Annotated in this window: 66 protein-coding genes and 2 tRNA genes (2 of these 68 only partly in view); 28 read left to right on the forward strand and 40 right to left on the reverse strand. The window is 61.6% G+C overall.

The features are described 5' to 3' along the window. On the forward strand, window positions 1–645 hold the 3' portion of the coding sequence (locus tag OKW20_RS15420; RefSeq protein ID WP_429173357.1) for an aldolase. It extends 57 nt beyond the left edge of the window; the window shows 645 of its 702 coding nt (coding positions 58–702); its start codon lies beyond the left edge, outside the window; it ends in the stop codon at window positions 643–645. A gap of 22 nt (window positions 646–667) precedes the next feature. Here the strand turns inward: OKW20_RS15420 and OKW20_RS15425 are convergent, their stop codons facing one another. Then, window positions 668–1,270: a flavin reductase family protein gene (locus OKW20_RS15425; protein ID WP_192445974.1), complete on the reverse strand. Its 603-nt coding sequence runs from the start codon at window positions 1,268–1,270 to the stop codon at window positions 668–670. Beyond that, entirely contained in the window at window positions 1,270–1,854 is a 585-nt protein-coding gene (locus OKW20_RS15430; RefSeq protein ID WP_034795936.1) for a nitroreductase family protein, read from the reverse strand. Before OKW20_RS15430 ends, OKW20_RS15425 begins: the two co-directional genes overlap by 1 nt. Before the next feature lie 100 nt (window positions 1,855–1,954). Between OKW20_RS15430 and OKW20_RS15435 the strand changes: the two genes are divergently transcribed. Next, entirely contained in the window at window positions 1,955–2,968 is a 1,014-nt protein-coding gene (locus OKW20_RS15435; RefSeq protein ID WP_043616516.1) for a hypothetical protein, read from the forward strand. A 33-nt stretch (window positions 2,969–3,001) separates the two neighbouring features. Here the strand turns inward: OKW20_RS15435 and OKW20_RS15440 are convergent, their stop codons facing one another. From OKW20_RS15440 to OKW20_RS15465, 6 genes are all read right to left on the reverse strand, one after another. Next, complete coding sequence (locus OKW20_RS15440) at window positions 3,002–3,841, reverse strand: lysophospholipid acyltransferase family protein (protein WP_043616513.1); 840 nt, start codon at window positions 3,839–3,841, stop codon at window positions 3,002–3,004. Between the two features lie 79 nt (window positions 3,842–3,920). Further along, window positions 3,921–5,903 (reverse strand): threonine--tRNA ligase, encoded by a 1,983-nt coding sequence (gene thrS, locus OKW20_RS15445; protein WP_429173360.1) that lies wholly within the window; start codon window positions 5,901–5,903, stop codon window positions 3,921–3,923. A 223-nt stretch (window positions 5,904–6,126) separates the two neighbouring features. After that, the gene (locus OKW20_RS15450; protein ID WP_429118702.1) at window positions 6,127–6,666 is read right to left on the reverse strand and encodes a DUF1697 domain-containing protein; all 540 of its coding nucleotides are present in this window, start codon (window positions 6,664–6,666) and stop codon (window positions 6,127–6,129) included. A 10-nt stretch (window positions 6,667–6,676) separates the two neighbouring features. Further along, entirely contained in the window at window positions 6,677–7,105 is a 429-nt protein-coding gene (locus OKW20_RS15455) for a DUF2267 domain-containing protein (protein ID WP_429118569.1), read from the reverse strand. Then, entirely contained in the window at window positions 7,102–7,476 is a 375-nt protein-coding gene (gene yidD, locus OKW20_RS15460) for a membrane protein insertion efficiency factor YidD (protein WP_429118572.1), read from the reverse strand. The genes OKW20_RS15455 and yidD overlap by 4 nt, the downstream gene beginning before the upstream one ends. A 1-nt stretch (window position 7,477) precedes the next feature. Beyond that, window positions 7,478–7,924 (reverse strand): iron-sulfur cluster assembly scaffold protein, encoded by a 447-nt coding sequence (locus tag OKW20_RS15465; protein WP_034795955.1) that lies wholly within the window; start codon window positions 7,922–7,924, stop codon window positions 7,478–7,480. A gap of 340 nt (window positions 7,925–8,264) precedes the next feature. Between OKW20_RS15465 and folE the strand changes: the two genes are divergently transcribed. The 3 genes from folE to OKW20_RS15480 all read left to right on the forward strand — a co-directional run bounded on the left by folE (window position 8,265) and on the right by OKW20_RS15480 (window position 10,718). Beyond that, entirely contained in the window at window positions 8,265–8,882 is a 618-nt protein-coding gene (gene folE / locus OKW20_RS15470) for a GTP cyclohydrolase I FolE (protein WP_043616502.1), read from the forward strand. A gap of 24 nt (window positions 8,883–8,906) precedes the next feature. Beyond that, entirely contained in the window at window positions 8,907–9,359 is a 453-nt protein-coding gene (hisI, locus tag OKW20_RS15475; protein WP_429173363.1) for a phosphoribosyl-AMP cyclohydrolase, read from the forward strand. 399 nt (window positions 9,360–9,758) lie between these two features. Next, the gene (locus OKW20_RS15480; protein ID WP_402316794.1) at window positions 9,759–10,718 is read left to right on the forward strand and encodes a patatin-like phospholipase family protein; all 960 of its coding nucleotides are present in this window, start codon (window positions 9,759–9,761) and stop codon (window positions 10,716–10,718) included. A gap of 132 nt (window positions 10,719–10,850) precedes the next feature. Here OKW20_RS15480 and OKW20_RS15485 read toward each other — a convergent pair whose 3' ends face one another. After that, complete coding sequence (locus tag OKW20_RS15485) at window positions 10,851–11,279, reverse strand: CBS domain-containing protein (RefSeq protein WP_034795965.1); 429 nt, start codon at window positions 11,277–11,279, stop codon at window positions 10,851–10,853. Window positions 11,280–11,541: 262 nt separating this feature from the next. Next, window positions 11,542–12,273: a rhomboid family intramembrane serine protease gene (locus OKW20_RS15490; protein ID WP_429118579.1), complete on the reverse strand. Its 732-nt coding sequence runs from the start codon at window positions 12,271–12,273 to the stop codon at window positions 11,542–11,544. Between the two features lie 367 nt (window positions 12,274–12,640). Here OKW20_RS15490 and OKW20_RS15495 point away from each other — a divergent pair, with 367 nt between their 5' ends. The 6 genes from OKW20_RS15495 to OKW20_RS15520 all read left to right on the forward strand — a co-directional run bounded on the left by OKW20_RS15495 (window position 12,641) and on the right by OKW20_RS15520 (window position 18,383). Next, entirely contained in the window at window positions 12,641–13,270 is a 630-nt protein-coding gene (locus OKW20_RS15495; RefSeq protein ID WP_246765049.1) for a PAS domain-containing protein, read from the forward strand. 109 nt (window positions 13,271–13,379) lie between these two features. After that, entirely contained in the window at window positions 13,380–13,988 is a 609-nt protein-coding gene (locus OKW20_RS15500) for a PilZ domain-containing protein (protein WP_192445963.1), read from the forward strand. A gap of 705 nt (window positions 13,989–14,693) precedes the next feature. Then, complete coding sequence (locus tag OKW20_RS15505) at window positions 14,694–15,302, forward strand: transglutaminase-like cysteine peptidase (protein ID WP_043624822.1); 609 nt, start codon at window positions 14,694–14,696, stop codon at window positions 15,300–15,302. Between the two features lie 286 nt (window positions 15,303–15,588). Continuing rightward, the gene (locus tag OKW20_RS15510) at window positions 15,589–16,323 is read left to right on the forward strand and encodes a hypothetical protein (RefSeq protein ID WP_429173367.1); all 735 of its coding nucleotides are present in this window, start codon (window positions 15,589–15,591) and stop codon (window positions 16,321–16,323) included. Window positions 16,324–16,504: 181 nt separating this feature from the next. Next, window positions 16,505–18,037 carry an SPOR domain-containing protein gene (locus tag OKW20_RS15515; protein ID WP_429173370.1) on the forward strand — a complete coding sequence of 511 codons (1,533 nt, stop codon included), beginning with the start codon at window positions 16,505–16,507 and terminating at the stop codon, window positions 18,035–18,037. A gap of 76 nt (window positions 18,038–18,113) precedes the next feature. Beyond that, on the forward strand, window positions 18,114–18,383 hold the full coding sequence (locus OKW20_RS15520) for a hypothetical protein (RefSeq protein WP_429173373.1): 270 nt from the start codon (window positions 18,114–18,116) through the stop codon (window positions 18,381–18,383). Between the two features lie 180 nt (window positions 18,384–18,563). Here OKW20_RS15520 and OKW20_RS15525 read toward each other — a convergent pair whose 3' ends face one another. Further along, window positions 18,564–19,001, reverse strand: coding sequence for a DUF1489 family protein (locus tag OKW20_RS15525; protein ID WP_429173376.1), 438 nt, complete (start codon window positions 18,999–19,001; stop codon window positions 18,564–18,566). Window positions 19,002–19,128: 127 nt separating this feature from the next. After that, window positions 19,129–20,529 (reverse strand): L-serine ammonia-lyase, encoded by a 1,401-nt coding sequence (locus tag OKW20_RS15530; protein ID WP_429173379.1) that lies wholly within the window; start codon window positions 20,527–20,529, stop codon window positions 19,129–19,131. Between the two features lie 738 nt (window positions 20,530–21,267). On the opposite strand from OKW20_RS15530, the gene OKW20_RS15535 reads away from it, so the two are divergent. The 3 genes from OKW20_RS15535 (at window position 21,268) to OKW20_RS15545 (ending at window position 23,575) form a co-directional block, all read left to right on the forward strand. Next, the gene (locus OKW20_RS15535; protein WP_043624836.1) at window positions 21,268–21,960 is read left to right on the forward strand and encodes a DUF599 domain-containing protein; all 693 of its coding nucleotides are present in this window, start codon (window positions 21,268–21,270) and stop codon (window positions 21,958–21,960) included. Window positions 21,961–22,090: 130 nt separating this feature from the next. Then, complete coding sequence (locus tag OKW20_RS15540) at window positions 22,091–23,098, forward strand: heparan-alpha-glucosaminide N-acetyltransferase (RefSeq protein ID WP_429173381.1); 1,008 nt, start codon at window positions 22,091–22,093, stop codon at window positions 23,096–23,098. A 3-nt stretch (window positions 23,099–23,101) separates the two neighbouring features. Beyond that, on the forward strand, window positions 23,102–23,575 hold the full coding sequence (locus OKW20_RS15545) for a methyltransferase family protein (RefSeq protein WP_043624844.1): 474 nt from the start codon (window positions 23,102–23,104) through the stop codon (window positions 23,573–23,575). Window positions 23,576–23,651: 76 nt separating this feature from the next. Here OKW20_RS15545 and OKW20_RS15550 read toward each other — a convergent pair whose 3' ends face one another. Both OKW20_RS15550 and mgtE read right to left on the reverse strand, forming a co-directional pair. After that, window positions 23,652–24,065 (reverse strand): MerR family transcriptional regulator, encoded by a 414-nt coding sequence (locus OKW20_RS15550; protein ID WP_043624847.1) that lies wholly within the window; start codon window positions 24,063–24,065, stop codon window positions 23,652–23,654. 44 nt (window positions 24,066–24,109) lie between these two features. Next, complete coding sequence (mgtE, locus tag OKW20_RS15555) at window positions 24,110–25,531, reverse strand: magnesium transporter (RefSeq protein ID WP_043624851.1); 1,422 nt, start codon at window positions 25,529–25,531, stop codon at window positions 24,110–24,112. Between the two features lie 322 nt (window positions 25,532–25,853). Between mgtE and OKW20_RS15560 the strand changes: the two genes are divergently transcribed. Then, a complete protein-coding gene (locus OKW20_RS15560) occupies window positions 25,854–26,363 on the forward strand; it encodes a peptide deformylase (RefSeq protein ID WP_429173384.1) in 510 nt (169 codons plus the stop codon). Between the two features lie 52 nt (window positions 26,364–26,415). Further along, window positions 26,416–26,685 carry a hypothetical protein gene (locus OKW20_RS15565; protein WP_043624859.1) on the forward strand — a complete coding sequence of 90 codons (270 nt, stop codon included), beginning with the start codon at window positions 26,416–26,418 and terminating at the stop codon, window positions 26,683–26,685. Window positions 26,686–26,736: 51 nt separating this feature from the next. Here OKW20_RS15565 and OKW20_RS15570 read toward each other — a convergent pair whose 3' ends face one another. From OKW20_RS15570 to OKW20_RS15580, 3 genes are all read right to left on the reverse strand, one after another. After that, on the reverse strand, window positions 26,737–27,918 hold the full coding sequence (locus OKW20_RS15570) for a serine hydrolase domain-containing protein (RefSeq protein ID WP_429173387.1): 1,182 nt from the start codon (window positions 27,916–27,918) through the stop codon (window positions 26,737–26,739). Window positions 27,919–28,182: 264 nt separating this feature from the next. Continuing rightward, window positions 28,183–28,267 (reverse strand) — tRNA-Leu (locus tag OKW20_RS15575). Window positions 28,268–28,655: 388 nt separating this feature from the next. Further along, window positions 28,656–28,740 (reverse strand) — tRNA-Leu (locus OKW20_RS15580). Window positions 28,741–28,933: 193 nt separating this feature from the next. Here OKW20_RS15580 and lipB point away from each other — a divergent pair. Beyond that, entirely contained in the window at window positions 28,934–29,653 is a 720-nt protein-coding gene (gene lipB, locus OKW20_RS15585; RefSeq protein WP_429173390.1) for a lipoyl(octanoyl) transferase LipB, read from the forward strand. A 6-nt stretch (window positions 29,654–29,659) separates the two neighbouring features. On the opposite strand, the gene OKW20_RS15590 is transcribed toward lipB, so the two are convergent. Further along, entirely contained in the window at window positions 29,660–30,598 is a 939-nt protein-coding gene (locus OKW20_RS15590; protein ID WP_429173393.1) for a DMT family transporter, read from the reverse strand. Window positions 30,599–30,846: 248 nt separating this feature from the next. Between OKW20_RS15590 and OKW20_RS15595 the strand changes: the two genes are divergently transcribed. The 9 genes from OKW20_RS15595 to OKW20_RS15635 all read left to right on the forward strand — a co-directional run bounded on the left by OKW20_RS15595 (window position 30,847) and on the right by OKW20_RS15635 (window position 37,616). Then, a complete protein-coding gene (locus OKW20_RS15595; RefSeq protein ID WP_429173395.1) occupies window positions 30,847–31,242 on the forward strand; it encodes a helix-turn-helix domain-containing protein in 396 nt (131 codons plus the stop codon). A gap of 69 nt (window positions 31,243–31,311) precedes the next feature. Continuing rightward, a complete protein-coding gene (locus OKW20_RS15600; RefSeq protein ID WP_077967684.1) occupies window positions 31,312–32,439 on the forward strand; it encodes an S-(hydroxymethyl)glutathione dehydrogenase/class III alcohol dehydrogenase in 1,128 nt (375 codons plus the stop codon). 80 nt (window positions 32,440–32,519) lie between these two features. Continuing rightward, window positions 32,520–32,960, forward strand: a complete 441-nt coding sequence (locus OKW20_RS15605) for a YaiI/YqxD family protein (protein ID WP_043623348.1) — start codon at window positions 32,520–32,522, stop codon at window positions 32,958–32,960. A gap of 48 nt (window positions 32,961–33,008) precedes the next feature. Continuing rightward, window positions 33,009–33,656, forward strand: a complete 648-nt coding sequence (locus tag OKW20_RS15610; protein WP_429173398.1) for a DUF1345 domain-containing protein — start codon at window positions 33,009–33,011, stop codon at window positions 33,654–33,656. 24 nt (window positions 33,657–33,680) lie between these two features. Next, entirely contained in the window at window positions 33,681–34,514 is an 834-nt protein-coding gene (gene fghA / locus OKW20_RS15615; RefSeq protein WP_429173400.1) for an S-formylglutathione hydrolase, read from the forward strand. Window positions 34,515–34,588: 74 nt separating this feature from the next. Further along, window positions 34,589–34,966 (forward strand): fluoride efflux transporter CrcB, encoded by a 378-nt coding sequence (crcB, locus tag OKW20_RS15620; protein WP_429173403.1) that lies wholly within the window; start codon window positions 34,589–34,591, stop codon window positions 34,964–34,966. A gap of 214 nt (window positions 34,967–35,180) precedes the next feature. Next, window positions 35,181–36,173 (forward strand): RluA family pseudouridine synthase, encoded by a 993-nt coding sequence (locus OKW20_RS15625; RefSeq protein ID WP_192445950.1) that lies wholly within the window; start codon window positions 35,181–35,183, stop codon window positions 36,171–36,173. Further along, a complete protein-coding gene (locus OKW20_RS15630; protein WP_429118623.1) occupies window positions 36,173–36,838 on the forward strand; it encodes an HAD-IA family hydrolase in 666 nt (221 codons plus the stop codon). Before OKW20_RS15625 ends, OKW20_RS15630 begins: the two co-directional genes overlap by 1 nt. After that, window positions 36,831–37,616, forward strand: a complete 786-nt coding sequence (locus OKW20_RS15635) for an ATP12 family chaperone protein (RefSeq protein ID WP_429173405.1) — start codon at window positions 36,831–36,833, stop codon at window positions 37,614–37,616. Before OKW20_RS15630 ends, OKW20_RS15635 begins: the two co-directional genes overlap by 8 nt. Window positions 37,617–37,748: 132 nt before the next feature. Here OKW20_RS15635 and sugE read toward each other — a convergent pair whose 3' ends face one another. The 3 genes from sugE to OKW20_RS15650 form a co-directional block, all read right to left on the reverse strand. Beyond that, complete coding sequence (gene sugE / locus OKW20_RS15640) at window positions 37,749–38,063, reverse strand: quaternary ammonium compound efflux SMR transporter SugE (protein WP_034795623.1); 315 nt, start codon at window positions 38,061–38,063, stop codon at window positions 37,749–37,751. A 225-nt stretch (window positions 38,064–38,288) separates the two neighbouring features. Next, window positions 38,289–39,602, reverse strand: coding sequence for a replication-associated recombination protein A (locus OKW20_RS15645; protein ID WP_429173407.1), 1,314 nt, complete (start codon window positions 39,600–39,602; stop codon window positions 38,289–38,291). Next, entirely contained in the window at window positions 39,599–40,996 is a 1,398-nt protein-coding gene (locus OKW20_RS15650) for a DegQ family serine endoprotease (RefSeq protein WP_043623373.1), read from the reverse strand. The genes OKW20_RS15645 and OKW20_RS15650 overlap by 4 nt, the downstream gene beginning before the upstream one ends. 198 nt (window positions 40,997–41,194) lie before the next feature. Between OKW20_RS15650 and msrP the strand changes: the two genes are divergently transcribed. Next, complete coding sequence (gene msrP, locus OKW20_RS15655) at window positions 41,195–42,136, forward strand: protein-methionine-sulfoxide reductase catalytic subunit MsrP (RefSeq protein WP_429173410.1); 942 nt, start codon at window positions 41,195–41,197, stop codon at window positions 42,134–42,136. A gap of 2 nt (window positions 42,137–42,138) precedes the next feature. Continuing rightward, entirely contained in the window at window positions 42,139–42,792 is a 654-nt protein-coding gene (gene msrQ, locus OKW20_RS15660; RefSeq protein ID WP_429173412.1) for a protein-methionine-sulfoxide reductase heme-binding subunit MsrQ, read from the forward strand. Between the two features lie 177 nt (window positions 42,793–42,969). Here the strand turns inward: msrQ and rplQ are convergent, their stop codons facing one another. From rplQ to rplP, 19 genes are all read right to left on the reverse strand, one after another. Continuing rightward, on the reverse strand, window positions 42,970–43,395 hold the full coding sequence (gene rplQ / locus OKW20_RS15665; RefSeq protein ID WP_429173415.1) for a 50S ribosomal protein L17: 426 nt from the start codon (window positions 43,393–43,395) through the stop codon (window positions 42,970–42,972). Window positions 43,396–43,439: 44 nt separating this feature from the next. Further along, entirely contained in the window at window positions 43,440–44,450 is a 1,011-nt protein-coding gene (locus OKW20_RS15670; RefSeq protein WP_034795592.1) for a DNA-directed RNA polymerase subunit alpha, read from the reverse strand. A gap of 103 nt (window positions 44,451–44,553) precedes the next feature. Then, window positions 44,554–44,943 (reverse strand): 30S ribosomal protein S11, encoded by a 390-nt coding sequence (gene rpsK / locus OKW20_RS15675; RefSeq protein ID WP_003536496.1) that lies wholly within the window; start codon window positions 44,941–44,943, stop codon window positions 44,554–44,556. A gap of 226 nt (window positions 44,944–45,169) precedes the next feature. Continuing rightward, complete coding sequence (gene rpsM, locus OKW20_RS15680) at window positions 45,170–45,538, reverse strand: 30S ribosomal protein S13 (RefSeq protein WP_034795586.1); 369 nt, start codon at window positions 45,536–45,538, stop codon at window positions 45,170–45,172. A 232-nt stretch (window positions 45,539–45,770) separates the two neighbouring features. Continuing rightward, entirely contained in the window at window positions 45,771–46,349 is a 579-nt protein-coding gene (locus tag OKW20_RS15685) for an adenylate kinase (protein ID WP_034795582.1), read from the reverse strand. Then, entirely contained in the window at window positions 46,346–47,686 is a 1,341-nt protein-coding gene (gene secY, locus OKW20_RS15690; RefSeq protein ID WP_043623382.1) for a preprotein translocase subunit SecY, read from the reverse strand. The genes OKW20_RS15685 and secY overlap by 4 nt, the downstream gene beginning before the upstream one ends. 233 nt (window positions 47,687–47,919) lie before the next feature. Beyond that, the gene (gene rplO, locus OKW20_RS15695) at window positions 47,920–48,390 is read right to left on the reverse strand and encodes a 50S ribosomal protein L15 (RefSeq protein ID WP_034795576.1); all 471 of its coding nucleotides are present in this window, start codon (window positions 48,388–48,390) and stop codon (window positions 47,920–47,922) included. Between the two features lie 13 nt (window positions 48,391–48,403). Then, window positions 48,404–48,607 carry a 50S ribosomal protein L30 gene (rpmD, locus tag OKW20_RS15700; RefSeq protein ID WP_043623384.1) on the reverse strand — a complete coding sequence of 68 codons (204 nt, stop codon included), beginning with the start codon at window positions 48,605–48,607 and terminating at the stop codon, window positions 48,404–48,406. A 12-nt stretch (window positions 48,608–48,619) separates the two neighbouring features. Next, window positions 48,620–49,189: a 30S ribosomal protein S5 gene (gene rpsE / locus OKW20_RS15705; protein WP_043623386.1), complete on the reverse strand. Its 570-nt coding sequence runs from the start codon at window positions 49,187–49,189 to the stop codon at window positions 48,620–48,622. Window positions 49,190–49,317: 128 nt separating this feature from the next. Continuing rightward, on the reverse strand, window positions 49,318–49,680 hold the full coding sequence (gene rplR / locus OKW20_RS15710; RefSeq protein ID WP_043623388.1) for a 50S ribosomal protein L18: 363 nt from the start codon (window positions 49,678–49,680) through the stop codon (window positions 49,318–49,320). 12 nt (window positions 49,681–49,692) lie between these two features. After that, the gene (gene rplF / locus OKW20_RS15715) at window positions 49,693–50,226 is read right to left on the reverse strand and encodes a 50S ribosomal protein L6 (RefSeq protein ID WP_043623391.1); all 534 of its coding nucleotides are present in this window, start codon (window positions 50,224–50,226) and stop codon (window positions 49,693–49,695) included. A gap of 46 nt (window positions 50,227–50,272) precedes the next feature. Further along, a complete protein-coding gene (gene rpsH / locus OKW20_RS15720; RefSeq protein WP_025426677.1) occupies window positions 50,273–50,671 on the reverse strand; it encodes a 30S ribosomal protein S8 in 399 nt (132 codons plus the stop codon). A 12-nt stretch (window positions 50,672–50,683) separates the two neighbouring features. Beyond that, on the reverse strand, window positions 50,684–50,989 hold the full coding sequence (rpsN, locus tag OKW20_RS15725) for a 30S ribosomal protein S14 (RefSeq protein ID WP_034795562.1): 306 nt from the start codon (window positions 50,987–50,989) through the stop codon (window positions 50,684–50,686). 34 nt (window positions 50,990–51,023) lie between these two features. Further along, window positions 51,024–51,581, reverse strand: a complete 558-nt coding sequence (gene rplE / locus OKW20_RS15730; RefSeq protein WP_043623396.1) for a 50S ribosomal protein L5 — start codon at window positions 51,579–51,581, stop codon at window positions 51,024–51,026. Continuing rightward, complete coding sequence (rplX, locus tag OKW20_RS15735) at window positions 51,574–51,885, reverse strand: 50S ribosomal protein L24 (protein WP_025426674.1); 312 nt, start codon at window positions 51,883–51,885, stop codon at window positions 51,574–51,576. The genes rplE and rplX overlap by 8 nt, the downstream gene beginning before the upstream one ends. Before the next feature lie 14 nt (window positions 51,886–51,899). Beyond that, complete coding sequence (rplN, locus tag OKW20_RS15740) at window positions 51,900–52,268, reverse strand: 50S ribosomal protein L14 (RefSeq protein ID WP_034795548.1); 369 nt, start codon at window positions 52,266–52,268, stop codon at window positions 51,900–51,902. 178 nt (window positions 52,269–52,446) lie between these two features. Further along, window positions 52,447–52,683, reverse strand: coding sequence for a 30S ribosomal protein S17 (gene rpsQ, locus OKW20_RS15745; protein WP_034795546.1), 237 nt, complete (start codon window positions 52,681–52,683; stop codon window positions 52,447–52,449). Between the two features lie 12 nt (window positions 52,684–52,695). Next, a complete protein-coding gene (gene rpmC, locus OKW20_RS15750; protein ID WP_034795543.1) occupies window positions 52,696–52,896 on the reverse strand; it encodes a 50S ribosomal protein L29 in 201 nt (66 codons plus the stop codon). An 11-nt stretch (window positions 52,897–52,907) separates the two neighbouring features. Continuing rightward, window positions 52,908–52,956 carry the 3' end of a 50S ribosomal protein L16 gene (gene rplP, locus OKW20_RS15755; RefSeq protein WP_011975175.1) on the reverse strand. It continues 365 nt past the right edge of the window, so the window shows 49 of its 414 coding nt (coding positions 366–414); its start codon lies off the right edge, out of view; its stop codon occupies window positions 52,908–52,910.

Consider the following 52,956-nt stretch of genomic DNA (forward strand, 5'->3'; position numbering starts at 1 on the left):
CTCAGCCTGGACGTGAGCGTCCTCAACACATTGGCCGGGCTCATCCTGGATGCCGGCTCCGGTCACGAAACACGTATCGCCGCCCTCTCCCAGATGGAGAGACGCGCGTTCGCGCTGCTCGCCCGCGTCGAACCGATCGAACTGCTCAATGAAGACGAACTAAACCGACTGCTTGGCGGCGGCATTGAGGGCGTCGTGCTTACCGGATGCCGCGGCCGCGCGGACATACAGAAGCTCGACGTGATGCTGCGGGTTGCAGAAGCAAAGAATGGCCTTCCGGCCGGCCGCACCAGGATCTACGCCGAATATGGCGCATCGCCCGAAGGCCTGCTGTCACCGCACACGCTGGTGGGATGTTCGCAGAGATTGGAAGGTCTGATCTTCAACGGTTCGGCGCTGGCAAAGGCGGTCGGCTGCAAGGAACCGGCGAGCGCTGCGCATCAGGGAGTGGCGGCGCCCGTGCTCGCGGGTCGCGCCAATGTGGTGCTAAGGGCCCATGAGGCCGGCATCCGCGCCTATGAGGTGCTGCCGCCCACGGCCGACGCGGTAGCCACGCGCTGGGCACTTTCACAAAGCACGAACGACGGGTTCGCTTCGGTCGTCTGCCGCTCGCCCGAGCAGGCAGTCATCGCCGGCGGCGCATGACGCCGAGCCTGCGCTGCAATGGTCAGCGCGTCGGGCGGGTCATCTGGAAGACGTCGCCGCCGTCGCAGTAATCCATGTAGCCAAGGCGGGCGAGCGGCTTGACCGTCGACATGTCGAAACGGCCTTCGCGGATCGCATCCTCGCGAATGTGGATGCCCACGACCTGGCCGATCACGACGTAGTTGTCGGACAATGCGCCATCCAGATCCTTCGGCTGGAACATCTCGGTCATCCGGCATTCGAGCGCGGCATAGGCTTCGCCGACGAAAGGCGCGCCAACCAGCGCGCCATCGACCGGCGTCAGTCCGGCAATCTCGAATTCGCTCTCGCCATGCGGCGCCGGGATCGAGGTCTTGTTGACGGCATCCGCCAGATCACGACTGGCGAAGCTCGCCGTGAACTCACCGGTCGCCTCGATGTTGCGAACCGAGTCCTTGTAGCCGCTGGACGAAAACATCACGAGCTTTGGCCGGTCGCTGATAGCGTTGAAGAAGGAATAGGGCGCGAGGTTCAGCGCGCCCTCGGCCGACCGCGTGCCAATCCAACCGATCGGCCGCGGCGAAACGATCGCCTTGAAGGGGTCATGCGGCAGACCGTGACTGTTCGAGGTCGTATCGTAAAACATCAGGCTTCCTCGCCCACCCAGGTAACGATCTCGGCGAGTTCGGGCCGCGGCCGCTCCGTCGGCGGCACCATGGCGGTGCCGATGTGGATGAAGCCGGCAATTTTCTCGCCCGGCTTCACGCCCAACAGCGGATAGGCACGCTCGTCGAACGCATACCACTCGGTCAGCCAGTTGGAGGCGTAACCGAGAGCGTTGGCGGCCATCAGCAGGTTGAGGCAGACGGCACCGGCAGACATGACCTGCTCCCATTCCGGGATCTTGAAATGCGGCGCGGCGGTGCTGACGACGGCGACGACCACAGGCGCGCGCGACAGGCGGGTTTCCTCGACCTTGATCATCTCTTCCGACAGGTCTGGCTTCAGCTCGAGCGCCATCGCCTTCAGCTTGGCGCTGATGCGCACCCTCTCCTCGCCGCGATAGACGATGAAGCGCCAGGGCGCGAGCTTGCCGTGGTCCGGCACGCGCGAAGCGAGCTTCAGCATTTCCTCGACCTCGGCCTTGCCGGGGCCCGGGCCTCCCATCTGGAAAGCGGGGATGGAGCGGCGGGACGTCAGGTAGTCGACGAGCTTAATTTCGGTTTTCATGTCAGATGAATTCCACTAATTTGCCGCCCCACAGGCAGCCACGAAAATGCCATACCGGCGTCCCAAGTGGAGTCACTCAGTCAGGAAGTCAACTGTTCTCATGCGTGCACTCTCTCGTATTTTCCTTCAGACCGGCCTTGCGATCCTTGTCGCCGGCACCGCGACGGGAAATGTGTTCGCCGAGGATGCGACCCAGGCGTTTGAAAATTTCCCCTCGATCGCCGGCCCGCGCAAGATGCCGAAGCTGACGGGCTTCAGCCCGATGACATCGGATCCGCTCGCGGACGGCACGCTGAAGGATATCAAGCTCGAGGCACTGCTTGTCGAAAAGGGCGGCCCCGTCGAAGCTGGCCTGACCTGGCGCGTATTCAGCCCGATCCCCGGAAGCGACGGCAAGCTGCCGCTTCTCGCAACATCGGAAGGCGGCTCGACCGCGTTCAACCTGGTGCCGGGCGAATACTTCGTCAATGTTTCCTTCGGACGCGCCTCGGCCACGCGCAAGGTCCGCGTGCCGGAGCAAGGCGCGCTCGACAAGCAGGTGCTTGTGCTCGATGCCGGAGGCATGAAGCTCAATGCCGTCTCCGGCAGCGACGTGCGCATCCCACCGGCCGAACTCAGCTTCGATGTCTATTCCGCCGACACCAAGAGCGACGGCGAACGGGCGCTCATCGTCGAGGACGTGAAGCCGAACACGGTGGTCCGGCTGGGTGCCGGGACCTACCACGTAACCTCCAGCTATGGCGGCACGACCAACGCCTCGACTGCGGCAGACATCCAGGTCGAGGCCGGCAAGCTGACCGAAGCAACCATGCAGCACCGCGCCGCGAAACTCACGCTGAAGCTAGTCTCGGAGCCTGGCGGCGAAGCGATCGCCAACACCGCCTGGACGATCCTCACCTCCGCCGGCGACACGGTGAGCGAAGCCAATGGCGCCTTCCCTACGCAGGTTCTGCTGGAAGGCAGCTATTCCGCCGTCGCGCGCTACAAGGACAAGATCTACGAGCGCGACTTCACGGTGAAGGCCGGCGTCAACATGGACGTGGAAGTGCTGCTCAGCAGCGGCGGCAACAATGCGAATACCAATACGAGCGTCGTATCGGAAGCCCAGGACTAAGCCCCGACGTTACGGAAAGCAGCTGACCTGACGTCAGCTTGCCCGCCGCATGAACCGCCGACGTGGCGGCGCCATGGAAAAGACCGCCTCATAGATGCGCGCCAAAAGGTCCTTGCGATCGCCACAGGCACCGAGATCCTCGGGCGTGAGCACGCCGCCGATGCGCGCCGCGATCGTCGTTCCCGACAGACGCCGGAACTCTCGGATTAACAGCGACAGCCTCAGCGTCAGCGAAATCTTGCTCGCCAGATGGAAGAACGGGCCGTTCTGCCCTTCGAAGTAGATCGGGATCACGCTCGCCCGCGCGGCCTGGATCAGTTTTGCCGGAAAGATCTTCCACGGCAGGTCCTCGGCACGGCCAAAACCCTTCGGCGCAGTCGCCACGCCGCCGGCCGGGAAGATGACGATGGTCACGCCTTCCTTGAGCAGTCGCAGCGCTTCATGGCGCGTCGCCATGTTGACGGCCAGCGCCTCCTTCGTCTCTTCGAACGATACCGGCAGGGAGTAAGGCGCCATTTCCGGCACCTTCAAGAGCTCGTTGTTGATGAGGACGCGGAAGGGACGGCCGAGCTGTTCGGCAAGCGCCAGCACGGCGATACCGTCGCCGATGCCGAAAGGATGGTTGGCGATGATGACGATCGGCGTATCGGGCAGGTTCCGCGGCGGCCACTCGCCCTTCGTCTGCAGCGTCACGTCGATCAGCTGCAGCATCTCTCCGAAGACGCGCTCGCTCTTGCCCACGATGTCGGACCGCCAGCGCGTATAAAGCTTGGCATAGCGGTTGCGGCCCGACAGGCCTTCCATGGAGCGAATGAACCAGCGCTTTAAGCGCCGGTCGTTTTCATTGGCGTAAGACAGCTCTTTGAACTGCACGGAAATCTCCGATGGATACGATCTTATCCGGATATTCCGCTAATATGACAGTTTGCTGACAAAGCAAGTGCTCGGGGTATCAACCCCGAGCTTTCTTTTCTGCCTTGCGCTTGAGATCCGGCGCCATGGCTTCGAGCGAAAGCGAAGCGATCGCTTCGTCGAGCGACATGGCGGTCTGGGCCTGCGAGCCCAGACGACGGATGTTGACCGAGCGCTCCTCGGCTTCGCGCTTGCCGCAGACCACGATGACCGGAACCTTCGTGACCGAGTGTTCGCGGACCTTGTAGTTGATTTTCTCGTTGCGGAAGTCGGTCTCGACAGTGAGGCCTGCATCGCGCAGCAGTTCGGCAACCTCACGACCGTAGTCGTCGGCTTCAGACGTGATCGTCGCGACGACGACCTGCAGCGGCGAAACCCACAGCGGCATGTGGCCGGCGAAGTTCTCGATCAGGATGCCGAGGAAGCGTTCCATCGAGCCGCAGATGGCGCGGTGGATCATCACCGGCTGGCGCTTCTCCGATTCCTTGTCGATATAGAACGCGCCGAAACGTTCCGGCAGGTTGAAGTCGACCTGGGTCGTGCCGCACTGCCATTCGCGACCGATCGCGTCCTTCAGCGTGTATTCGAACTTCGGACCGTAGAAGGCGCCCTCACCCGGCAGGATGCCGGTCTTGATGCGGCCTTCCGACTGCGCCTCGATGGTCTTCAACACGTCCGTCATCACGCTTTCGGCGCGATCCCAGAGTTCGTCGGAGCCGACACGCTTGTCCGGACGGGTGGAGAGCTTGACCACGACTTCCTTGAAGCCGAAGTCTTCGTACACCGACAGGATCAGGTCGTTGATGCGCAGGCATTCTTCGGCCATCTGCTCGTCGGTGCAGAAGACGTGCGCGTCGTCCTGGGTGAAGCCGCGCACGCGCATCAGTCCGTGCAGGGCGCCCGAGGGCTCGTAGCGATGAACGTTGCCGAATTCGGCGAGACGAACCGGCAGTTCGCGATAGGACTTCAGGCCATGTTTGAAGATCTGGATATGGCCCGGGCAGTTCATCGGCTTCAGCGCAAAGATGCGCTCGTCGTCGGTCTCGTCACCGGCAACCGTCACCTTGAACATGTTGTCGCGGTACCAGCCCCAGTGACCCGAGGTTTCCCAGAGCGACTTGTCGAGCACCTGCGGCGCGTTGACTTCCTGGTAGGTGTTGGCGAGCCGCCGGCGCATATAGCCAACCAGCGTCTGGAACATGCGCCAGCCCTTGCCGTGCCAGAAGACGACGCCCGGACCTTCTTCCTGGAAATGGAACAGGTCCATTTCGCGGCCGAGGCGACGGTGGTCGCGCTTTTCGGCTTCGGCAAGCACGTGCAGGTACTGGTCGAGCTCTTCCTGGGTGTGCCAGGCCGTGCCGTAAATGCGGGTCAGCATCGCGTTGTTGCTGTCGCCGCGCCAATAGGCGCCGGCCACCTTCATCAGCTTGAAGGCCGTACCGATCTGGCCGGTCGAGGCCAGGTGCGGGCCGCGGCAAAGGTCGAACCAATCGCCCTGATAGTAGATCTTGAGGTCCTGCCCCTCGGGGATCGCGTCGACGAGCTCGACCTTGTAGGCCTCGCCCTTCTCGGCAAAGACCTGGCGGGCCTTTTCGCGGGACCAGACTTCCTTGGTGAAGGGCTTGTTGCGCGCGATGATCTCCTTCATCCGCTTTTCGATCAGCGGCAGGTCGTCGGGCGTGAAAGGCTCGTTCTTGGCGAAGTCGTAGTAGAAGCCGTTGTCGATGACCGGACCGATGGTCACCTGCGTTCCCGGCCACAGCTCCTGCACGGCCTCAGCCATCACGTGCGCTGCATCGTGGCGGATGAGCTCGAGCGAGCGCTTGTCGTCGCGCACGACGATCTCGATACGGCCTGACGTTACCGGATCGGAAAGATCGCGCAGCTCGCCATCGAGCGCAATCGCGACAGCCTTCTTGGCAAGCGACTTCGAAATCGCCTCGGCCACGTCGCGGCCAGTCGATCCCGCGGGATATTCGCGGACCGAGCCATCAGGAAATGTAAGGGAAACAGGATTCGACATAATGATCTCCTATCCAGTCCCGCCAACGAATGCGGGTGGTATAGTTGGCCGGCGGCGCCGGTGAATTGACGATACAGCGTCGCATCCGTCAGACGCGCAGGGATCGCTGTAGTGCTTTGGATTGCTGCGTGTTTTTCCCCAGATCGCAGAACGATCCGCGGAAACACGCCGTAGCCTGATAAAGGGTTTTCGAAAGTGAGTAAAGGCGAGGCTGCGGCGGACGCTAGCTGCGCAGCATCTCGGAAAGCCCCTTCACCGTGTTCCAGTTGCGGAACGTCCCGATGCCCAGTCGCTTGGTGGTCATGGCGCCGAGCAGCTTCGATTCGCTCGCCTTGCCGGGGAAATGCACCCAGAGATCGCCGTCGACGATCGCCAGTCGCTCGCCGGCGGTGCAGTAGCGCCGAAGTCCTTCGAGCGCCGTTTCCGTAAGGGGATCGCGCATCACCCGAACATGGACCTGCGTCGCGTCCGCCTCACCCTCCTGACGGAAGGGATTGGACGCGGCAAGCGTCTGCCAATCGGCGCCGGAGCGGACAAGAATGTCGACATGCCGGCCAAACGTCTCGGCAAAGGCCGTCTCAAGCGGCATTTCGAGGTCCCGAGTGGACGTTTGTCCGGTCTGAAACACAAGATTGCCCGTTGCGACCAGGGTCCGCGGCGCTTGATAGCCGAGCGTTTCCGCCATCTTCTTGAGATCAGCCATGACGACCCGACGGCCGGGCCCGAGAACAATACTGTAAAGCAAGGCGACGTAGCTGTTCATCATTCCCCTGTCAGGCGCGCCAGAAATCCGCAGCGCCCGCCGGCAGACGGGCGAGCACCCGGTCGAGTTTCGCCTCGTCGATGTTGCGACGCAAGGCGCCAGCGACATCGGCAATGGCGCTGTCCGGGGAAACATTGTGATCCGGGCGCAGCGCCTGCACCTCCCGGGTCATGGCGATGCGGCCGGAAAACGGGAGCCTCGGCTCTTCAAGGTCCCACTCGGCAACGAAGATCGCGCGGATGACCGGCGGCAGGATGTCGGCAAACAGAATGGCGTCCTCGATGTCGAGCCGCCGCCGAAACGCCTGCAGCACCGCCTCCACCATCGTATAGGCCTGGTTCGTCGTCTGCAGTCCGGCCGAGTCGCGGGCATCGAGAATGAAGCGCTCGAAGTCCGCGGAGGCCTGACGGTACTCCATCGGCATGGTCATGGCGGTCATCCAACCTTCGGCCGCGGCCGCCAGAAGCGCCACGGCGCGTACCAAACGAGGCGCGGCTCAAGCCGCTCGGGCACCGGATCGAAACCATGCGTTCCGCCCGGCCCGCAGCGCGCCACGCGAAACAGCGTCATCCAGCCTCCAGCCCAGAAGCCATGGCGGGCAATCGCCTCGTAACCGTATTCCGAACAGGTCGGCAGGTGCCGGCAGGAATTGCCGATGAAGCTCGAAAGGGTCAACTGATAGACGCGGATCAGCGCCATGCCCAAGAGCCGCCCGGGGGTCTTGCGAAAAGGCCCCGACCAGTTTCGGCCACGGGCCGCTGGCACTGCCTTCTCCTGTGCAGCGTGCCGGCAATTCGGTTCGCCGCACATCTCAGACGGCCGCGAGCAGTCGCCTGGCCTCGATCTGCTCGATGGCATCGACGACGGCATCGAAGGTCAACATGGTCGACGCATGGCGCGCTTTGTAGTCCTTCACCGGACGCAGGAAGCGCATATCCTCGAAGCGGCCCGAAGGCCCCTCGCCGTCCGCCTTCAACATGGCCAGCATGTCTTCGCGTGCCTGGCGGATCTCCTCCGCACCGGCCCCGACGACATGGCGCGCCATGATCGAAGAGGACGCCTGGCCGAGCGCACAGGCTTTCACGTCATGGGCAAAATCGGTGACGACGTCACCATCCATCTTCAGCCAGATATGCACCTTGGAACCGCACAGCTTGGAATGCGCCGTCGCGTCCGCATCGGCATCGCCGAGTGTCCCGATCCGGGGAATATTGCCGGCAAATTCGAGAATTCGGCTGTTGTAGATGTCATCCATCATTTGACGCGATCCGACTGATTTTTCGCGGTTTTGAGTGATCGACGCATGATTTTCTCCGGTAGACGGGAAAAAAGCACGACGCGACACGCTCCGCCTCTTTCATCTCTGTGGCACCATACTATATGCTATGTCGTGTTGGGGTGACAGTTCCGCAAGAGGAACAATGTCGCCTGTTGTTTGGGAAACCGTGCCGGAAGGTCCAGTGCACTGCTAAGCCAGGACCGGAAAGCCCCGGAGCCCGCCAACGGAACCCAAGCCTGCAGGGTTAGGCGAATGGCCAGTGGCGAGTTGTCCGAAAGATAAAACGTCAAGCAATCCCGTATTGCTCAAAGAGGCCATTATGGATGCCATAGTGAAGAATTTTCCTGTGCTCGACGATGCGAGCGGCCGTCCGACCCAGAAGGAAGCGGAGGACGCCGTACGCGTTCTTTTGCGCTGGGCCGGCGAAGACCCGCAGCGCGAAGGACTTTTGGATACGCCTGCGCGCGTCGCCAAGTCCTACCGCGAGCTTTTCAGCGGTTATGAACTTGCTGCCGAAGACGTGCTCGGCCGCACCTTCGAGGAAGTTGCCGGCTACGACGACATGGTGCTCGTCAAGGACATCCCGTTCTATTCGCATTGCGAACACCACATGGTGCCGATCATCGGCAAGGCGCATGTCGCCTACCTGCCGAACGGGCGCGTGCTCGGCCTGTCGAAGATCGCCCGCGTGGTCGATATCTACGGCCGCCGCCTGCAGACGCAGGAATCGATGACGGCGCAGATCGCCAAGGCGATCGACGAGTCGCTCGCCCCGCGCGGCGTTGCCGTGATGATCGAAGCCGAGCATATGTGCATGGCGATGCGCGGCGTGCAGAAGCAAGGCTCGACAACGCTGACGACCACATTTACGGGTACGTTCCAGACGGAGCCGGCCGAGCAGGTGCGGTTCATGACGATGATCAGGGGCTTCAAGTAAGGCTCCGACAGACGGAGCCTTTCCATGACGCTCACCTTCGACGCTCCCTCCTCCAACAAGGCCGAACTGGAAACCGGTCCGGCCTTCACCCCGCGTTTTGATGAAAAGGGGCTGATCACTGCCGTTGTCACCGACATCAGGGATGGCGAATTGCTGATGGTCGCCCACATGAATGCGGAGGCCCTGGCTCTGACAATCGAGACCGGGGTGGCGCACTACTACAGCCGCTCGCGCAAAAGCCTCTGGAAGAAGGGCGAAAGCTCCGGAAACCTGCAGACGGTCAAGGAAATCCGCACCGATTGCGACCAGGATGCGATCTGGCTGAAGGTTTCCGTCGCCGGCCACGACGCGACCTGCCACACCGGGCGCCGTTCCTGCTTCTACCGAACCGTCGGCATCGAAGACGGCAAGGCCGCGGTCAAAATTACCGACGACCACAGGCATTTCGACCCGGCCGAGATCTACGATAAAAATTAAGCATCGCGCATCTTTTTGGCGCGGCTACATGCTATATTTATCTTTTGGAAACCAACCGGGCGCCTAATCCTTAAGCAAGGATGCGGCGCAATCGGAACGATCCCGTTCCAAACTGTATTGCAAACTGTATCCAATGTTTATCGGTGGCGCCGCAATCGTCGGTGGGATCGGTGATATACCTTAAGAATGGTGCCAGTCTTTCAGCGATGAAGCAGGACAAGGCCGGCACCGGCGCCGGCTTGGCGGAGCCTCCCCAGGACGCGCGCACGAAATTGCGTCTCTCCAGGATCAATCCCGACCCCTGGGAAGTTTAGTCAGTGATGAATTGCCACAGCGACCTTCGCGCATTCTCATCGACGTGTCGCGCTGCGGAGTATTCGGCGGTGTTGGAGGTGCCGGATGTTGAATTGGACGTTTACGCGTAGCAACCAGATTACGGATCTGTCCGGACCGGACGGAACATCGATTTCGACAACGCCGCCTGAACCGGCGCCACCTCCGCAAAAACCGAAGATCGCAATCGCGCTTGGCGGCGGTGCCGCGCGCGGCTGGGCCCATATCGGCGTATTGCGCGCCCTCGACGAAGAAGGCATCGAAGTCGGCATGATTGCCGGCACCTCGATCGGCGCGCTCGTCGGCGGTTGCTACCTTGCCGGCAAGCTCGACGAACTCGAAACCTTCGCCCGTTCCCTCACCGTGCGCCGGATCGCCGGGCTGCTCGATTTCGCCATCGGCGGCGGCGGTCTATTCGGCGGCCTGCGGCTGACCAAGCGCATGCAGGAACATCTCGAGGGTCTCAGCATCGAGAGCCTCGACAGGCCATTCATTGCGGTTGCGACAGAGGTGCACAGCGGCCACGAGGTGTGGCTCGAAAAAGGATCGCTGATCACCGCCATCCGGGCTTCCTACGCCCTGCCCGGCATCTTCGAGCCGATCAAGGCGAACGGACGCACGCTGATTGATGGCGCGCTCGTCAATCCGGTTCCGGTTTCGGTGTGCCGCGCCCATGAGCAGCAACTCGTCGTCGCGGTGAACCTCAACTACGATCTCTATGGTCGCTCGGCCGTCGTCAAACACAGCGCCGGCGCCGAATCCCTGGATGCGCCCGCCAAGGAAGCGCCGCACCAGTCGCGCCTGGGCATGACCAGCGTCATGGTCCAGGCCTTCAACATCATTCAGGACCGGATTTCCCGCGCCCGGCTTGCCGGCGACCCGCCAGATCTGGCGCTGCACCCGAAACTCAACGACATCGGTCTTTCGGAGTTCCATCGCGCGGGCGAAGCCATCGATCGCGGCTACCACGAGGCAAAGGCCAGGCTGGTTGAAATTCGCCGCATGCAGGAAGTGCTCGTTCGCTGACGGCTCGTTTGCGGCGTGAAAGGCCTAAGACGGGCGGCGGACCTTGCCGGTCGCCCATAGGTCATGATGAACACAAGGGTGCCTCGCGGCCCCCAGGGGATTAAGAGGGCGGCGGAATGCCGCCCTTTCCCGTCAGCCAGCGATATAGGCCTTGATCTGTTCGGTCTCGTGCTCGATGGCGCGGATGTGATGCTTGATCACGTCGCCGATCGAGACGATGCCGGCGAGTTGGCCATTTCTTTCGACCGGCAAGTGACGGGCCCTGAGCTTGCTCATCATTTCCATCAGGGTCTGCACGGACATATCCTCGGTGCAGCAGTAGACATTCTGCCACATGACCGCTGCTACCGGTCTTTCGAGACAGGTCGAGCCCTGCTTGGCAATCGCCGCGACGATGTCGCGCTCGGTGAGGATGCCTGCGATCTGATCGTCCGCGTCGAGGATGACGACCGCACCGATATGATTGTCACGCAAAAGGATGGCAGCCTGTTGGACTGTCATCTGAGGGCCGACCGTTACGACATTCCGGCCCTTTTCATCGAGTATGGCTTTTACTGACATGCGCACATCTCCCGTTGCGACAACACCGGGTCGGCAGGGGAAAGGTCCAGCCATCTCACGTGCGGTACGGTCGGGCGATGGAACCTGTACCCTGGCCGCTTGCGAAAGCCGTCGCGCGTGCTCCTCAGACGCGGATGGCATTCGATACCCGGCCTACACGGGCCGCCCTGTCTTTCGATCACGGGCGACCGTAACAAATGGTGCGCCAGCGCCTTGGGGAAATCAAGCGCTCACAAGCGCCGTCCGCCGATCTTTCGCTCCGTCAGTCGCGCGGATCGAAAAGGCTGAACAGCAGAAAGCCGAAGAGGAAGCCGCCGATATGCGCTTCCCAGGCGACGCTGCCCGCCGCGCCCGGGGTAAACATGCCAAGGCCGATCAGGAAGTTGGTCAGAAACCAGATGCCGGCGAAGACCACGACCGAGCGGTTGGCCAGCGCCTCACCGACGTCGAGCCGGCGATTGAGATGGGCAAACTGCCGGCTGATGCGTCCGCTCGGCGAGAAGACGAAGCGTGCGGCAGCGCCCATGAATCCGGACACCACGCCAGAAGCGCCGACGACGACAATCATTTCCCCCCAGTGAAAGACCGTATGCAGCGCGACGGCGGCCGCCGCCGAAAGGCACCAGAACACGGCGAGGCGCCCCATGCCGATCCGCCGCACCACCGGCGCACCGAAGGCAACCATCCAGAAGATGTTGAAGATCAGATGCTCCCAGCTTCCATGCAGGAAGGAATAGGTGACGGGGCTCCACAGCCAGGCAAGCCCCTGTTCGGCCAATGGGTGATCGTAGCGCGCCGGGAGAAAGGCGAAATTGAAGATGATCTCCTGATCGATCGCCGGCGGCAGCACGTAGGTTCGCAGAACATGGATTGCGATCAGAATCAGCAGGATGAAAGTCAGCCCCGCCGGCAGATTAAAGGCCGGCTCGCGCGCCGGGCTCGCGGCGCTCTCGCGCTCTGCTTCCGGTGGCGTCGCCGTCTGATCTCGTTCCATGGTTGCTGCTCTCTCCTCTCAATGCGGTCCACACATTCCTGCTCGATCGCGGCGATGGCATGGCATCGCCGGAATTAGGACTGGAATTGGGGCGACCAGCCATAAGCAAACAAAAAAAGACCGTCCAGCAAAAACTGAACGGTCGCCAAGCTCAGATCCGAGCTCCAGTTCAAGTGCCGAAGACAACGCTTCGTAAAGTGATGTCCTCCCCTGCCAGTTGCGGCGGCCCACTGCAACGGAAACCGTTTGTTAACCTTAATTTCCGGCTGGCACGGTTTTCGCTCCTTAATCCTCAGAACCGCAATGCACGGCCGAAGATGTCCCGAACCGGGACACACCGGGCCGCAGGAATGGAATGAACGAAGCGATGCGCAGCAATACGACGACGGAGCTTTTCCGATACTGGAACACCATTCGCGGGAAGCGCGAGCTTCCGCGCCGCGACGAGCTTGAACCCTCGGATATCAGAATGCTGCTGCCGAACCTGTTCATTCTCGAGCGCGACCGCAATGCCGGCATCTCGTTTCGCCTGGCGGGAACCCAGGTGTGCGCCCTCTTCGGCCAGGAGCTGCGCGGGCGGCAATTCGGTATGCTTTGGCTCGGAAGCCAGGCGGCGAAAACGCACCGCATCACCGGCCAGGTCATGACGCACCGTGTGCCGCTGGTGCTTTCGGCCAAGGGCCGCACCGCCGACGCGCGGGAGGTAGACATCGAAACCCTGCTCTTGCCGCTGGCTTCCAGCGAAGGAGAAAGCGACCGGGTCCTTGGCGCCCTCTCACCGCTATCTCGCCCGTATTGGTTGCATGCAACCGCGATCGAGTGTCTCGACGCGACGGGCATGAAGGTTCTCGACCCCGACCGCACCGCCGTCTTTCGCGAAGAGGAAGCCCAGCAACCGAGCGGTACCGTTGCAAAATCGCCGGCCGCGGGCGCATTTTCGAGCGAATTCCGCCAGTTCGGGCATCTCCGCATTCTCGAAGGCGGCCGCCGCGACTGATCCGGAGCGCTGTGCCGAGATGACGCCCTGGACCAACCGGAGGACGAACCTTCTATTAACTTGAAAAGGCTAATCTCCGCCAGCCAAGCTATGTCGCCACAGAGTCATCATGTTCTCGTTTCAGCACGCACAGAATACCGCTCCGAAACCGCACCACGAAGGTGCGTTCCAGCGCGTTTCCGTGAATCTGGCGGGGCGGCTGATGCTTGCCAATCATGACGAGTTCGAGTGCACGGCCATCGACATGTCGCCCGGCGACGTCCTGCTTTCCTCGCCGGCCCAGCCGCGCGCCGGCGAACGCATCATCGCCTATGTCGATCATGTCGGGCGTCTCGAAGGGACCGTGTCGCGCATCGCCGACGGCGCTTTCGTCATCCAGCTCAACGCGACCGAGCGCAAGCGCGAGAAGCTCGCGGCCCAGCTCACCTGGATCGCCAACAAGCACGAGCTCGGCCTGCCGGAAGACCGCCGCCACGATCGCCTTGCGCCGCGCAAGACGGTGACCGAATTGACGCTCGACACCGGCGAGAAGTTCCCGTGCCGCATCATCGACCTTTCGCTGTCCGGTGCCGCCGTCGACATCGAGAACCGCCCGCCGATCGGCACCGCCATTCTCCTCGGCAACATGAAGGGTCGGATCGTCCGTCACTTCCAGGAAGGCTGCGCCATCGAGTTCTCGGGTATCCAGTCCCGTGAAGCGCTGACCGAATTCCTCTAACCGCGCGCCTGCGCCGTTCGTCGCCCGATCGCCTTGCATGGGGCAAGGCTCATAGCCCGACCGTCCCGCCATCCATGCACCCGGCCTGAAGCCGTGTTCGTGCTTCTCTTGTGCAGCAACGCCCCCGCTCCTGCATCAACGCGCTCCGCCCGACCGCGCCCGAGCGAACGTGCCAGAAGCGCACTCACTTAGCCCTACGGCCGCGTAGCCCGAACGCACAGGATGAGCGGCGACAACCGGAGCGGTTTTCGCAGGCAGCGACACGCCGCGCCTGCGCCTGCGCCTGGATCATTTCGAGACAGGTGCGGCGCAACACGCAAACGCATTCGCCGTCTGCAAATATTTTTTCCGGCAGAATTCCAGCGAAAACGCATATTTCAAGTCAAAAGTCTCCGGAAGAGCCGTGGGCTGACACGGAAAATCCGCGTTTCCCGCCGCGCCCGCACCGCGACTTTTGCAAAACCCGACGGCCTTCCCCTCATAAAACCAAGTAAATACAGATGGTTGATTACTTAACAAATTACATCTCCATCTGCGAAGGAAGCTGAAATAGATAAAATTTGATTCAAATACGATTCAAATACAAATAAAATTCTATTCTTGTTTTATTCTTATACGACTTTCATTTGTACTTGTTTTTAGCTCGCAAGTTCGCGAGCGATAAAAACGTCCGTGCCATTGTCGAACCATAACGGGGAGACAATCATGCTCAAGACAATCACCAAGCTGATCGCGATTGCGGTCCTTTTCACCGGCGGCCTTTTCGGCACGGCCCAGGCTCTTACGGCCAACATGGTCGTGACCGGCTCCACCAACCCGCCGATCGGCCACTACGAGTTCTGCAAGATCTATGCGTCGGAGTGCACCTCCAACGGCAAGGATCGCGGCCCGATGGTGCTGACCCGCGAAGGCTGGCAGAAAATTCTCGAGATCAACTACGACGTCAACCAGGCGATCACCCCGATGACCGACATGGAAATCCATGGCGTCGAAGAGAAGTGGTCCTATCCGGAAACCGTCGGCGATTGTGAAGACTACGTCCTCCTGAAGCGCCGCAAGCTGATCGAAAGCGGCTTCTCCGCATCCGACCTCTTGATCACCGTCGTGCTGCAGCCGAATGGCGACGGCCATGCCGTCCTTACCGTTCGCACCGACCGCGGTGACTTCATCCTCGACAACATGCGCAACAAGGTTCTGCTGTGGTCGGATACCGAATACACCTACCTCAAGCGCCAATCGACCGAACATTCCGGCCGCTGGGTCAAGCTTCAGGACGGCCGCACCGTCGCCGTCGGCAGCGTTCGCACACAGTAAGATCCGAAACACAGGCAGACCGCCACCCGGCGGACGCCTCCCAACGGGCCTCGGTCAGTCACTTTCCCCGTCCAGACCGAGCCTCGGCCGGTTCCGTGTCCCTCGGAACCGGCCGTTTTTTTTATGCAGCCTCACCTCCCCGGGTAACTGCAGGCATTGGGCATTCATCGAAAGTTAACCGTCTTCGACCAGCGTCGGGCAAGCGGCCTCCGCCACAGTTCGGCCTGCCACGAGCCAAGGGGTCGACACTCGACTTGGGCGCGGCCAACGCGACGGGACGGCCACGATGAGCAACTCTCCAAACGGGATAGACGAACCGGAACTCCGGCCACTTCTCTCCCCCCGTTTCGTCTATCGGGTGACGGCGATCGTCGTTGTACTTGCCGGACTGACGGCGGCAATCGCCTTCGCGGGAAGATGGTTCGGCGAAAACCTTGCTCTCGCCGGCCACACTGCGAGCCGCGAGACCTACGATATCTTCATCGGGCAGGATCACCTGCGGCTGCCGGCGAACATGATCCGCTTCGAGGCGCAACGTGCCACTTCGATCGTCGGGCGTGTCGACGTCTACCTGACATGGCCGGGCCTCGAAGGTTACAGCGACGAAAACCGCGACCTCTTCAACGACGTCGACGCACCTGAAAATCTGATCTTCCTGCAGATTTCGCAAAGCACCATGTCCCGCGACATGTCGGGCCGGCTGGAGCCGATCTACACGCAAGTCTTCGACGGCGCTCCGTCCCCCGGGCCGAACGGACTACAGTTGCACGCGACCAAAGCTGCCTCCAGCTATGCGGGCGAAGCCTTCTATACTGCGGAGCGGACAGGCCAGGCGCCCTACGTGGTGCGCTGCCTGAAATCCGACGCGCAAACCATATCGACGAGCGCCGACTGCCAGCGCGACATTCATGCCGGCAAGGACCTCGTGGTGCTCTACCGCTTCGCCAATAAACTGCTGCCACGGTGGAAGGAGATCGACGACGCGATAACGGCTTTCATCAAAAGCCGAATCGTGCCCTGATTTCGTCCAACTGATGTGGTCGAGGCAGTCGCCGCGCCATTGCGCTACACCGGAATTGTCTTTGTACGAATGCGTCCGATTCCGGAAACCAATCATTCATCATAAACCGATTGGTAACGCTATGCCGATACTGTCTCGAGAACGGTCGTTCCCGGAGGCGGCGTCCGGACAACCCCATGACATGAGAATAAAGAGCAGCGTAGTGTCCCAAACCGGTTTTTTTGATCTCGCGAAGCGCCCGTTCGGCGCTCTTTCAAAGATGGTAAAGCGGGTCGTCCTGGCAGGCACCATTGCCTCGGTCGCCTTTGTGTTGCCCGGCTTTGCGGCGTCGACCTACGCCAATCCCAAATATTCGGGCATCGTCGTCGATGCCAAGACCGGCAAGATCCTCTATGGCGAGGATGCCGACGAACTGCGCTATCCGGCGTCTCTCACCAAGATGATGACGCTCTACCTCACCTTCGAGGCGCTCGAAGCCGGTCGGATCAGCAAGTCCACGCAGATTCCCTTCTCGAAAAATGCGTCCGCGGAGCCGCCGTCGAAGCTCGGCGTGCGCGCCGGCCAGTCGATCACCGTCGAACAGGCGATCCTTTCGCTCGTCACCCGGTCGGCCAACGACGCCTCCACGGCACTTGGCGAGTATCTCGGCGGCTCCGAGCAGCGCTTCGCCCGCATGATGACGAACAAGGCGCGCGCGCTCGGCATGACGCGCACGACCTACCGCAACGCCAACGGCCTGCCCAATCCGGAACAGCGCACGACCGCTCGCGACCAGGCCCGCCTCGGTCTCGCGCTTCGCCAGCATTTCCCGCAGTATTACGACTACTTCTCCACGCGCAGCTTCCGCTTCGGCAAGCAGACCATCGGCAACCACAACCGCCTGCTCGGCAATGTGCGCGGCGTCGACGGCATCAAGACCGGCTACACCCGCGCCTCCGGCTTCAATCTCGTGACCTCGGCCCAGATTGACGGTCGCAGCATCGTCGCCGTCGTCATGGGCGGCACCTCGGGCGCGAGCCGCGATGCGCAGATGCGCCGCCTGGTCGCGAAGTACATGCCGGACGCGTCGCGTCGCGGCAACGGCAACCTGATTGCCGAGACGAAGCCGGCTCCGGTTCCGGCAGAAGAGACCCAGGTTGCAGCCGCAGCGCCCGTTGCCGAGACGCCGGTCGTCGCGGCCGTCGCCACGGGCCACGACCTGCCCAACACCGGTCCCGTTCCGGACTTCCGCTACAATGGTGAAAGCGCCAGCAGCGTGCAGATGGCCTATGCCGGCAACAAGCGCGCATCGGACAACCCTGTCCTTTCCCCGAAGATCGTTCCCAACACGCTCGACGCACAGAGCCTGAAGCTTCGCCAGCCTGCGACCGCGGCCATGGTCGACACGCAGATCACCCATTCCGTGCCGAAGAAGGCAGAGGCTGCCGCCAAGGCAGAGCCCGCCGAAGTCGCAAAGGCCGAGCCGATGCCGGCACAGCCGCAGGGCTGGGTGATCCAGATCGGTGCCACGCCGGACAAGGACCAGGCCATGACGCTGCTCGGCAACGCCAAGGACAAGGGCGGCAAGGCACTTCGCAACGCCCAGCCGTTCACCGTTGCCTTCGGCCAGGTGTACCGCGCCCGCTTCGGCGGCTTCGACGACCAGAATTCCGCAGTCAACGCCTGCAAGGCCTTGAAGAAGAAAGGCATCTCCTGCTGGGCCAGCCAGCAGTAACGACGAAATTTGGCGGCCGGATGTGTTTGTTTTTCGGCCGCCTTCCTCGGATTTGTACAGCGTAACGAGGTTAAACATGGCAATGAACGAGAACGTTCCGGGTGTCACCCCGCTGCCGGGGCGACGGGCTAAACCGTCGCGCATCAATCTGCACCCCCTGCACGAGGCGGCCATGCGCATCGCCGATCTCGGCCTCAATCGATCGAAGGCCAAGACACGCGATCTCGTCGGCATGCTCTTGACGCACGGGGCGCGTGCCTGGCGTTCGGCGCAGCCACGCGCCGGTATCCACCTTCACGTGACGGCGCCGAACCGGCGCCATCCGCTGAAGATGCGGATCACCTGAACATCCACAGTTCGAAAGGCGGCTACGGCCGCCTTTTTGCTTTCTGGCTGGATGATGGTGCGGCCTCGGTGAAGCCGCTTCGCGCACGGTAAAGTGCGGAAGCGGGCACTACTTTCAAGGAACACGCTGGTTGCCGAACGATCGTAAAGCGCTCAGCAAAATACCCATGGCACAGGAATTTTAGAGAAGTCCGAGTTCCGCCAGTTCGCGCCGCAATTCGAGCGGCATCTCGGAACCGCTGCCCGAGAGCGACGCCAGGTCGCGCGGGGCGTCCTTGTCGGTCAGGTAACGCCAGCCCTGGAACGCACGGCGCGGCTGCAGTTCCGTCTCGACCACTTCCGGACCCAGCAGCAGATTGCAGCGGCCGATGCCTTCGCCGTCGGTAAAGGTCTCGATGCCGATGAGCGACTGGCGCGCCTGCACGCTGCCCTTGATTACCCAGTAGAGCGAACCGCCTTCCAGCAACTCCTCCACGCGCTTGGGCACCATGCGCGTCGTGTGGAACGAATGTGGTTCCAGGCCAGCGGCCATGGCAGCCATTGCCTTGCGCGAAACCCATTCGCGCAGATCCTCGATCGATTCCGCTCCGACACAGAGCTTTATGAGATGTAGAGACATGGTTTTTTTGAACACCCGTCGGGCCGTTGCGGTCAAGCGGCCAGACGTCGTTCATCCACAATCACCGCAACACGCCCGGTCGATACACCGACGTTCGGGCTTCACGAGGCCCGCAAGCTTGCAGGTCTCAACATTCGACGACGTTGACCGCTAGACCGCCGGTCGATGTTTCCTTGTACTTCTCGTTCATGTCGACGCCCGTCTGCCGCATCGTCTCGATGCAGGCGTCGAGCGGCACGAAATGCTTGCCGTCACCCTTGAGCGCCAGGGAAGCAGCCGTTACCGCCTTGACCGCTCCAAGCGCATTGCGTTCGATGCAGGGCACCTGCACGAGGCCCGCGACGGGATCGCAGGTCATGCCGAGGTGATGCTCGAGCGCGATCTCGGCGGCATTTTCGATCTGCTCGGGCGTGCCGCCCATGACGGCGGCAAGGCCCGCCGCCGCCATCGCGGACGCCGAGCCGACCTCGCCCTGACAGCCGACCTCGGCGCCGGAAATCGAGGCATTGTGCTTGATGATGCCGCCGATCGCGGCAGCCGTCAGCAGATAGTCGCGAATGCCTTCCTGGTCGGCGTCGTCATGGAAATGCATATAATAGCGGATCGTCGCCGGCACCACGCCTGCGGCACCGTTGGTGGGCGAGGTGACGACGCGGCCGCCGGCCGCGTTCTCCTCGTTGACCGCCATCGCGTAAACGCTCAGCCAGTCGTTGGCGAGCAGCGGATTGGCCTTGTTGGAACGCCACTCTTCCTGCAGCTTGTCGTGGATCGAACGGGCGCGTCGGCGAACCTTCAGGCCGCCGGGCATGATGCCGTCCTGGCTCAAGCCCCTGTCGATGCAATTGCTCATCGCGCCCCAGATGCGGTCGAGCCCGGCGTTCAGTTCGTCCGGCGACATCGTCGCCTCTTCGTTCGCCCGCTTCATCTGCGCGATCGTCAGGCCGGAGCGCGCAGACATATCCAGCATTTGCTGTGCCGAGGAGAACGGAAACGGCACCTTGACGCCCGTCGCCTTGTTCTTCGAGGCGCGCATGGCCTCCAGTTCCGTGTCGGTCACGACGAAGCCGCCGCCGATCGAATAGTAGATCCGCTTCAACAGCAGCCGGCCGTCACGGTCGAAGGCGGAAAACGACATGCCGTTGGCATGGCCTGGGAGCGGCACCTTCTTGTCGAAGATCAGATCGGTCTTCGGCTGGAATTCGTAGGACGGATGGCCCGGCGGCGTAATGCGGCCTGTGCGTTCGACTTCGTCGATCAGGGCATCCATGCGGTCCGGATCGACGAGATCCGGGCGTTCGCCGACCAGGCCGAGGATCACCGCCCTGCCCGTTCCATGGCCGATGCCGGTATGGGCGAGCGAACCATGCAGGCTCACCTTCATCGCGGCGACGGTGGCGTGGGACGGACGCGGCCAATCATCGGAAAGGATGAGATCGAGAAAGCGATTGGCGGCCGACATCGGCCCCATCGTATGCGAGCTCGAAGGCCCGATACCAATCTTGAACACGTCGAAGACGGAAAGAAACATAAGCTGCCTGCCCCGGAGACTGACCCGCGACGCACGGGCATGATCGCCCGCCGCCGCATTCACGATTGCCTCGATACCACGCTTCATGGTCCATGCGAACCGGCGCCGTATCCTCATATTCACTGAACGATTTTATCCTCAGATCGGTGCCGATTTAAGGACATTCACCAGCAGATATAGGAACGAAGCCTAAGCGATCCCATGGCCGGCGCTCAGGCGGTCAACCGACATTCGATCGCATCCATGCGACATCGTCGCCCGCGTATGTTCCAGCGAGCCGTACCCCGGAATCAAAAACGGCGCGGCTCTTGGGAAGCCGCGCCGTCAATCAGTGGACTTGTCTAGAAACTAGATATCAAAGGCCGCCGAAAAGATAAGCAAGAACAAGAACGCCAGCGAAACCAGCTACGGCGCGAGCAGTCACGCCCCAGCAAGACTTCTGAATTGTATTGTCCATGATGTCTCCGAAACACTCTCAACGGCCGCGGGCAGCACAGTAGGCGCCCGCGTCTGGGGCCATGCATATTGAAGAAAGCGTAAATGCGCAATGGGGGAATGTGGCGGAAAAGTGTCCCGCTTCGGCGCTCCTCCACACGATCCTGGTGAAAACCCCTCAATTCCCCGGCAGAGGCGAAGAGAAATTCCGCCGCATTTTCATCACAGTAGTTGACGCGTCGCCGATTCAGACGCCGCCCCGGCCACCTTGCAATTTCCAAAAGCCATGCCAAAAACACGTGTATGACCTTCGAAGATTACATAGCACTTGTCGTGTTTATCCTGCTTTGGGCGGGTTTCAGCTGGGCGACCGATGGCACCCGCGGCTTCAAGCGCGTGAGTCTCACCCGTCTCATGAACGAGCATCGCGGCCGCTGGATCCGCAATTCTCTCAACCGCGACCTGAAGATGATCGACACGCAGATCATCGCGGGATTGCAGGCCGGCACCGCCTTCTTCGCCTCGACCACCATCTTCGCGCTCGGCGGCTGCTTCGCGCTGCTCGGCGCGACCGAACAGGCGCAGATGATCTTTGCCGACATGCCCTATGTCTTCCATGGCGGGCGCACGGCCTTCGAACTGAAGGTCGGCGGCCTCACCTGCCTGTTCGGCTACTCCTTCTTCAAGTTCGGCTGGTCCTACCGGCTGTTCAACTATTGCTCGATCCTGATGGGCGGCATCCCGATGACTGCCGACATGCAGCGGGATCGACACGCGGCGGAAAAGGCAGCCGAGCGGGCGATCCGCATGAACGTGCTCGCCGCCAAGCATTTCAACGCCGGTCTCCGGGCGATCTTCCTGTCGATCGGCTATCTCGGCTGGTTCATCAGTCCGTATGTGTTCGTGGCGCTCACCGTCTTCGTCATCTTCGTCTTGACCCGCAGACAGTTCTTCTCGGAAGCGCGGTCGGCGCTCCTCCAGGACGCGACACCCTGACGATCCGCGCGCCCGGCGCGCCGAACGGCGGCGACTTGCAGCCACAACGTTCCATCAGCAATCAAGGACGCGTGCCTGGCGCAAGCCAGGCCTGCCACTCTTCCTCACGCCAACAGGATGGCGAATGCCCATGTCCGATATTCATGTGACCGCACCGGCAGCAGAGACCCCCGCGAAACCGACAGGCAGGCGGCTCGCCTTCATCGATGTCGCGCGCGGTGTGGCGCTGCTTGCCATGGCGACCTATCACTTCGTCTGGGACCTCGAGTTCTTCGGCTATGTCGCGGCAGGTACCGCCGGCACCGGCGGCTGGAAGATCTTTGCGCGGCTGATTGCCAGCAGCTTCCTGTTTCTTGCCGGCTACAGCCTCGTGCTCGGGCAATGGCCGACGATCCGCATCGACGCGTTCCTGCGCCGTTTCGCCAAGATTGCCGGCGCCGCAGCGCTGATCACGATTGCCACCTATTTCGCCTTCCCGGACACGTTCATCTTCTTCGGCATCCTGCATGCGATCGCCGCAGCAAGCCTGGTCGGCCTGATCTTCCTCAGGCTTCCTGCCGTCGTTTCCTTCGTCGCAGCAGCGGCCGCCATCGCAGCCCCGTTCTATCTGCGGTCACCGATCTTCGATGCCCCCTGGCTCTGGTGGGTCGGCCTGTCGGAAACGCTACCGCGCTCCAACGACTACGTGCCGCTGTTGCCGTGGCTCGGGCCGTTCCTGCTCGGCCTGGGTACCGCCAAGCTCTTCCACACGCGCCTGGTGTCCGCGCTCGCAAGCCGGGCTTCCACAGATGGCAAGGGGCGCCTGTGGATGACGGCCCTCGTCTTCGGCAGCCGTCACAGTCTGGCCATATACCTCATTCACCAGCCCGTGCTCATCGGACTGGTCTATCTCTTCTCGCTGCTCTCTCCGCCGACACTGCCGGATCCCAAGGAAGCCTATCGCAGCAATTGCGTTGCGGCCTGCAACCAGGGCAATCCGGCTGTGCCGTGCGACAGCTTCTGCGGCTGCACTCTCGACCGTCTGGTGGAACAGAACCTGTTCGACAGTCTGAACAGGGGAGAGATCAACGTCAGCACCGATGAACGCATTGCGCGAATCGCACAGCAATGCACAATGAACGTGCAATCAGGGGACTAGGACATGAATGCCTATCGTGCCAAGCCGCTGAACTTCCCATGGCCGGCCCTGCTCTATGGGGTCGCCACTCTTGCGGCGCTCATCCTGGCGCGACATTTTCCCATTCCCGTCGCCCATGGCCACGGTTGGTTTCCCTGGATCAGCGGCGGCATCCTGATGGTCGTCGCCGTCTGGCTCGATCTCTGGGCGGTCAAGACGCTGCTCGACCGCCACACCGCCGTCCTTCCCTCTCGGTCGGCAACCTGCCTCGTCACCTACGGGCCGTTCCGCTTCACCCGCAACCCGATTTATCTCGGCTACACCTTGATGATGATCGGCTTTGGTCTGGCGACGCTCAATCCCTGGTTCTTCATCACGGCGATCACAGCGGTCATGCTGACGACGCTCCTTGCCATCCGCAACGAGGAGCGACACCTGCTGTCGCGCTTCGGTTTCGAGTTCGAGCGCTACTGCCGACACACCAGCCGCTGGATCTGAGCGCGGGACTACGCGCAGCAAAAAGGGCAGCGCGAACGCTACCCTTCAAAATATCCAGAGATAAACCAGCGAACCTTCAGGTGCCGACGCCGATTTCGGCCAGTCGCGTCAGGCATGCCTCCTCGACATTGTCGAGTTCCGTCAGGGTATCGTCGATGTCCTTGCGCTTCTGGCGCAGCTCTTCGCGCTTTTCCTCGACGCGCGACATCAGCAGCTGAAGCTGGCCGAGCTCGCCAGGCGGGTCCTTGTAGACCTGAATGATTTCACGGATCTCGGCGATGGTGAAGCCGATGCGTCGTCCGCGCAGGATCTCCTGGATGAGCCGCCGGTCAGCCGGCCGGAACAGGCGCGTGCGGCCACGGCGCTCCGGATGAATGAGGCCCTCGTCCTCATAGAAGCGCAGCGTTCGGGTGGAAATGCCGAATTCCCGCGTCAATTCGGTGATGCTATAGTATTTATTCACGCTGCCATTCCATGTGTTCCTGCACATGCACTATCGTTGACCTTGACGTAAAAGTCAAACAACGCGCCGCGTTACGTAACGTGGAACCACCAGGTGGCGATGCCGAGAAAGCTGAAGAAGCCGGTGATATCGGTAATGGCCGTCACGAAGACGGCGGAAGAGACCGCCGGGTCGGCGCCGAAGCGATCGAGGCAGAGCGGCACGAGGATGCCGCCAAGGGCGGCAGCCATCATGTTGATCAGCATCGCAGTCGCAATGATGCCGCCGATGTTCGGGTCCTGAAACCAGAGACCGGCAAGAAGACCGATCAGCGTGCCGAAGATCATGCCGTTGAGCAGCCCGACGCCGGCTTCACGCCGGATGATGCGCGGGGCGTTGTGAATGTCGAGGCCCCGCGTTGCGAGCGCGCGCACCGTGACAGTCATCGTCTGCGAACCGGCATTGCCGCCCATGCCCGCAACGATCGGCATCAGGATGGCGAGCGCCACGATCTGCTGGATCGTCGCGTCGAAGAGGCCGATGACCGAAGCGGAGATGCAGGCGGTCATCGAATTGATGAACAGCCACGGCACGCGTGAGCGCGATGCCTCCCCGACGGAGTCCGAAAGTTCTTCGTCGCCGACGCCGCTCAGGCGCAGCAAGTCTTCTTCGGCTTCTTCCTGAATGACGTCGACGACGTCGTCGATGGTGAGCACGCCGACAAGCCGGCCGTTATCGTCGACCACGGCCGCGGAAAGAAGGTCGTATTGCTCGAACAGCTGGGCCGCCTCTTCCTGGTCCATCTCGGCCGGAATGGCATGGCTGGTGTCGTGCATGATCGCATCGACCTTGACCGACCGCTTGGTTCTGAGGATGCGGTCAAGGTCCATCGCGCCGAGCAGCTTGAAGGTCGGGTCGATCACGAAGATCTGCGTGAAACTCTCGGGCAGGTCCTCGTCTTCGCGCATGTAGTCGATCGTCTGACCGACGGTCCAGAACGGCGGCACCGCCACGAACTCGGTCTGCATGCGCCGACCGGCCGTGCTTTCGGGATAATCCAGCGAGCGGCGGAGGCGAACCCGCTCGGTAAACGGCAACTTCGCCAGGATCTCGTCCTGGTCTTCCTGGTCCAGGTCTTCCAGAATGTAGACCGCGTCGTCCGAATCCATCTCGCCGATGGCCTCGGCGATCTGTTCGTTCGGCATGTGCTCGACGATGTCGAGACGGATGGCCTCGTCGACCTCAGTCAGCGCCGAAAGGTCGAACTCCTTGCCGAGCAGCGAAACCAGTGCAAGGCGCTGATCGGGCTGGATGGCCTCGAGCAGGTCGCCCATTTCCGACGAGTGCAGGCCGGCGACATGCTGGCGCAGGTAGATCGTATCGCGATCGGCGATTGCCGCGCCGACATGCATGAGAAAATCGGAGCGGATAGAACCGTCGTCGGCATAAATGTCCGAGCCGTCAAAGGCCTTGACGTCTTCCGAGCCGCGGTCTTCGTCGCCAGTATTGCTCATGCGCGCCCTCGAAACGATTTGCTGCTTCCCGGCCGCCCACCTCGCAAGCCGGAAAGAATGCGTCCACTGACGGTTGCCTGGACCTCACCCGCCGCCATGGACGGAAATTTGGGCCTTACAGCCTGCTAGCGCAAAGCCCTGCCGAGGTCCACAGCACAGATACCACCCGGCGAGCCGCAACAACAGATTTATTCAAGCTGTTGCAAATACATGAAAAACCGGCTGCATCTCGACACAGTCGACATCGCTCGCGCGATCGGCTAGCACTTCAGTCGAGATATCGGCAGCGCAATACGCATTTGGCGTCGCCAAGGAAGATCTGATGGCCATTCGCCCCATTGTCCGCTTTCCCAATCCGCTGCTGACGCGGAAGGCGGAGACGATCACCCGGTTCGACCCGGCGCTCGAGGCGCTGGCCGCGGACCTTCTCGACACGATGCGGGCCGCCCCCGGCGTCGGCATCACGGCGCCGCATATCGGCATCCTGGAGCGCGTGACGGTGATCGAGCTCGATCGCGAAAGCGGCGCCAGGATCTTCGTCAATCCGGAAATCATCTGGCAGAGCGACGAGAAGGCGCCCCACACCGAAGGCAGCGTATCGATGCCGGGCATCCTGGAGGAAGTCGAGCGCCCGAACGCCGTTCGCGTCCGCTACCAGACGCTTCGCGGCGAGACGATCGAGGAGGAAGCCGACGGCTTCATGGCCATCTGCCTGCAGCACGAGATCGACCAGCTCGACGGCATCTTCTGGACACAACGGCTCTCGCGCCTGAAGCGCGATCGCGCCATCAAGAAGTTCGAAAAGCTGACCAGGGAGCAGGCGCGCGGTTAGCGCACCGGTTCCCTGCCCGCAACATCAAATCATAGTCACCAAGGACCGAACCATGAAACCGACCTATCTCGCCGTCATCGGCCTCCTCGTGCTTGCCGGCTGCAACAGTGCCCAGCAAAATCTCGAGCCCCTGCCCCAGAGCCTGACCTATGGCGAAAACGCTGCCAACAGAAAGACACAAGCCTCACCCGGCGCCATGGTGCAGAACCGGTTCATGTATGAGGGCCAGATGGTCTACGAGACCTATGAAGTCCAGCCCGACCGCACCTACAAGCTCGTCCGCCGCCGCATGGACCAGAGCGGACCTGCCGGCAACAACTGATACGAATGAGCGGCGCACGGGCGCAGCGACCTCTGCCGCCCGTCGCCGCCATCAATTTCGAGCCGCGTAAACCGCCGTTTCGAATTCGAGATAGCTCCCGAACGAAGCTGGATCGGCAAAGGGCAGTATCTGTGTTGCCCACAGGCCGCCGAGACCGTTTTTCCGGTCTATCCAGTAGTAGAGGTTTGCAAGCCCCGCCCAGGCCAATGCGCCGGCGGGCCGCCCGGTCGGCGCTGCTTCATCGTTGATCATGAAGCTTATCCCCCAGGACTTCGGCATCCCGGGGAAAAATTCGGCGTCGTGGGACAGGCTTTTGATCACCCCCGGAAGCTTCTTGATCTTCTTTTCTCCGAGACCGTTCCTTTCCGCCATTTCGACGGTTTCGGCCTTCAGCACGCGACCGCCGGGAGACATCCCGGCGTTGAGCCACATGCGGATAAATTTGGCGTAGTCGACAGCCGTCGAATAGAGACCGTGCCCGCCCATCTGGACCTCCGGATCTTGAGGAAGCCTGAAATCAGGCCGCGGCGACAATCGGCCGGCATCGTCCCTTTGATGTAGCGTGACCACACGGGAGGTCATGGACGGAGTCATGACAAAGCCGGTGTCCTCCATGCCAAGCGGTTCGAGGATGCGCTCCGTCATCACCGCGCCAAGCTGCTTGCCGGTGATGCCCTCAACGACCTGCCCGGCCCAGTCCAGGCTGCTCCCATATTCCCAGACGTCGCCGGGATCGAAGAGCAAAGGCGTCCGGATGGATGCATGGGATGCGGTGATCACGCTCGGCTGCCCATGCTGACGTGCCAACCGGGCATAGGTCTCGTTGAAAAAGTCATAGCCAAAGCCCGCCGTGTGCAGGAGCAGCATGCGCGTGGTGATGTCTCGTTTGGGCGGGCGGAGTTTCGGATTCCCCGCGGGATCAAACCCCTCGATCACCTGCAGCGTGCCGATTTCGGGCGCGTACTGCCTCGCGGGAGCGTCGAGATCAAGGTTGCCCTCCTCGACCAATTGCAGGCAGGCCGTCGCCGTGATCGCCTTCGTCATCGAGAAGATCGCAAAGACGCTGTCGGCCGTCATATCCGTCGCGCCAGCCAAAGAGCGCGTTCCCGCCGCGCCCTCGTAAAAATTGCCCTGTCGATCCGTTGCGATCGCGACAACGCCGGGCACGCCATCGGCGGAACGAACCGCGGCATTGAGGATTGCATCGGCACTAGTCTTGAGATCGCCGGACAAAGGAACCTCCCGCATAGCCAAGGCTTCGATACGCGCGGCAGGCGTGCCACTTTTCACGTCGAACCGCCGTGAAAACCCTAGCACCAAAGGGCGACCCAAGCCATTTTCTGTCGGCCATGGAAATAGAGAGCTGTCGGCTACTCAGCGCGAAACCAGTGAGATTCGGATTACCGCACGGCATCACGATGCCGGCGAACAGGGCACGCCAAAACGGGGCAGCTAAACATGGATTTGAAACAAAAAACCCGGCCGAAGCCGGGTATTTGGTGCGGTCGAGAAGACTCGAACTTCCACGGGTTGCCCCACAGCGACCTCAACGCTGCGCGTCTACCAATTCCGCCACGACCGCATCGTGGTAGGGCCGACTTGCGCCGGCGCGGCTGCATGTAGCAAAAGCCCCTTGAGTGCACAAGGGATGGCTGTGGACAAATTGAAAGATGGCGACGAACTGGAGCGGCATTCTCAATGCGGCGGGAAAGGTGGCGTTCAGCGGCTGTATTTCAGACCAGCGAAGGGATCTTCCAGACGCCTTTCGAGGCTTGCTCTCGCCACAACGGGATCGTCGGCAATGCCCTCGGTGTGCGCGCGCAAGATGAGCGACGGCCGACACACCCCTATTCTAATGCTTGATGTGGGCTGGGAGGCAAAGGGATGCACCGGTTACGCCCAGGCAGAAATCCCAATTTGGCTAACACCAAGATTAAAAACAAAAAAACCCGGCCGAAGCCGGGTTTTTTTGGTGCGGTCGAGAAGACTCGAACTTCCACGGGTTGCCCCACAGCGACCTCAACGCTGCGCGTCTACCAATTCCGCCACGACCGCATCGTGGTAGGGCCGACTTGCGTCGACGGGGCTGCATGTAGCAAAAGCCCCTTGGGGGCACAAGAGGATCACGACAGAAATTTGACGGGAAACGAAACTATTTCAACAGCCCGCCCGAGGAGCCCCGGAAACGCTGGACTCTTGCCGCGCGCCATCCCATGTACAGGCTCTAAAAAACAGGAATGCCGAGCGAATGCAGCGCGAAAATCTGAGCCAGGACATGTTTGCCCCTCCGGAATCACCCCCGGTTCGCTGGCGGATTGCCTCCGAACTGGTCGATTATCCGCAGGCCGTCGAGTTGATGGAGCAGGAAGCCGCGGCGATTGCCGCCGGCACCAAGGATGAACTGGTCTGGCTGGTCGAGCACCCGCCGCTCTATACGGCCGGCACCAGCGCCGACGCCGCCGATCTCGTCATGCCCGACCGTTTTCCGGTCTTTGCCACCGGCCGGGGCGGCGAATACACCTATCATGGCCCGGGCCAGCGCGTCGTTTATGTCATGCTCGACCTCAAGCGCCGGAAGCAGGACGTCCGCGCCTTCGTCGCGGCACTCGAAAGCGTCGTCATCTCCACGCTCGATTCGATGAATGTCCGCGGCGAGCGGCGCGAAGACCGGGTCGGTGTCTGGGTGCGGCGCCCGGAAAAGCCCGCCCTGCCCGACGGCTCGATGTCGGAAGACAAGATCGCCGCGATCGGCATCCGCCTGCGCAAGTGGGTGAGTTTCCATGGCTTTGCGCTCAACGTCGATCCGGACCTCGACCATTTCGGCGGTATCGTGCCCTGCGGCATCCGCGGTTATGGTGTCACCAGCCTCGTCGACCTTGGCCTGCCGGTGATGATGCCGGATGTCGACATCCGTCTGCGCGAAGCGTTCGAGACCGTGTTCGGCCCGACGACGACCGACGCGGCATAAGCCCGCTCAGTTCGACGCCCGACGTCCCGCCTGCCGCTCGCGCCAGATGATGAACAGGCCGGAGCCGACGATGATGGCGATGCCGAGCCATTTCGAGAGCGACGGGAAATCTCCGAAAATGAGATAACCAAGCGCCGTCGCCGTGACGATCTCGAAGTAGTGGAACGGCGCCAGCAACGAGACGGGTGCTGCCCGGAACGCCTTGACGACCAGCAGGTGGCCGTAGCCGGAGAGCGCGCCGAGAATAACCACCAGCATCCAGCCAAGCGGCGACTTCGGCAGCGACGGCACGAAATCGGCGCTACCCATGCCGTTGCCGATCAGGATCACCAGCGCCATCGTCAACGTGCCGCCGATGCCGGCAATCGTCTGCATCGTCAGCGGCGAGTCGCCGGTACCGACAGCGCGGTTGAGCAGCAGATAGCAGGCAAAGACGAAGGCGCAGGCAACCGGCAACAGCGCGGTCAGGCCGAAAGCGGCAAAGCTCGGCTGGATGACGATCATTGCTCCGCCGAAACCGACGACGATGGCGAGCCAGCGCCGCCAACCCACTTTTTCCTTGAGGAACGCTGCCGAAAGGCAAGTCAGGATGAAGGGTTCGACGAAGTAGATGGCGAAGGTGTCGGCAAGCGGCATGTACTTCACCGATATAAAGAAGAACAAGGCCGCAGTCGCCAGCAGCACGCCGCGCAGCAGATTGGCGAAGGGCCGCTTTGCTCTCAGCGCCTGCAGGCCGCCGGCGCCAAGCAGCAACGGTAGCGTCGCCACCAGTTGGAAGAAGAAGCGGTAGAAGGTCACTTGCCCCGGCGACATGCCCTCATAGACGGCCATGTACTTCGCAATCACGTCCATGCCCGGCAGGATGACCATCGCAAAGAGCATGATGGCGACGCCCTGCATCACCGTGTCGGTGTGTTCGGTGGTCGCGGTTCGGGCGTCTGTCATGGGGCATGCTCCTGTGGCTGCCGCAGATTAGAGCCTATGCCTTGGTTTTCAACGGCCGAAGATGCGACGGGAAAAGAACTATCCGCGCCCCAGCCGCAATTGACAGTGTTTTTGGCGCTTCGGGGTGGTCCCTCGCCGCCCAAATGCCTATAAGCTCACGACAATCTTCCGCCCCGGACCGCAAAGGTCGGCGCTCTGCCGCCTGAGGCCCGGGACCTTTGAACGTGACCGTGGCAAAGGAGATGTCCATGCGCTTGTCCACCGAAACGATGATTGCCCGCCTGCGCGACACCAGCGACGGCGATACGCTGGGAGGGCGCATCTGGAGGGCGCGCGACGCCGCCAATCTCAGCGCCAAGGAACTGGCCGACCAGCTCGGTGTGCGCACGGAGACGATCGCGGCCTGGGAACGGGATCGGGCCGAACCTCGCACCAACCGGCTGTTCATGCTCGCAGGCGTGCTGGGCGTCACCCCGGCCTGGCTGATCGCCGGGCTCGGCCGCGCACCGGATGCCGACGCAGAGGACGAGAAGGACGGCCTGCGCGAGCAGCTCGCCCTCGTCAAGAAGCTGCACGAACAGACCGGCAAGGCGATCGCCGCACTTGAGATGGAACTCAATCGCGTTCAACAGAACATTCGATAACCCATTGCGATTCCACGTGGGGCCGCCGTTCTGGCGGCCCGAAGTCATTTCAGTCCAAGGAGAAAATAGATGGATGTACGCGCCGCCGTTGCCGTTCAGGCAGGCAAGCCGCTTGAGGTCATGACGGTTCAGCTCGAAGGCCCGCGGGCCGGCGAAGTCCTGATCGAGGTAAAGGCCACAGGCATCTGCCACACCGACGATTTCACCCTGTCGGGTGCGGACCCGGAAGGCCTATTCCCGGCAATCCTCGGCCATGAAGGCGCCGGCATCGTCGTCGACGTCGGCCCGGGTGTCACCTCGGTGAAGAAGGGCGACCATGTCATTCCGCTTTATACGCCCGAGTGCCGCTCCTGCCCGTCGTGTCTGTCGCGCAAGACCAATCTGTGCACCGCGATCCGCTCGACGCAAGGGCAAGGCCTGATGCCGGACGGCACCTCGCGCTTCTCGATCGGCAAGGACAAGATCCACCACTACATGGGCTGCTCGACCTTCGCCAACTATACGGTTCTGCCGGAGATCGCGGTTGCCAAGGTCAACCCGGACGCGCCGTTCGACAAGATCTGCTACATCGGCTGCGGCGTGACGACCGGCATCGGCGCCGTCATTAACACCGCACAGGTGGAAATGGGTGCGACTGCGATCGTCTTCGGTCTCGGCGGCATCGGCCTCAACGTCATCCAGGGCCTACGTCTTGCCGGCGCCGACATGATCATCGGCGTCGACCTCAACAACGACAAGAAGGCCTGGGGCGAACGCTTCGGCATGACCCACTTCGTCAACCCGAAGGAAGTCGGCGACGACATCGTGCCTTACCTCGTCAACATGACCAAGCGTGGAGCCGACCAGATCGGCGGCGCCGACTATACCTTCGACTGCACCGGCAACACCAAGGTGATGCGCCAGGCGCTCGAAGCCTCGCATCGCGGCTGGGGCAAGTCGGTCGTCATCGGCGTTGCCGGCGCCGGTCAGGAAATCTCCACCCGTCCGTTCCAGCTGGTTACCGGCCGCACCTGGATGGGCACCGCCTTTGGTGGCGCACGCGGGCGCACCGATGTGCCGAAGATCGTCGACTGGTACATGGAAGGCAAGATCGAGATCGATCCGATGATCACCCACACCATGCCGCTCGAAGACATCAACAAGGGCTTCGAACTGATGCATTCGGGCGAGAGCATCCGCTCGGTCGTTCTGTACTAAGCTGTTATTTTGATTCAAAGAGGCGCCGGAGACAATTGATTTCCGGCGCCTTTTCAGTCCCGTTGAGAAGTTGATTCAAGATGATCTATGTCGACGCAGACGCCTGCCCGGTGAAAACCGAAATCCTGAAAGTGGCCGAGCGCCACGGGATCGAGGTGACATTGGTCGCCAATTCGGGCCTGCGCCCTTCGCGCGACCCGATGGTGCACAATGTCATCGTCTCGGCAGGTTTCGACGCGGCCGACAACTGGATCGCCGAACGGGCGCATGAGGGCGACATCGTCGTTACCGCCGACGTGCCGCTTGCCGTTCGCTGCGTTGCCGCCGGTGCGCTCGTCACCGGCCCCTCCGGCCGGGTCTTCGACAAGGGCAATATCGGCATGGCCTCTGCGATGCGTGACCTCGGACAGCACCTGCGAGAGACCGGCGAAAGCAAGGGCTACAACGCCGCTTTCACGCCGCGCGATCGTTCCGCTTTCCTCGAAACCCTTGACCGACTCGCGCGGCAGTCGAAAAAATGACCGCGCAACGGGCGGGATCATGGGGCCCGCAACCGCAGGGGCACTAGCATGGCAACGACGACGAAGCTTAGGCATTGGCCGTTTTACGCCGCCATTCTGTGCGCGCTCGCAAGCGTGCCCGTCCTCTGGTTCGTGGCGCAGCGTTTCGCCCTTGAAGGGGCTGCGATCACCTTCTTCTGCGTCTATCTCGTCATGTGTTGGCGGCGACTGCGAGTGATGACCGGCCGGCATCTGAAGACCCATGCCCGAAACACCGACGAGCCCGAGGTCGTGATCCTGCTGGTGACGTTCGGGGCAGCAGCGAGTTCGCTCGTTTCCCTGTTTTTCGCGCTGAACGGCGAGAAGTCCGGCTCGGCGCTGGCGCTCGGCCTCGCCTTCGCCTCCGTCGTGCTCGGCTGGGCAACAATCCACATGATGGCGGCCATGCACTATGCCCATGCCTATTGGATCGCGAACCAGGACCAGCAGACATCAGAGCCGGCCCGCGGCCTCGAATTTCCAGGCACGCCGGAGCCCGGCGGATACGACTTTCTCTATTTTTCCTTCGTCATCGGCATGACGGCGCAAACATCCGACGTCGCCATCACCACGACCGCCATGCGGCGCATCAACCTGATGCACGCCATCGTTTCGTTCTTCTTCAACACCGTGCTCGTCGCCGCCGCCGTCAACGCGGCCGTGCAGCTTGCCGGCTGAGCAACTTTATCCAAGGAGCATCCCATGAAAGTCCTTTCGCAAAACACCGCCTTCGGTGGCATGCAGGGCGTCTTTTCGCACGAGTCCGAGGCCTGCAAGGGCGAGATGACCTTCGCCGTCTTCGTGCCGCCGCAGGCGATCAGCGAACCGCGGCCGGTGCTCTGGTATCTCTCCGGCCTTACCTGCACGCATGCAAACGTCATGGAAAAAGGCGAATACCGGCGCATGGCCGCCGAGCTCGGGCTGATCGTCGTCTGCCCGGATACCAGCCCGCGCGGCACGGATGTTCCCGACGAACTGACGAACTGGCAGATGGGCAAGGGAGCAGGCTTCTATCTCGATGCCACCGAAACGCCCTGGGCCGAGCACTACCAGATGTATAGCTACATCACCGAGGAACTGCCCGCCTTCGTCAGCCAGCACTTCCGCATGGACATGAGCCGCCAGGGTATCTTCGGCCATTCGATGGGCGGTCACGGCGCCATGACCATCGCGCTCAAGAACCCGGACCGTTTCAAGAGCTGCTCGGCCTTCGCCCCGATCGTCGAGCCTTCGACCGCCGACTGGTCGGTCGGCGCCTTCGAGAAGTATCTGGGCGCGGACCGCGCCGCCTGGCGCCAATATGACGCCTGCGCGCTCGTCAAGGACGGTGCGCGCTTCCCCGCGTTCCTGATCGATCAGGGTAAGGCGGACAGCTTCCTTGAAAACGGCCTGCGCCCCTGGCTGTTCGAGGAAGCGGTCAAGGGCACGGGCATCGATTTGACGCTGCGCATGCACGAACGCTACGACCATTCCTACTATTTCGTCTCGACTTTCATGGACGACCATCTGCGCTGGCATGCCGAGCGGCTGGCCTGATCATCGAATGGCGCAATTCCGAGCGGAAGTCACTTTCGCCGAATTGCGCCGCCAATTTTGACCCGGAGCGACTGATGACCCATCTTCTCCTCGTTGGCGCCGGCGGCGCGATCGGCTCGATGCTGCGCTATCTCGTCGGTCTTTGGGCCGTCCACCGCTTGGGATCCGGTTTCCCCTGGGGCACGTTCGGGGTCAATGTAACGGGCTCGTTCCTGATTGGCGTGCTGGCCGAAGTGATCATGCGCAAGTTCGGCGCCTCGCCGGACATGCGTGTCTTCCTCATCACCGGCGTCCTCGGCGGTTACACCACCTTTTCCGCCTTCTCGCTCGACGCGATCACGCTCTTCGAGCGCGGCGATGTCATGCTCTCGGCCGTATATGTCATCGCCAGTGTCGCGCTTTCGATCCTCGCGGTCTTCAGCGGGCTGGCTCTGATGCGCGCAATAGTCTAAAGGCTCGTCTTACAGGCGCTGCGTATCCACGGGACACGCGGCGCATTGCTGCATTGTCCTTCAATCGTTGTCGCTTCGAGGCCATTGTCATGCAGCACCGAGAATATTGCGGCAGCCCTTGCGCGCCTGAAGCTTCCTCTTTTGCGTCATCCCAACGCAGGGGCTTCGGACCGACGCGCGACGCTGCGACCAAACAGAAGGCAGGTTTGCTCAAATGGCAGGCATAGAACACAGGCAGGTGGACGGTGACGAGGCGGGCATGCGCCTGGATCGCTGGTTCAAGGTGCATTTTCCGGGACTGGGCTTCGGCCCGCTGCAGAAGCTGCTGCGCTCCGGCCAGGTCCGCGTCGATGGTGCCCGCGCCAAATCCGACACGCGGATCCAGCCCGGCCAGACGATCCGTATTCCGCCGCTCGGGGTCGATCCCAAGGAAGTCAAGACCGGGCCGATCGCCGGCCGCGACCTCAGGAACTCACCCGACGGCGAGTTGCTGTCGCGCATGGTGCTGCACGAAGACGCAAAGGTGATCGTGCTCAACAAGCCGGCCGGCCTTGCCGTTCAGGGTGGCTCGGGCGTCAACCGGCATATCGACAAGATGCTCGAGGCCTGGACAAACCAGAAGGGCGAAAAGCCGCGTCTGGTCCACCGGCTCGACCGCGACACCTCAGGCGTGCTGGTGATTGCCCGCACGAGGGGTGCGGCACAGAAGCTGACCGCCGCCTTCCGCGAGCGCGACACCAAGAAGACCTATTGGGCGCTGGTCAAGGGCGTTCCGCGCAAGCGCGAGGACCGGATCTCGACCTGGCTCGTCAAGGAGCAGACGCCGGACGGCGACCGCATGCGCATCGCCAAGCATGGCGAAGACGGTGCCGACCACGCCATTTCCTACTACCGTATTCGCGAACAGGCAGCCCAAAACCTCGCCTGGCTGGAGATGGAGCCCTATACCGGCCGCACCCACCAGCTTCGCGTCCATGCATTGCACATCGGCCACCCGATCCTCGGAGACCCCAAATATTTCGATGCCGACATCAACTGGAGCCTGCCCGGCGGCATGCAGAACCGCCTGCATCTGCACGCGCGTCATATCGATATTCCACACCCGGACGGTGGCCGCCTGCGCGTGACCGCACCGCTGCCACCGCACATGGTCCAGAGCTGGAACCTGCTGGGCTTCGAAGAGAACGAGCCTGGCGAGGACGATTGATGAAACTGGCGCTTTTCGATTGTGACGGTACGCTGGTCGATAGCGGCGGCCTGATCCATGAAGTGATGGCGCGGACCTTCGAGGCATTCGACCTCGAGCGCCCGCCCCTCTCGGCGACCAAGAGCATCATCGGCCTGACCCTCGACATCGCCATCGCGCGCCTGCTCGGCCGCGAACATGTCGACGATCAGGCGCTGGCGATGACGGCACATTACAAATCGATCTTTGCCGGCGTTCGGGCCGAGGCAGGGTTCCAGGAGCTTCTGTTTCCGGGTATCGCCGACATGATGCAGACGCTGTCGTCGCGCGATGCGCTGTTGATCGGCGCGGTGACGGGCAAGTCGCGGCGCGGGCTGACGCACATTTCCGAGACGCACGGATTCGACCGGATCTTCTTCGTGTCGCGGACCGCCGACGATTGCCCCTCCAAGCCGCATCCGGCCATGGTGACGGAATGCTGCTTTGAAGCCGGCATCGACGCGAAGGATACTGTCGTCATCGGCGATGCGATCTATGACATGCAGATGGCCAAGGCCGCAGGCGCTGCCGCCATCGGCGTTGCCTGGGGCTATGCTTCCGTTCCCGACCTCATCGAGGCGGGCGCGGATTTCGTTGCCCGGACGCCGGCCGACATCATTGAATGGATGGAACACAATCATGCCTGATATTCGCGACGAACTCAGCGGTGCGATGAGCCACGAGGATCCGGTCCGCCGCGCACAAATCCAGATGCTGAAGCCGCTGCCGAAGCGCTTCTACAAGGACGTCAGCGTCACAGCCGCGGAAGGCGATACGCACGCCGTGCTGCTCGACGGCCGCACCGTGCGCACGCCGGCAAAGCAGCCGCTTGCCGTGCCCACACGCAAGCTCGCAGACATGCTCGCAGCCGAATGGGATGCGCAGGCAGAGGTCGTCGATCCCGGCAAGATGCCGATCACGCGTATCGTCAACACCGCACTTGACGGCGTCGCCAAGGACCAGCGCTCGGTTTTCGACGATATCCTACGTTTTGCCGGAACGGACATGCTCTGCTATCGCGCCGACAGCCCGGAAGGCCTGGTCGCGCGCCAGAACGAGATCTGGAACCCGGTGCTCGACTGGGCGCAGCAGACGCTCGGCGCCCGCTTCATCCTCGCCGAAGGCGTGATCCACCAGGAGCAGTCGGAAGAAGCGCTTTCCGCCTATGCGGAAGGGCTGCGCGCCTTCGCGACCCCGCTCGGCCTCACCTGCGTCCACACGGTGACGAGCCTCACCGGTTCTGCCTTGCTGGCACTCGCCTTCGCTTCCGGCCGTCTGACAGCCGAAGAAGCCTGGACGGCTGCGCATGTCGACGAGGACTGGCAGATCGAGCATTGGGGAACCGACGAGGAAGCCTTCCGCCGCCGCGAGAACCGCTGGCAGGAAATGCAGGCGGTCGCCGCGGTTCTTGACGCCCTGCGCTGACGAACCCGGATCAATGGAATACGAAACGGGCTGCGTGTCTTTCGACGCGCAGCCCGTTTCTTTTGTTCAAGATTTTAGCGCCAAGGCGCTTCCACTCGTACGCTAACGTAACGAGAGCGGAGAGCCGTTACGTTAGGCGGCCAGCTTCAGGCCGGCGATACCACTGACGATGAGCGCGATGCAGCCGAGGCGAACGAAGGTTGCCGGCTCGGCAAACAGGAAGATGCCGAGGATCACAGTGCCGACGGTGCCGATGCCGGTCCAGACAGCGTAAGCCGTACCGAGCGGCAGGGTGCGCACGGCGAGACCGAGCAGCGCGATGCTGAGGATCATCGAGCCAACGGTCAGGATCGTCGGTGTGACCCGCGTAAAACCATCCGTGTATTTGAGACCAATTGCCCAGCCGATTTCGAGAATACCGGCAAGCAGAAGAAGGAACCAGGCCATATCAAACTCCTAAAGTTTGGAGCGAGGCCGTCCCCGCGGATGTTCGGTATCGCCTATGCGAACCGTGCAGCCGTCTGCAACGCGGGTTCTATCTCACACTCCAGTTACGCCGGCAAGGCGGTCATGGGCAAATCAGCCTTGCGTCCGCGGCAAAGCTAAACCATTTCACGCAGCCGTTGAAACCATGAAAACGCGTGGGGGCACCGAGGTTCTGCAGGTGGCGCTCTATGGAGCGTTGCGCTCCCTGCGGAGTTTCGACCACCATTCCAGCCGCTTACGGATCTCACGCTCGAAACCGCGTTCCGGCGGATCATAGAAGGTCCTGCGCCCCATCTTCTCGGGGAAGTAGTCCTGGCCCGAAAAGGCGTCCGGCTCGTCATGGTCGTAGCGGTAGCCGTCGCCGTAGCCCTCGCCCTTCATCAGTTTCGTCGGTGCGTTGAGGATATGTTTCGGCGGCAGAAGCGAGCCATTTTCCTTCGCCGCCCGCATCGCCGCCTTGTAGGCGGTGTAGACGCCGTTCGATTTCGGCGCGGTCGCCAGATAGACGCAAGCCTCGGCAAGCGCCAGTTCGCCCTCGGGTGACCCGAGATAGTCATAGGCATCCTTGGCGGCGTTGCAGATCACCAGCGCCTGCGGGTCGGCAAGGCCGATGTCCTCGACTGCCATGCGCACGAGCCGCCGCCCAAGATAGAGCGGATCCTCGCCGGCATCGAACATGCGGCAGAGATAATAGAGTGCAGCATCCGGGTCCGAGCCACGCACAGACTTGTGCAGGGCCGAGATCAGATTGTAGTGGCCGTCCTGGCCCTTGTCATAGACCGGCGCCCGGCGCTGGACGATGTTCTGCAGTGCTGCCGCGTCGAAGATCTCTTCGCGCCGCGCGGCGCGCCAGACTTCTTCGGCCAGCGTCAGCGCAGCGCGGCCGTCGCCGTCGGCCATGCGGATGAGGCTGGCGCGCGCATCCGCATCGAGCGGCAGTTTCTTGCCCTCGGTCTCTTCGGCTCGCGACAGCAGTTCCTCTATGCTGTCTTCGCCGTGCGGCTTGAACGTCAGCACCCGGGCGCGCGACAAAAGAGCGGCGTTGAGTTCGAAGGATGGGTTTTCCGTCGTTGCACCGACGAGGATCACGGTTCCGTCTTCCATGACGGGCAGGAAGCTGTCCTGCTGCGCTCGGTTGAAACGGTGGATCTCGTCGACGAAGAGCAGCGTCTGGCGACCGGACATGCGCCTTGCCCGCGCCGCCTCGAATACCTTCTTGAGATCGGCGACGCCGGAGAAGATCGCGGAGATCTGCTCGAAGGCGAGCCCCGCCTCCCCCGAAAGCAGCCGCGCCACAGTCGTCTTGCCCGTTCCGGGCGGTCCCCAGAAGATCATCGACCCGAGCGAACCCGATGCAATCATCCGCGACAGGACGCCGTCCTCACCGGTCAGGTGATCCTGACCGGTGACTTCGGCAAGCGTTCGCGGGCGAAGCCGGTCGGCAAGTGGCCTTGCCGACGCCATTTCCGGTGGCTCGTGGGCGGTGAACAAGTCGCTCATCGGAAGAACTGACGGATGAGTTGGCCGTCACGCTCGATCTCGACGCGCCAGAAGGAGGCATCGTCGGCCATGACCTGTTCCAGCGTCTTCGACGTGTCGATCGCCGTGCCGTTCACCGACCGCACGATATCCTTCGGCTCGAGGCCGATGCGGGCGGCGGGCGAGCCGCGGTTGACCTGCATGACGACGACGCCCTGCAGCGAGGTCGACATGCGCAACTCGTCGGCAAGGCGCGGTGATAGGTTGGCGACGACTGCGCCGGCGAAGGGGTTTCGGCCTTCGATCAGCCGTTCGTCGCGCGGCGAGGTCTCCGGCGCCCGATCGAGCTTGAGCGCCACTTCCCGCTGCTTGCCGTTTTCCGATACGGTGACCCGCGCCTCGTGGCCGATACCAACAGTCGTCAAGCGATAGCCGAGGGCATCGGGATGTTCGACCTCGATGCCGTTGACGGCAGTGATCACCTGGCCGGGCTTGATCCCCGCCTGTTCGGCCGGGCCGCCCGCCACGACAGCGGTCACCAGCGCACCGCGGGCGCGGTTGAGGCCAAGGGCCTCGGCCACTTCCGAAGTGACCGGCTCGAAGCTCGCGCCGATGAACGGACGCACGAACGCGCCGTTGCCGCCTTCGGCCGAGGCGACGAAAACCTTGACGAGATTGGCGGGGATGGCAAAGCCGACGCCGTTCGAGCCACCGCCCTTGGAAAAGATCGCCGTATTGATGCCGATAAGCTGGCCGTTCATGTCGATGAGGCCGCCGCCGGAATTGCCCGGGTTGATTGCCGCATCCGTCTGGATGAAGAAGCCGAAATCACCCGACGAGACCTGGTTGCGCGCAAGCGCCGAAACGATGCCGCTCGTCACCGTCTGGCCGACGCCGAAGGGGTTGCCGATCGCGAGCACGAGGTCACCGACCTCGACCGCATCGGAATCACCAAGCGGCACGATGTCGAAGGGACCGTCCGACTGGATCTTCAGAACCGCGAGGTCGAGCCGATCGTCCTTGAGCACGATCTTGCAAGGAAACTCGCGGCCGTCGGCCAGCGCCACCTTGATATCGTCGGCGCCCTCGATGACGTGGTTGTTGGTCACCACGATGCCGTTCTTGCCGACGATCACGCCGGAACCCAGCGAAGACTGCTTCTCCGAACGGTTCGGCATACGCTGGCCGAAGAACTCCTCGAAGAAGGGATCGCCGGAGAAAATCGACCGGCGCTCGACGACCCGTTCGGCATAGACGTTGACGACGGCATTCGCCGTCTGCTTGACGAGGGGGGCGAAAGAAAGCTGCATTTCGGTCCGCGACTGCGGAACGCTCTTGGCCTCCTGGGCCAATGCCGGACAGGCGAGAGAAACAGCGATGACGAGCGAAACAAGCGCTCTTCGACCTACGATCATGTAAAGCATTCTCCTATTCGGCGCGGCTACGTTCAGATAGGATTTCGCGGGAAAAAAGGCAAATGTTGGCGCAGGATACGCAAAGTCGCCGGCTTCACGCGCTACGCACGAAAACGTGGTTCGCAACCCCTTTCACGGTGATCGAAAGTCTGCTGAGTTCATACAAGACAAGGCTCATAAATCACTTCGGAAAAGACCATGCCATCTTACCGTCCGCCGAGAATCGTTTCCTCCGAAATCACCCCGGAGGCCATCTTTTTCAACCGCCGCACCTTCCTCGGGGCTGCCGCCGGCGGCGTGCTGCTTGCGGGAAGCGGTACGGGGATCGCGGCGGCACTCAGCGCTCCCAAGGGCAAATACACCGTCGACGAGGACCTGACGCCCGAGGCCGACGTCACCAGCTACAACAATTTCTATGAGTTCGGGACCGGCAAGGGCGACCCTGCGGCCAATTCGAACAGCTTCAAGCCGACGCCATGGACGGTGAAGGTCGATGGCCTCGTCGGCAAGCCGAAGGAATTCGGGCTCGAAGAGCTCTTGGCGTTGCCGATCGAAGAGCGCGTCTACCGCATGCGCTGTGTCGAAGCCTGGTCAATGGTGATCCCCTGGACCGGGTTTCAGCTTTCGGCACTGCTCGACAAGGTCGAGCCGCTCGGCAGCGCCAAATATGTCTCGTTCGAGACCGTGGTGCGGCCGTCCGAAATGCCGGGTCAATCCGGTTTCTTCCAGCCGTTGCCCTGGCCCTATCGCGAGGGGTTGAGGCTCGACGAAGCCCGTCACCCGCTGACACTGCTGTCCGTCGGCGTCTACGGCAAGACGCTTCCCAACCAGAACGGCGCGCCGGTTCGGCTGGTCACTCCCTGGAAATACGGTTTCAAGGGGATCAAGTCGATCGTGCGCATTTCCTTGACGGAAACACAGCCGCCCTCGACCTGGAACCTCTCGGCGCCAAACGAGTACGGCTTCTTTGCCAACGTCAATCCGGCGGTCGATCATCCCCGCTGGAGCCAGGCAACGGAAAACCGCATCGGCGGTGGCGGCTTCTTCGGCTCCAACCGGCGCGACACCCTGCCCTTCAACGGCTATGCCGACGAGGTGGCCGGGCTTTATGCCGGCATGGATCTCAGAGCGAACTATTGATCATGGCCCGCCTGCCCACCCTTGCAAAGCGTTACCATTCAGCCTCGGTCTGGGCGCTCTACGGTCTCGGGCTGCTGCCGGCCGCCTACGCATTCTATCTCGGGGCTACGGGCCAATTGCCCGGAAACCCGGTCAAGGAATTCGAACACCTGCTCGGCCTCTGGGCGCTGCGCTTCCTCGTCGCAACGTTGGCGATCTCGCCGATCCGCGACCTCTTCGGGATCAACTGGCTGCGCTATCGCCGGGCACTCGGGCTACTCGCCTTCTACTATGTGCTGATGCACTTCCTCGCCTACATGCTGCTCGATCAGCGGCTAAACTTTCCGGGCATACTGGCCGATATCGCCCGCCGCCCCTTCATCACCATCGGCATGGCCGCGCTCGTCATGCTGATCCCGCTTGCACTCACGTCCAACAACTGGTCGATCCGCAGGCTCGGTGCGCGGTGGAACAAACTTCACCGCCTGGCCTACGTGATCGCCGCCGCCGGCGCCCTGCATTTCTCGATGTCGGTGAAGGTCGTCGGCCCGGAACAGCTGCTTTATCTCGGGCTCGTTGCGGCGTTGCTCGTCTGGCGGCTGGTGCGCAAACCCTATCTGCGGCGCAAGCGCCAGGCCGCCAACGCGCCGGCGAGGACCGCTACCGAGAGCGCCTGAGGCGTTCTTCGTCCCGCCCTGAACAACGACCCCCGATCGCATGTCAACGAAACGGCGCCTGAGCGGGCGCGCTGTCAGGCGTGCACTCAAACAACGGGCCCACCGAAAAATACGCCCAAAGAAAAAGCGGCCGGGTGACGAACACCCGGCCGCTTCAATTTTCTGCCTTCGATCGGCTTAGGCTGCTTCGGCAGCTTCAGCTTCTGCAGCAACGCGGGCGAAATCCTTCGCGCCCTTTGCCGAGACGTCGCGGTCAACGAATTCGATGACGGCGAGCGCGGCGTTGTCGCCGTGACGGAAGCCAGCCTTCATGATGCGCAGGTAGCCGCCGTTGCGGGTGGCGTAACGCGATGCGATCGTGTCGAACAGCTTGGCAACGACAGCGGCGTCGCGGATCTGCGAGATCGCCTGGCGGCGAGCATGCAGGTCACCGCGCTTGCCGAGCGTGACGAGCTTCTCGACGATCGGGCGGATTTCCTTAGCCTTCGGCAGGGTCGTAACGATCTGCTCGTGTTCGATCAGCGAAGCTGCCATGTTGGCAAACATCGCCTTGCGGTGGCTGGCGGTTCTATTCAGCTTGCGGCCGGCTTTACCGTGGCGCATGGCTATTCTCCTTCACTTGCAGGCATTCGCCCGCAGTCTAATGGTTAGTATTGGTCTTCGTAACGCTTGGCGAGATCTTCGATGTTCTCAGGCGGCCAGGACGGCACTTCCATGCCGAGGTGCAGGCCCATGGAAGCGAGAACTTCCTTGATTTCGTTCAGCGACTTGCGACCAAAATTCGGCGTGCGGAGCATTTCTGCTTCGGTCTTCTGAATGAGGTCGCCGATGTAGACGATGTTGTCGTTCTTCAGGCAGTTGGCCGAACGGACCGAAAGTTCCAGTTCGTCGACCTTCTTGAGAAGCGCCGGGTTGAAGGCGAGTTCGGTAACTGCCTCTTCCTCTGCTTCCTTCTGCGGCTCGTCGAAATTGACGAAGACCGACAGCTGGTCCTGAAGGATGCGGGCCGCAAATGCGATCGCATCTTCACCGGTGACGGAGCCGTCCGTCTCGATGGACATCGTCAGCTTGTCATAGTCAAGAACCTGGCCTTCGCGGGTGTTTTCCACCTTGTAGGACACTTTCTTGACCGGCGAGTACAGGCTGTCGACCGGGATCAGGCCGATCGGAGCATCTTCCGAACGGTTGCGATCTGCCGGAACGTAGCCCTTGCCGTTGTTGACGGTGAACTCCATGCGGATCTCGGCGCCCTCGTCGAGGGTGCAGATCACATGGTTCGGGTTGAGGATTTCGATATCGCCAACCGTCTGGATGTCACCGGCGGTTACAACGCCCGGACCCTGCTTGCGCACAACCATGCGCTTTGCGTCGTCGCCATCCATCTTGATGGCGATTTCCTTGATGTTGAGCACGATGTCCGTCACATCTTCCCGGACGCCCGGGATAGAGGAGAACTCGTGCAGGACGCCGTCGATCTGCACTGCGGTGACAGCAGCACCGCGCAGAGACGACAGCAGCACGCGGCGAAGCGCGTTGCCGAGCGTCAGACCGAAGCCGCGTTCAAGCGGTTCCGCAACCAGCGTTGCCTTGGTGCGGCCGGAGGAGACGAACTCCACCTTGTTCGGCTTGATCAGTTCCTGCCAATTCTTCTGGATCATGTTTTCTGCCTTCCGTTCGTTGCCACCATCCAATCGTGACAACCGAGCCCCGAAGACCGGGAGCGCGCGTCTGCGCCCTCACCGGCATGTTGAATGCATATGATCAGACGCGGCGCTTCTTGCGCGGGCGGCAGCCGTTGTGCGGGATCGGGGTCACATCGCGGATCGAGGTGATCATGAAGCCCGCAGCCTGCAGCGCGCGAAGAGCGGATTCACGGCCGGAACCCGGACCGCAAACTTCAACTTCCAGCGACTTCATGCCGTGTTCCTGGGCCTTCTTGGCGCAGTCTTCAGCGGCGATCTGTGCGGCAAACGGGGTCGACTTACGCGAACCCTTGAAACCCTTGGCACCGGCAGACGACCAGGCAATCGCGTTGCCCTGTGCGTCGGTGATGGTGATCATGGTGTTGTTGAACGACGAATTGACGTGCGCAACGCCAGACGTGATGTTCTTGCGTTCGCGACGGCGAACGCGGGTGGCTTCCTTGGCCATAGGATCCCTTTCTTAGATCTCTGCACCGCCGTAATTCCAGCGGCTCCACCGGGAAAAGGATTTGACGTCCCCTGCCCTGCATCTTCACTTCCCGCAGGACGAAGTATCGCCCTGCGAACATATCGCCCGGCCGGATCGGCCGAACAAAGGTCAGGCGAACGCCCTTCCAAACTGCAAAAGGAGGCCGGTGTTTGACACCAGCCTCCCAATCTCCCTTTTCGGGAAATTACTTCTTCTTACCGGCAATCGCCTTCGCCGGACCCTTGCGGGTGCGAGCGTTGGTGTGGGTGCGCTGACCGCGAACCGGAAGGCCACGACGGTGACGCAGGCCGCGGTAGCAGCCGAGGTCCATCAGGCGCTTGATGTTCATCGAGGTCTCGCGACGCAGGTCACCTTCGACCTGGTAGTCGCGGTCGATCGTTTCGCGGATCTGCAGGACTTCAGCGTCCGTCAGCTGATGCACGCGACGATCAGCCGGGATACCGACCTTCTCGATGATTTCCTGTGCGAATTTCGGGCCGATCCCGTGAATGTAGGTCAGCGCAATAACTACGCGCTTTGCCGTCGGGATGTTGACGCCAGCGATACGTGCCACGTCTATTCTCCTTGCGTTCCAGTTGCCATCCGGCAATAGGTGCTTCGTTACGCGACCTCGAAGAGCCGCACGTTGATTGAGGTTCGAGACACGTCAAAAACGACCGTACCCGGACTTCATTTTCTTTGAAGACCGCGCCGACCGCTCTCATGTCGCGAGTTGGCGCTGTCTTTGGCGGAATCGGCCGGAAAAGTCAACTCCCCGGCAGTTCCTTTTCGGCAAAGACCAGTGTCTAAGCCAGAATCTTCTCGATCTCGGCGGTGACGGTGTTCACTTCCGCCATGCCATCGACCGTTCTGAGCTGCCCCGTTCCGGCGTAGTGCTCGGAGAGCGGCGCCGTCTTTTCGCGGTACTCGGTCAACCGGCGCTTGAAGGCTTCCGGATTGTCGTCCGAACGAACGGTGCCGCCGGCTGCGATGGTTTCCGCTACGCGATTCTCCATCCGCTTTACAAGGGCTGCCTCGTCGACCTTGAGCTCGATTACGGCATCGAGCTTCAGACCCTTGCCCTCGAGCATCTTGCCGAGCGCGATCGCCTGCGGAACCGTGCGCGGGTAACCGTCGAGGATGAACCCCTTCGCACAGTCCGGCTGGTCGATGCGATCCGACACGATTTCGTTGACGATCTCATCGGATACCAGCTGACCGGCATCCATGACCGCCTTGGCACGCTTGCCGACCTCGGTCGCCTGGGCGACGGCCGCCCGCAGCATATCTCCTGTGGAAAGCTGCGGAATGCCGTATCTCTCCGTCAGAAGCTTGGCCTGTGTCCCCTTGCCAGCGCCCGGCGGTCCCAAAAAAATCAGTCTCATCGTCCCCTCTTTCCTCCGCGCAGCTTCGACTTCTTGATCAGCCCCTCATATTGCTGTGCGATGAGGTGGCCCTGGATCTGTGCTACCGTATCAAGGGTGACGCTGACAACAATCAAAAGCGACGTACCACCAAGGTAGAACGGCACGCCGGTCTGAGCGATCAGAACTTCCGGCAGAATGCAGACGAAGATCAGATAGGCCGCACCGATCACGGTGATGCGCGTCAGGACATAATCGATGTATTCCGCGGTACGCTCGCCCGGACGAATGCCCGGAATGAAGCCGCCGTGCTTCTTCAGATTGTCGGCCGTGTCCTTCGGATTGAAGACGATCGCCGTGTAGAAGAAGGCGAAGAACGCGATCATCGCACCGTAGAGCACCATGTAGAGCGGCTTGCCGTGCGCGAGCGCGCCAACAACGGTGGTCGCCCAGCCCGGCAGCGTCGCGGTATTGGCAAAGCCTGCAAGCGTTGCCGGCAGAAGCAGCAGCGACGAGGCGAAGATCGCCGGGATAACGCCCGATGTGTTGAGCTTCAGCGGCAGGTGCGAGGTGTCGCCCTGGAACATGCGGTTGCCGACCTGGCGCTTCGGATACTGGATCAGAAGCCGCCGCTGGGCGCGCTCGACGAACACGATGAGCGCGATGACGCCGACGACCATGACGATGATCGCGAGAATCAGCGGGGTCGATAGTGCGCCGGTGCGTCCGAGTTCGAGCGTGCCGGCCAGAGCCGTCGGCAGATGGGCGACGATACCGGCGAAAATGATCAGCGAGATGCCGTTGCCGATGCCGCGCGAGGTGATCTGCTCACCGAGCCACATCAGGAACATGGTGCCGCCAAGAAGAGAAATGACGGTCGAAATACGGAAGAACCAACCCGGATCGTTAACGAGGCCGTTGCCGCTCTCGAGGCCGACCGCGATCGCGTAAGCCTGCGCCGTGCCGAGAAGCACCGTGCCGTAACGGGTGTACTGGTTGATGATCTTGCGGCCCTGCTCGCCTTCCTTCTTCAGCTGCTCCAGTGCCGGAACGACAGAGGTCATCAGCTGAACGATGATCGAAGCAGAGATATAGGGCATGATGCCGAGCGCGAAGATCGCCATGCGCTCAACTGCACCGCCCGAAAACATGTTGAAGAGGCCGAGGATGCCGCCGCTCTGGCCGCGGAATGCCTGGGCAAACGCTTCCGGGTTAAGACCGGGCAGCGGGATATAGGTGCCAAGACGGTAAACCAGAAGCGCACCAAGCGTGAACCAGAGCCGTTTCTTCAGATCTTCCGCCTTGGCGAAAGTCGAGAAATTCAGGTTCGAGGCGAGCTGTTCCGCTGCAGAAGCCATGCAATTCTCCGCGTACCAAATCTCGGAATCAGCGGGAACACCCGGTCCGTTCCGGAAGGACTAACTTTTCGTCTTGAAAACCGGACGCGAGGCGATTGTGTCTGCAATCGGATGCCTCACCGTGGTTTCCGCTATGTCCGCCGCGGCGAGCGATTCGCGCTTGCGGACGTGAGGCTCACATATGGGAGCAAAACCGCCCGGAGTGAAGCACCCCGGGCGGTTCATCAATAATATTATTCAGCAGCCGCTGCGAGCAGCTTGATCGAGCCGCCAGCCTTTTCGATCTTTTCGATCGCAGACTTGGAAGCGCCGGCAACTTCGAGCGAAACCTTCGCCTTCAGTTCGCCGTCGGCCAGAACGCGGACGCCGTCCTTTTCGCGACGGATGACGCCGGCAGCCTTGAGGGCAGCTGCGTCAACGGTCTTGGAAGCGTCGAGCTTCTTGGCGTCGATTGCCGTCTGGATACGGCCGAGCGACACGACAACAAACTCCGAAGCGAAGATGTTGTTGAAGCCGCGCTTCGGCAGACGACGGTAGATCGGCATCTGGCCGCCTTCGAAGCCGTTGATCGCAACGCCCGAACGAGCCTTCTGACCCTTCACACCGCGACCGGCGGTCTTGCCGGAGCCCGAGCCGATACCACGGCCAAGACGCTTACGGCTGTGGGTCGAGCCTTCGTTGTCCTTGATTTCATTCAGTTTCATGAGCTTATCCCCCTCACTTCTCGTCGACGACGCGAACGAGGTGCTGGACGGTACGGATCATGCCGCGGACAGACGGAGTGTCTTCCAGCGTGCGAACCCGGTGCATCTTGTTGAGGCCCAGGCCGATCAGCGTCTGACGCTGTACGGCCGGACGGCGAATGGGGCTACCGATCTGCTCGACGGTAACGGTCTTCGCTGCGACTTCTTTCTTAGCCATCTGTCAGCTCCCTTATTCTTCGGAAGCAGCGCCGGAGGCGGCACGACGAGCCTGGAGCGTGGCGTACTTCATGCCGCGCTGAGCTGCGATGTCCTTCGGGTGCATCTGGTTCTTGAGGGCGTCGAACGTTGCGCGAACCATGTTGTAAGGGTTCGACGAACCGGTCGACTTGGCAACGACGTCATGAACGCCGAGCGTTTCGAAGACGGCGCGCATCGGGCCACCAGCGATGATACCGGTACCGGCCTTGGCCGAACGCAGCAGCACCTTGCCGGCGCCATGACGGCCGTGAACGTCGTGATGCAGGGTACGACCACCACGCAGCGGGACGAAAATCAGGTCGCGCTTTGCGGCTTCGGTTGCCTTGCGGATGGCTTCCGGCACTTCGCGTGCCTTGCCATGACCGAAGCCAACGCGGCCCTTCTGGTCGCCAACGACGACGAGAGCGGCGAAACCGAAACGACGACCGCCCTTCACCACCTTGGCGACGCGGTTAATTGCTACGAGCTTATCGACAAATTCGCTGTCGCGCTCTTCGCGGTTCTGGCGATCTTCGCGAGAACCCTTTCTTTCCTGTGCCATTGTCCTTTTCCTTTTTCTTTTCCGGGTGCAATCGGCAGATTGACAAAAGTCGCCCCCGTCCGATGGATCGGATGCGACCGGAAACCTATGAGAGTGCCAGGCAGGCGCAACGCCCGCCTGGCAACCGATCAGAAGTTCAGACCACCTTCACGGGCAGCATCGGCCAAAGCCTTGATGCGGCCGTGATAGATGAAGGCGCCACGATCAAAGACAACGTCCTTGACGCCAGCCTTTACGGCGCGCTCAGCAATGAGCTTGCCGACGGCAGCAGCAGCTGCCGTGTCAGCGCCCGTCTTCAACGACGAACGCAGATCGGTATCGAGGGTGGAGGCAGACGCAAGCGTCTTGCCGGCCACGTCGTCGATGACCTGTACGTAGATGTTCTTCGACGAGCGATGAACCGACAGGCGCGGACGGCCATTGGCGACCGCCTTGATTTGACGGCGCACGCGGTTGGCGCGACGCACAAGAGTATCTTTCCTGCTAGCCATTTCGCGTGATCCTTACTTCTTCTTGCCTTCTTTGCGGACAATCCGCTCTTCGGCATACTTGACGCCCTTGCCCTTGTAGGGCTCGGGGCCACGGTATTCGCGGATTTCCGCGGCAACCTGGCCGACCTGCTGCTTGTTGATGCCGGACACGATGATTTCGGTCGGCTTCGGAACAGCAATCGTGATGCCTTCCGGCGTCTGGTAGACGACGTCGTGGCTGAAGCCGAGCGCCAGCTGCAGGTTCTTGCCCTGCATCGACGCACGATAACCAACGCCGTTGATTTCGAGCTTGCGCTCGTAACCGTCCTTGACGCCCTTGAAGATGTTTTCGATCATCGTGCGGGACATGCCCCACTTCGAACGAGCATCCTTGCTCTGGCTGAGCGGCTGTACAACAACCGCATTTTCTTCGAGCTTTACCGAGACTTCGTCGTTTGCAACGAAGAACAGTTCGCCCTTCGGGCCCTTCGCCGTTACCTTCTGGCCATCAACGCTTGCCGTGACGCCTGCCGGAACCTGAACGGGCTTCTTACCGATACGAGACATTTTTATACCTGTCTGTTCGCTATGGAGAACTTGCTACCGTCTTCGATTAGAAGACGGAGCAAAGGATCTCGCCACCAACATTCTGTTCGCGTGCCTGATGATCGGCCATCACGCCCTTCGGGGTCGAAAGGATGGTGATGCCGAGGCCGTTCGCGACCTGCGGAATGGACTTAACCGAGACATAAACTCGGCGGCCCGGCTTGGAAACGCGGCCGATCTCACGGATCACGGAAGCGCCTTCGTAGTACTTCAGTTCGATATTCAGCTCGGCCTTGCCGTTGCCGAATACGACTTCGGAGTACCCGCGGATGTAGCCTTCAGCCTGAAGAACATCCAGAACACGTGCACGGAGCTTCGAAGCCGGCGTGGAAACGCTCGACTTGCGGCGAGCCGCGCCGTTACGGATACGGGTGAGCATATCGCCCAGCGGATCAGTCATTGCCATGTGCCCGTCTCCTTACCAGCTCGACTTGACAATACCCGGCACCTTGCCGAGGTTGCCCAGTTCGCGAAGCGCAATACGCGACATACGAAGTTTACGATAGAAGGCGCGCGGACGGCCGGTAACTTCGCAACGGTTGCGGATGCGGGTCTTGGATCCATCGCGCGGCAGGCCTGCCAGCTTGATGGTTGCCTTGAACCGCTCTTCAATCGGCAGAGACTGGTTCATGATGGTCGCCTTCAGAGCGGCACGCTTTGCAGCCTGCGAGGCAACCAATTTGCGGCGGCGCTTGTTCTTTTCAACTGCGCTCGTTTTCGCCATTAAAGTTATCCTTCTTTACGCTTGTCGTTACGGATTACTGACGGAACGGGAAGTTGAACTCTGCGAGCAGAGCACGAGCTTCGTCGTCGTTAGTAGCCGTCGTGCAAACGATGATGTCCATGCCCCACATCTGATCAACCTTGTCGTAGTTGATCTCAGGGAACACAATGTGTTCCTTGACGCCCATGGCGAAGTTGCCACGTCCGTCAAAGGACTTCGGGTTGAGGCCACGGAAGTCGCGAACGCGCGGAAGAGCGATGTTCACGAGACGATCGAGGAACTCAAACATCCGAACGCCGCGCAGGGTAACCTTGGCACCAATCGGCATGCCTTCGCGAAGCTTGAAGCCTGCGATGGAGTTGCGAGCGCGGGTGATTACCGGCTTCTGGCCAGCAATCGCTGCGAGGTCGGCAGCAGCAACGGTCGGCTTCTTGGAGTCGCCCGTCGATTCGCCAACACCCATGTTGATGACGATCTTGTCGAGGCGCGGGATCTGCATTTCGTTGGCGTAGGAGAACTTCTCCTGCATAGCCGCACGAATACGCTCGACATATTCCTTCTTGAGCCGCGGCTCGTAAGCGGACTTAGCCATCGATCACTACTCCCGAACGCTTGGCCACGCGGACCTTCTTGTCGCCATCGATCTTGAAACCGACGCGGGTCGGCTTGCCATCCTTCGGATCGGCAATCGCGATGTTCGAAAGATGGATCGAGGCTTCCTTGTTGATGATGCCGGCTTCCTGGCTCTGGGTCTGGCGCTGGTGACGCTTCACCATGTTTACGCCACGCACGACAGCCCGGTCTTCCTTCGGCATTACCTGTACGACTTCGCCGGTACGACCCTTGTCCTTACCGGTGAGAACGACGACTTTGTCGCCTTTACGGATCTTTTGCATCTCTTAACGCTCCCTTAGAGTACTTCTGGAGCCAGCGAGATGATCTTCATGTGGTTCTTGGCGCGAAGTTCGCGCGGAACCGGTCCGAAGATACGGGTGCCGATCGGCTCTTTCTTGTTATCGATAAGAACGGCTGCGTTGGTGTCAAAACGGATGACAGAGCCATCCGGACGGCGGATGTCCTTCGCAGTGCGAACGACAACAGCCTTCATGACATCACCCTTCTTTACGCGGCCGCGCGGAATGGCTTCCTTGATCGAAACGACAATGATGTCGCCGACCGACGCATACTTGCGCTTGGAGCCGCCCAGCACCTTGATGCACATGACACGACGTGCGCCGGAATTATCCGCCACGTCGAGGTTTGTTTGCATCTGAATCATGTCAGGTCGCCTTCTTGTTGTTACCAGGCCGGTTGGGTCGAAACCCCCTCGCCCGGCTTATAGTGCTCATCTCAAAGCAAAAGAACGCCCGGAATCGAGCGTTCCCCTGCTTCAATTGCGTGCTTCATACAGGTATTTTCCCAAGACGCAAGGGTCTTGGCGTCAAAACCTGCTGAAATCAAGCGTGGGCGGCGACTACCGTCCAGCGCTTATCCTTCGAGATCGGCGCGCATTCCTCGATGGAAACGACGTCACCAACCTTGTACTGGTTGTTTTCGTCATGCGCCTTGTACTTCTTCGAGCGACGGACGGTCTTCTGGAGGATCGGGTGCGCAAAGCGGCGCTCGACCCGTACGACGACGGTCTTGTCGTTCTTGTCGCTGACAACAGTGCCCTGCAGAATGCGTTTCGGCATATTTTCTGGTCCTTAGGCCTTGGCTTCTGCCGCCTTCTGGCGGGCAATGGTTTTGACGCGTGCGATGTCCTTGCGGACTTCGTTGATACGCGAAGACTTCTCGAGCTGGCCGGTTGCCTTCTGGAAGCGCAGGTTGAACTGCTCCTTCTTCAGCTTGGCGAGCTCTTCGTTGAGTTGATCGGCGCTCAGGGCGCGAACATCTACAGCTTTCATGAGTTCACTCCTTACTCTGCGATACGCTGCACGAAGCGCGTCTTGACAGAGAGCTTGGCA

The organism is Ensifer sp. LBL, assembly GCF_050435225.1.
In the GTDB taxonomy this organism is placed as follows: Bacteria; Pseudomonadota; Alphaproteobacteria; order Rhizobiales; family Rhizobiaceae; genus Ensifer.

Bases quoted from the DNA above. Each gene is read 5' to 3' on its own strand.
- OKW20_RS15425 (WP_192445974.1), bottom strand. From the start codon at position 1,270: ATGTTTTACGATACGACCTCGAACAGTCACGGTCTGCCGCATGACCCC.
- OKW20_RS15430 (WP_034795936.1), bottom strand. From the start codon at position 1,854: ATGAAAACCGAAATTAAGCTCGTCGACTACCTGACGTCCCGCCGCTCC.
- OKW20_RS15435 (WP_043616516.1), top strand. From the start codon at position 1,955: ATGCGTGCACTCTCTCGTATTTTCCTTCAGACCGGCCTTGCGATCCTT.
- thrS (WP_429173360.1), bottom strand. From the start codon at position 5,903: ATGTCGAATCCTGTTTCCCTTACATTTCCTGATGGCTCGGTCCGCGAA.
- OKW20_RS15450 (WP_429118702.1), bottom strand. From the start codon at position 6,666: ATGAACAGCTACGTCGCCTTGCTTTACAGTATTGTTCTCGGGCCCGGC.
- OKW20_RS15455 (WP_429118569.1), bottom strand. From the start codon at position 7,105: ATGACCGCCATGACCATGCCGATGGAGTACCGTCAGGCCTCCGCGGAC.
- yidD (WP_429118572.1), bottom strand. From the start codon at position 7,476: ATGTGCGGCGAACCGAATTGCCGGCACGCTGCACAGGAGAAGGCAGTG.
- OKW20_RS15465 (WP_034795955.1), bottom strand. From the start codon at position 7,924: ATGATGGATGACATCTACAACAGCCGAATTCTCGAATTTGCCGGCAAT.
- folE (WP_043616502.1), top strand. From the start codon at position 8,265: ATGGATGCCATAGTGAAGAATTTTCCTGTGCTCGACGATGCGAGCGGC.
- hisI (WP_429173363.1), top strand. From the start codon at position 8,907: ATGACGCTCACCTTCGACGCTCCCTCCTCCAACAAGGCCGAACTGGAA.
- OKW20_RS15480 (WP_402316794.1), top strand. From the start codon at position 9,759: ATGTTGAATTGGACGTTTACGCGTAGCAACCAGATTACGGATCTGTCC.
- OKW20_RS15485 (WP_034795965.1), bottom strand. From the start codon at position 11,279: ATGTCAGTAAAAGCCATACTCGATGAAAAGGGCCGGAATGTCGTAACG.
- OKW20_RS15490 (WP_429118579.1), bottom strand. From the start codon at position 12,273: ATGGAACGAGATCAGACGGCGACGCCACCGGAAGCAGAGCGCGAGAGC.
- OKW20_RS15495 (WP_246765049.1), top strand. From the start codon at position 12,641: ATGCGCAGCAATACGACGACGGAGCTTTTCCGATACTGGAACACCATT.
- OKW20_RS15500 (WP_192445963.1), top strand. From the start codon at position 13,380: ATGTTCTCGTTTCAGCACGCACAGAATACCGCTCCGAAACCGCACCAC.
- OKW20_RS15505 (WP_043624822.1), top strand. From the start codon at position 14,694: ATGCTCAAGACAATCACCAAGCTGATCGCGATTGCGGTCCTTTTCACC.
- OKW20_RS15510 (WP_429173367.1), top strand. From the start codon at position 15,589: ATGAGCAACTCTCCAAACGGGATAGACGAACCGGAACTCCGGCCACTT.
- OKW20_RS15515 (WP_429173370.1), top strand. From the start codon at position 16,505: ATGAGAATAAAGAGCAGCGTAGTGTCCCAAACCGGTTTTTTTGATCTC.
- OKW20_RS15520 (WP_429173373.1), top strand. From the start codon at position 18,114: ATGGCAATGAACGAGAACGTTCCGGGTGTCACCCCGCTGCCGGGGCGA.
- OKW20_RS15525 (WP_429173376.1), bottom strand. From the start codon at position 19,001: ATGTCTCTACATCTCATAAAGCTCTGTGTCGGAGCGGAATCGATCGAG.
- OKW20_RS15530 (WP_429173379.1), bottom strand. From the start codon at position 20,529: ATGTTTCTTTCCGTCTTCGACGTGTTCAAGATTGGTATCGGGCCTTCG.
- OKW20_RS15535 (WP_043624836.1), top strand. From the start codon at position 21,268: ATGACCTTCGAAGATTACATAGCACTTGTCGTGTTTATCCTGCTTTGG.
- OKW20_RS15540 (WP_429173381.1), top strand. From the start codon at position 22,091: ATGTCCGATATTCATGTGACCGCACCGGCAGCAGAGACCCCCGCGAAA.
- OKW20_RS15545 (WP_043624844.1), top strand. From the start codon at position 23,102: ATGAATGCCTATCGTGCCAAGCCGCTGAACTTCCCATGGCCGGCCCTG.
- OKW20_RS15550 (WP_043624847.1), bottom strand. From the start codon at position 24,065: ATGTGCAGGAACACATGGAATGGCAGCGTGAATAAATACTATAGCATC.
- mgtE (WP_043624851.1), bottom strand. From the start codon at position 25,531: ATGAGCAATACTGGCGACGAAGACCGCGGCTCGGAAGACGTCAAGGCC.
- OKW20_RS15560 (WP_429173384.1), top strand. From the start codon at position 25,854: ATGGCCATTCGCCCCATTGTCCGCTTTCCCAATCCGCTGCTGACGCGG.
- OKW20_RS15565 (WP_043624859.1), top strand. From the start codon at position 26,416: ATGAAACCGACCTATCTCGCCGTCATCGGCCTCCTCGTGCTTGCCGGC.
- lipB (WP_429173390.1), top strand. From the start codon at position 28,934: ATGCAGCGCGAAAATCTGAGCCAGGACATGTTTGCCCCTCCGGAATCA.
- OKW20_RS15590 (WP_429173393.1), bottom strand. From the start codon at position 30,598: ATGACAGACGCCCGAACCGCGACCACCGAACACACCGACACGGTGATG.
- OKW20_RS15595 (WP_429173395.1), top strand. From the start codon at position 30,847: ATGCGCTTGTCCACCGAAACGATGATTGCCCGCCTGCGCGACACCAGC.
- OKW20_RS15600 (WP_077967684.1), top strand. From the start codon at position 31,312: ATGGATGTACGCGCCGCCGTTGCCGTTCAGGCAGGCAAGCCGCTTGAG.
- OKW20_RS15605 (WP_043623348.1), top strand. From the start codon at position 32,520: ATGATCTATGTCGACGCAGACGCCTGCCCGGTGAAAACCGAAATCCTG.
- OKW20_RS15610 (WP_429173398.1), top strand. From the start codon at position 33,009: ATGGCAACGACGACGAAGCTTAGGCATTGGCCGTTTTACGCCGCCATT.
- fghA (WP_429173400.1), top strand. From the start codon at position 33,681: ATGAAAGTCCTTTCGCAAAACACCGCCTTCGGTGGCATGCAGGGCGTC.
- crcB (WP_429173403.1), top strand. From the start codon at position 34,589: ATGACCCATCTTCTCCTCGTTGGCGCCGGCGGCGCGATCGGCTCGATG.
- OKW20_RS15625 (WP_192445950.1), top strand. From the start codon at position 35,181: ATGGCAGGCATAGAACACAGGCAGGTGGACGGTGACGAGGCGGGCATG.
- OKW20_RS15630 (WP_429118623.1), top strand. From the start codon at position 36,173: ATGAAACTGGCGCTTTTCGATTGTGACGGTACGCTGGTCGATAGCGGC.
- OKW20_RS15635 (WP_429173405.1), top strand. From the start codon at position 36,831: ATGCCTGATATTCGCGACGAACTCAGCGGTGCGATGAGCCACGAGGAT.
- sugE (WP_034795623.1), bottom strand. From the start codon at position 38,063: ATGGCCTGGTTCCTTCTTCTGCTTGCCGGTATTCTCGAAATCGGCTGG.
- OKW20_RS15645 (WP_429173407.1), bottom strand. From the start codon at position 39,602: ATGAGCGACTTGTTCACCGCCCACGAGCCACCGGAAATGGCGTCGGCA.
- OKW20_RS15650 (WP_043623373.1), bottom strand. From the start codon at position 40,996: ATGATCGTAGGTCGAAGAGCGCTTGTTTCGCTCGTCATCGCTGTTTCT.
- msrP (WP_429173410.1), top strand. From the start codon at position 41,195: ATGCCATCTTACCGTCCGCCGAGAATCGTTTCCTCCGAAATCACCCCG.
- msrQ (WP_429173412.1), top strand. From the start codon at position 42,139: ATGGCCCGCCTGCCCACCCTTGCAAAGCGTTACCATTCAGCCTCGGTC.
- rplQ (WP_429173415.1), bottom strand. From the start codon at position 43,395: ATGCGCCACGGTAAAGCCGGCCGCAAGCTGAATAGAACCGCCAGCCAC.
- OKW20_RS15670 (WP_034795592.1), bottom strand. From the start codon at position 44,450: ATGATCCAGAAGAATTGGCAGGAACTGATCAAGCCGAACAAGGTGGAG.
- rpsK (WP_003536496.1), bottom strand. From the start codon at position 44,943: ATGGCCAAGGAAGCCACCCGCGTTCGCCGTCGCGAACGCAAGAACATC.
- OKW20_RS15685 (WP_034795582.1), bottom strand. From the start codon at position 46,349: ATGAGACTGATTTTTTTGGGACCGCCGGGCGCTGGCAAGGGGACACAG.
- secY (WP_043623382.1), bottom strand. From the start codon at position 47,686: ATGGCTTCTGCAGCGGAACAGCTCGCCTCGAACCTGAATTTCTCGACT.
- rplO (WP_034795576.1), bottom strand. From the start codon at position 48,390: ATGAAACTGAATGAAATCAAGGACAACGAAGGCTCGACCCACAGCCGT.
- rpmD (WP_043623384.1), bottom strand. From the start codon at position 48,607: ATGGCTAAGAAAGAAGTCGCAGCGAAGACCGTTACCGTCGAGCAGATC.
- rpsE (WP_043623386.1), bottom strand. From the start codon at position 49,189: ATGGCACAGGAAAGAAAGGGTTCTCGCGAAGATCGCCAGAACCGCGAA.
- rplR (WP_043623388.1), bottom strand. From the start codon at position 49,680: ATGGCTAGCAGGAAAGATACTCTTGTGCGTCGCGCCAACCGCGTGCGC.
- rplF (WP_043623391.1), bottom strand. From the start codon at position 50,226: ATGTCTCGTATCGGTAAGAAGCCCGTTCAGGTTCCGGCAGGCGTCACG.
- rpsH (WP_025426677.1), bottom strand. From the start codon at position 50,671: ATGGCAATGACTGATCCGCTGGGCGATATGCTCACCCGTATCCGTAAC.
- rpsN (WP_034795562.1), bottom strand. From the start codon at position 50,989: ATGGCGAAAACGAGCGCAGTTGAAAAGAACAAGCGCCGCCGCAAATTG.
- rplE (WP_043623396.1), bottom strand. From the start codon at position 51,581: ATGGCTAAGTCCGCTTACGAGCCGCGGCTCAAGAAGGAATATGTCGAG.
- rplX (WP_025426674.1), bottom strand. From the start codon at position 51,885: ATGCAAAAGATCCGTAAAGGCGACAAAGTCGTCGTTCTCACCGGTAAG.
- rplN (WP_034795548.1), bottom strand. From the start codon at position 52,268: ATGATTCAGATGCAAACAAACCTCGACGTGGCGGATAATTCCGGCGCA.
- rpsQ (WP_034795546.1), bottom strand. From the start codon at position 52,683: ATGCCGAAACGCATTCTGCAGGGCACTGTTGTCAGCGACAAGAACGAC.
- rpmC (WP_034795543.1), bottom strand. From the start codon at position 52,896: ATGAAAGCTGTAGATGTTCGCGCCCTGAGCGCCGATCAACTCAACGAA.